This is a genomic window from Mesorhizobium montanum (assembly GCF_033977145.1).
Taxonomy (GTDB): Bacteria; Pseudomonadota; Alphaproteobacteria; order Rhizobiales; family Rhizobiaceae; genus Mesorhizobium; species Mesorhizobium montanum.
In genome coordinates this window covers 161663-209328 of the sequence record NZ_JAVIJF010000012.1, presented here as the reverse complement: position 1 = coordinate 209328, position 47666 = coordinate 161663, and the positions used below count along the sequence as shown (strand labels likewise).

Genomic DNA, 47666 nt, shown 5'->3' with positions numbered 1-47666 from the left:
ACCAGCGAAACGCCAGCGGCGCGCGCATCAATTGGATGTTCTCGACCGAACAGGCGCGCCTCAAATTGGCCAAAGCCTATCCAAAGCCCACCGCCAAAGAGTCATAATCTCTGTGCACAGGTACTAGTGGTGCGCGACATCGAGGCCAGCCGGCGCTTCTACGGCGCCCTGTTCGAAGTGCTGGGCATCCCGATCGGCGGCGGCGCTGAGGACTATTTCTGGGCCGATGAGCTGTTCGTCTCGAGCCCCGACAGCCGTGCCGCCCAAGGCGTGCTCACCGGCCGCCACCATCTCGCCTTCCAGGGAAGGGACCGCGCCATGGTCGACGCCTTCTTCCAGGCCGGGCTCGCCGCCGGCGGCGAGGACAATGGCGCTCCGAGCGAACGCCGCTACCATCCCGGCTACTACGCCTGCTTCCTGCTCGACCCCGACGGCAACAACATCGAGGCGGTGTTCCACGGTGAGGCCAAGCGGAGCGCGGATGCGGTGGAGATCAGCTTTTAGGCCACCCGGTCTAGGCGCTAGTACGGCTCGGTCACCGAGGTGGCAGATTTATCCGTCACATCCACACCATGCGGAAATGGTGCGTAGTCGTAGATCTCTAGGATGACGGGGTAGGGTGGCCGTCGATCATTTTCGGCAAAGTGTCGAACCAGCTTGATCAGCCTGGGGCCGTCCTGGCCTAACCAGATATCGCTCGCCGCTCCGAAGCCATCCTTTTGCCAGATCGCCGCGTAGTGAAGGAGCTTTCCAGACGTGGAAGATTCTTCAGCGACGAACTTGCAGGAGATAAACCTCGGGCCGAGCCCGTCAACGGTCCGAAAAATTATCGGACCGCCTTTCACCCAACCGGCTGACCCGCGAGGCTTGGTGTAGTATTCACCATCATCGATCCGAAGCTCGCCATGGGGCGTCGTCGATCCGTCGTCCTTCAGTTCGTATTCAGCAATTGAATATTGCCGAGGGCGGTTTTCCCCATCATACGCCTTGTTTACATCGGCGCACGATGGATCCGGCACGCGCTCGCTTCCGTCGTCATATTCGTAAAGCTCTACCGCGGTGGCAAAGGGAAACTGCCACAGTCGATCCGGATAGCGACGTATCATCTTGGAAAGCCTGCGGCTGTCTTCGCTGACCCACAGTTCCGCAGCGGCGGCATAGGGAAACTCGTGCCACGTCGCTGAATAGTGCAGGAGGTTGTCCTCTTTGCCCATCAGCTTGCAGGACGTAAAGACCGGTCCCATTCGGCTCATGGACGAAAAATCTGCCAAGCCATGCGCCAGCCATTTTTCCGAGAAAGAGTAGCGCGTATAGTAATGGCCGTTGACGACGCGGAGGTCTTGGAAAAGCTTAAGCGATCCATCATCTTTCAGCTGATATGTCGTGATGGAATAGTACATCGGCCGGTTGAACTGATCATAAATTCTGGCAACGTCGGCGCAGGAGGGGTCTGGCTTCGGCATTTCCTCGGCCCGAACGATTGAAGCGCCAGCGACAACGGCCAACTGCATGCCCAAAAAATAACGCAGAAATCTCAACACTTGCCCCGAACACCCACAGTTGTTGCTGTCGGCAGACTACACTAGCGTTTCAAGTTCAACCAGAAGGCCGGAAAAAAGACCTGGTGTTGCCAATCAACTCCCGCTCTCGCGTTTTCTGAGGCTTAGCTCCTGCTCCTTTGTTGAAATCGCTTATCGGCTCCGCAGCTCTTCCCGGTAGGCGCTAACCCCCAGCCACAAACGCCGCGATCAGCTTCAGCATATTGCCATCCCGCCCGAACTCTATGGTGTCGAAATCGCGGCTGCCCTGGCGCTGCGCCTTGGAGAGCTGGTCGAGATATTGCGTCAGCTCCGCCCTGACCTTCCTGCAGCCGAGATCGTTCTCGGCGGTGAGGCCGGTGCTGAAGGCGACGATCTTGTTCACCATGTCGACGATGCCGGCGCCGTGCACCTTCTCATGCTCGATCAGCCCGGCGGCGAAGGCATCCCAGCGCGCCTGCAAGGCTGGGCCAAGTTTTCCCGTCGGCTTCGGCAGCGTGTAGGTGATGATCAGCTTCGGCCGTGCCGTCTTAAGCACGCAGGCGCCGCCTTGCGGCTGGTAGTCGCGCTGCCAGGTCAGCTTGAAGTTGGTGTGCGCAATGACGCGACGCTCATTACCGGCACTGTCCTTGCCGATCACCGGTCCCTTGTCGCCGATCGAGAGATAGAGCTGCTCCGCCGTCTGGCCCGAGACGGCATAGGGCTCGATCTTCTCGATAGGCTTCCAGTCGGCGCTTGCCGGCGTGGACAGGAGCAGGGCGGCGAGGAGGAGGACGGGCTTCATGGGGCGAGCCATAGCATCGGGCCTCGTTCGGAAGAAGCGGGCCTACGGATTTTCGGAACCCGTCCGACCTGTCAGCCGTTTCCCTGGGCAATCGTCTCGACCCATGGGGGAGGACAAGATGACCCGCAACGACATCATTTCCGTGCTTGGACCGGTCGACGAGGCCGTCATCGCCGACATCGCGCTCACCGGCGCGAGCCTCGAGGAACTGCGCGAGGCCTTCGCATGGATCGGCGCCGATGAGGCGTTGGTCAATGAAGGCCACGCCATGCCCGGCGCTCGCGTGGCAAAACTGATGGAGATCCTCGAACCGCCCGAGGACGAGCCCGAGACGCCGGGCGCGATGGAGTAGGGCGGCGCTCTATCTCCACCTTTGTAGGGGAGATGCGGCGCCGCGCCGCCTCGCAGTAGGTGTTTTCACCCACTTGTCCCTTGCACACCTCTCGTCATAGCTTCTGCCCCTGCGGTTGGGGGAAAAGCGCTTGGATACCAATGTCGTCATTGTCGGCGCGGGCCCTGCCGGGCTTGCCGTCGCCGCCTGCCTGAAAAAGGCGGGACAGGACTTTATCATATTGGAAAAGGCCAATGAGGTTGCGCCGGCCTGGCGGCGGCATTACCGGCGGCTGCATCTGCATACGGTGAAGTCCTTCTCCTCGCTGCCCTTCGTGCCGTTTCCGAAAAGCCATCCGCGCTACGTGCCGCGCGAAAAAGTGGTCGACTATCTCGATGCCTATGCCGAGCGTTTCGGACTGAGGCCGCGCTTTGGCGTCACGGTGAAATCCATCCGCCGCGACGGCGGGGAACTCCTGGTCGAGACCGATGCCGGTCCATTCAATGCCCGCAAAATTGTCATCGCCACCGGCAACAATGCCCAGCCGATCACGCCGGCCTTCCCGGGCATCGAGGCCTTCAAGGGCAAGGTGCTGCACAGCGCCGCCTATATCGAGGCTGCGCCCTATGTCGGCAAGCATGTGCTGGTCATCGGCATGGGCAATACCGGCGCGGAGATCGCGCTCGACCTCGCAGAGTCCGGTGCGCGACCAACGATCTCGGTGCGCAAGGGCGTCCACATCGTGCCGCGCCAGCTTTTCGGCGTGCCGATCCAGATGGTGGGCATCGCCAGCCGGCCGATGCCGCAGGCGCTGAACGACTGGATGTTTCCGAAGATACTGAACCTGGCGCTGGGCCCGCTGGAGAGATACGGCATCGTGCGGCCAAGAGAGGGCATCCTCGCGCAGATCGATGCGGGACGTATTCCGGTGATCGACGTCGGCACGGTGGCGGCGATCAAGGCCGGTCGGATCGGCATCGCGCCGGATATCGCAAGCTTCACCGCGGGCGGCGTGAAATTCACCGACGGGGCGGAGAAGAATTTCGACGCGGTGATCTTCGCCACCGGCTATCGTCCGGGCTATGATGGTTTCCTGCCTGCGGAACTCAGGCCGGACAAGAGCGGCGTGAATTCCCGCGCGCGAGAGCTCGGTGTCTATCTCGTTGGCTTCTACAACCCGGTCACCGGCCTGCTGCGCGAGATCGGCCTCGAGGCGCAGGCGGTGGCGAAGGACATTGCGCGGCGGTGAGGTTCACGGGGCGCAAATGCCGTAGGCCGAGTTCCTTCGCGCCCCCCTCTGGCCTGCCGGCCATCTCCCCCTCAAGTGGGGAGATTGGCAGCTTTGGCGCCGGTCATCTCCTAGAAACGCTGGCGATTGGCGAAAGGCGGCGTGACAGCCAACCTCCCTCCTTGAGGGGGAGATGTCCGGCAGGACAGAGGGGGGTGCCGCGCGCTGACCTCTGGATGTTTTGTGCCGCGAATGCCTGAATCGGGTGGCGCCCCTCCATCACTCATGCGAAGCATTCCATCAATCAGGAACTGCGCCATGCTCACGCTCTACGACTACCTCCCGTCGCAAAATGCCTGGAAGATTCGCGTCCTGCTCGGCCTGCTCGGCATCGCCTACGAAACCCGCATCGTCTCGATCTTCGAGGGCGAGAGCCACACGGAGGCCTTCCTCAAGCTTAACCCGGCGGGCGCCGTTCCGGTGCTTGCAGTGGAGAATGGCCAGGCGATCGCCGAGTCCAACGCGATCCTCGTCTGCGTCGCGGAGGGCACGCCCTATCTACCGGCAGACCGCCTCTTTCGCGCCAAGGTCATGCAGTGGCTGTTCTTCGAGCAGTATTACGTCGAGCCGGTCATCGGCTCGCTGCGCTTCTGGATGCTGACCGGGCGGCTGGAGCGCAACAAGGCACTGGTCGCAGGCAAGCAAGAGGCGGGCGTGCGAGCACTTGGCGCGCTTGAGCGCAGCCTGCAAGACACACCTTTCCTGGCCGGCGGCTCGCTCACCATCGCCGACATCGCCGTCTATGCCTACGGCCACCGCGCCGAGGATTGCGGGTTTTCGCTTGCCGATTATCCGGCAGTAAGCACTTGGATCGACCGTGTGAGCGCAGCGATCGGCCCGGGCTATCCGGTGCATCCCTACAGCATCGATTCGCATTCGGGCGGGTGAGCGAAGCTCGCTTCCACGAATCCCGGAACAGAAGCCGGGGCAGGACGTTTTGAAAAGCAGTGTGCCGCCGCGTTCGAAGCAAAGCGCCGGCAGTCGCGGCTTGCTTTCCGGCAACAAACGCAATGGAGCCCGCAATGGTTCGCACCATCGCTATCGCTATCCTCGCCACCGGCATTGCCAGCCTGCCCGCCATGGCGGCCGAGGAATATTGGGTTGCCAGGGACGCCGTCTCGAAACAGTGCGAGGTGGTGCCGAAGAAGCCCGACGGGACGCTTGTGGTCGATCTCGGCAAGAAGACATACCCCAGCGAGGCCGACGCCAAGAAGGCGATGGCGGCCTTGCCGGACTGTAACAAGAAGTAGGACTGCCCGGCCGCCTACCGATCCACCATCGACATCCCGCGCTCGGTGTATCTCGGCCCCGACACCTTGTCGGGCGTCAGCGCCATGTCGAGCCCGAGCATTTCGGTGGCGTCGAGCGCGATATCGGCCGCCGCGACATTCTCTTCCAGGTAGCTCCGCCGCTTGGTGCCGGGGATCGGCACGATATCGATGCCGAAATCCGGGCCCTTGGCGAGTAGCCAGGCGATCGCGATCTGGCCGGGCTTCGCGCCCTTGGCGTCGGCGATGTCGCGCACTGTGGCCGCCGCCGCGACATTCAGGTCGAAGTTCTCGCCCTGGTAGCGCGGGTCGCCGCGGCGGAAATCGCCCTCGGGATAGTCTTCCGCGCGCTTGACGTCGCCGGCCAGGAAACCGCGGCCGAGCGGCGCGAACGGCACCAGGCCGATACCCAACTCCTTCAGTGCCGGGATGATCTCGGGCTCGAGGTTGCGCTCCCACAGCGAATATTCGCTCTGCAGCGCTGAGACCGGATGCACGGCATGCGCGCGGCGGATGTTGGCAATGCCCGCTTCCGACAGGCCGAAGAAGCGCACCTTGCCCTGCGTCACCAATTCGCCGACCGCGCCCGCGACATCCTCCATCGGCACGGCGGGATCGACGCGGTGCTGGTAGAGAAGATCAATACGGTCGGTGGCGAGCCGCTGCAGTGAGGCGTCGACCACCTCGCGTATATGCTCGGGCCGGCTGTCGAGGCCGGCCTGCTTGCCGTCGGCGATGCGGAAGCCGAACTTCGTCGCGATCGTCACCCGATCGCGCCGGCCCTTCAGCGCGCGTCCAAGCAGTTCCTCATTGATGAACGGACCATAGACCTCGGCCGTGTCGAGAAAGGTGCAGCCAAGCTCGATCGCCCGGTGCAGCGTCGCGATCGACTCCGCCTCGTCGGCCGGACCGTAGGCCTGGCTCATGCCCATGCAGCCGAGGCCGATGGCCGAGACTTCGAGCCCCTGGCTGCCGAGTTTCTGTCTGCCGAGGCTCATGCTTTCTCTCCGGCCGAATTTGCAATCCGGCTAAATTATAGGGCCGGAAGAGAATGCGTCCAGCGTCAGACGGGGCGGCAAGCGGCGTCGTAGTCGGCAAGCACGCGGTCGACGGCAGCGAGCAGGATGGCCTCGGGATTGCCGGCCGCGCCGAGTTCCGCCGGCAGCGCCGGCAGGAACTGCCGCATCAGCGTCTCGGGAATGGCGACGCCACTCAGCGCTTCGCGCAGGCGGGCGACGGCGACGTTTGCCGTGGGGTTGCTCCAGTAATAGCGGATACGGTCGCTGTAGCTGTAATGCCGCTGCAGATAGAGGCTCGTCTCGTCGCCGTGGTAGTGGCTGCGCCAATGGCCGGGGGCGGCGAGCATCACCCGCTCCATCGCCCGGGCGAGCGAGCGCTCGCCGTAACCGGCGATCATCTCGGACGCCACCAGGTCGAGCTCGTAGAGCGCCTCGCGCAGCGCGAATGTCAGACCTGGTCCCACTTTGAGGATGGGAAAGCCGCTGGCGACAAGCGCCGTCAACGCCGCGCGGCTCTGATAATCCGTCGAATGCGCCTCGTAGACGAGAGCGGTTTCCTGGTCGAGCAGCGCGGTCAGCTGCTTCGACGCCCCCGGCTTGTAGGCGACGACATTCTCGCTTCCGAATTCGACGCCGGGCTGCACCACCACGGCGATGACGCGGCCGAATGCATCCTCCAGCCCCTCGCGGGAAAAAATCGCGCGATGGATATCGATGGTGCGGCGAGCGGCGGTCGCCTCCGTGGGCTTTAGGTCGCTGATGGCATGGTCGGCGCCGCCGGGCACCGGCACCTCGGTGCCGATGATGTAGAGCGGCATGGGGCCGCCGCGCGAGCCCGCCGCCTTTTCCGCCGCCTTGGCCAGCCTCGCGGCCCGCGTGGCGATGGTCTCGTCGTCGAGCGTCGCCGGCTCGCCGGCACAGCCCATCGAGGCATCAAGATGGATCTTGCTGAAGCCGGCCCAGACATAGGCCGTGACCATCGCCTCGGCCTTGCCCATCGCCTGCGCGGCCGGCTCGGCCTTCCACGGATTCGGCCCGAGATGGTCGCCGCCGAAGATGATGCGCGAGGCGTCCAGCCCCTCGCGGCTGGCGACCTCCTTGACGAAGGCGACGAACAGGTCCGGCGTCATGCCGGTATAGCCGCCGAACTGGTTGACCTGGTTGCAGGTCGCCTCGATCAGAAGCGCGGCATCCCTATCGGCGAGGGCGCGCCGGATCGCCGCCTGGATCACCAGCGGATGCGCCGAGCATACCGAAGTGATGCCGTAGGGCGTTCCGTTGCGGCGGGCGGCGGCGAGATCTTGAAGCGGATTGGTCGTCATCGTCATTTGGCCCGATCGGTTGCGGCCCGGTCTGTCCCAAAAATGAAGCGGTCGAGCGCGTCGAAGCCGGCAAGCCCCTCCATCGGCCCACGCCGCGTCACGTTGAGCGCGCCGGCGGCATTGGCGTAGAGCAGCGCCTTGCCGGGCTCGATGCCCTTGCGGCGGCAGGTCAGGTAGGTCGCGCCGAAACAGTCGCCGGCGCCGGTCGGGTCGACCTCCTCGACGAGGAAGCCGGGGCAGTCGGTGCGGCTGCCGTCGGCGCCGAAGCGCGTCGAGCCGGCAGCGCCCCGCTTCAGCACGATCTCGCCGACGCCGCGCGCAATCAGCGCCGCCACCGCCTGCCGCTCGTCGTCGACGCCGGCCGCCGCAAGCAGCTCGTCGCCGGAGGGCAACAGCAGGTCGGCATCGTCGACCAGCGCGGCGAAATGCGCGCCGTCGGCGCCGTCGATCAGCTCCTTGCGCACATTCGGATCGAACGAGGTCGAGCCGCCCCGCGCGCGCGCAGCCTTCACTGCATAGGCGACGATCCCCTTCAGTCCGGCAATCGACAGCGCCGAGCCCATCACATGCAAATGACCGGCTGCGTCGGCCAGCCGTCGTGCTTCGGCTGTTAGGCTGATGCGGCCGGCGGCGGATTCGGCGATGTTGTAGACGAAGTCGCGGCCGCCGTCGGGCCTGTAGCGCACGAAGGCGCTGCCCGTCGGATAGCGGTCGCTGACCGATACCGCCGAAACGTCGACGCCGTCGTGGCGCAACCGTTCGAGGTTGATGGTGCCGAAGTCGTCGCGGCCGACGCAGGCGATGATGCCGGCGCCGCCGCCAAGCCTGGCCACCTGGTCGATGAAGATGGCGGGCGCGCCGCTGGGGTAGGGGCCGGTCAGCTCCAGCGGCTCGAGGAAACCGAGGCCGCGCTCGATGGCCATGATCTCGACCAGGATCTCGCCGGCGACGATCGTCGGCCCGGTCGCTTCGACGGCGATCACGCCTCGGTTCATTCCTGCAATCCCTTCTCCCTCGGCCGGACCGTTGCCGGTGCGCGGCAGTCCACGATAGCGTCGGACTTCGATCGAGGTAAATCGCGGCGATGGAGATGTCAACACAAACTATACGTATGTTCACTTTTGGAAACGCGCGCGATGGCTTTCGCTCTGCACAAAGAAGGGATCGCTTCACGGATTGGCGACAAGAGCCCATACAATGGGGCTTGACTGCGCGATCATGTAGCGCAATAGAATATACACGCATGTTCAGTTTTGCATGCGCATTCGTAAAGGAGGAGACGGAATGCCAATGCGTAGGCTTATGGGAATTCTCGCCGCGGCCACTGCCGCCTCGGCGCTTATGGCGGGCGCTGCGCCCGCCGAGGAAATCACTGTCGCCACGGTCAACAATGGCGACATGATCATCATGCAGAAACTGGCGCCGGAATGGGAAAAGGCCACCGGCAACAAGGTCAACTGGGTGGTGCTGGAAGAGAACGTGCTGCGCGAGCGCGTCACCACCGACATCGCCACCAAGGGCGGCCAGTTCGACGTCATGACCATCGGCGGCTACGAGACGCCGATCTGGGGCAAGGCCGGCTGGCTGACGCCGCTCAACGACCTCGGCGCCGACTATGACTATGACGACCTGATCGCGCCGGTGCGCAGCGGCCTCACCGTCGACGGCAATCTCTATGCCGTGCCGTTCTATGCCGAGAGCTCGTTCACGCTCTACCGCAAGGACCTGTTCGACGCCGCCGGGCTCAAGATGCCGGAGCAGCCGACCTACGACCAGATCACGGAATTCGCCGACAAGCTCACCGACAAGTCGAAGGAGCAGTATGGGCTATGCCTGCGCGGCAAGCCGGGCTGGGGCGAGAACATGGCCTTTGTCGGCACGCTGGTGAATACGTTCGGCGGTCGCTGGTTCGACATGGACTGGAAGCCGCAACTCAATTCCGACGCGTGGAAGAAGGCGATCGGCTGGTATGTCGACACGATGAAGAAGGATGGACCTCCGGGTATCAGCTCCAACGGCTTCAACGAGAACCAGACGCTGTTTGCCTCCGGCCATTGCGCCATGTGGATCGACGCTACGTCCGCCGCGGGCCGCGTCTATGATCCGAAGCAGAGCAAGGTCGCGGATAAGGTCGCCTTCGCCAAGGCGCCGGTCGCGGTCACGCCCAACGGTTCGGCCTGGGGCTGGGCCTGGAGCCTCGCCATTCCGACGTCGACCAAGAAGGCGGACACGGCGAAGTCCTTCGTCAAATGGGCGACCTCGAAAGCCTATGTCCAGCGCGTCGGCGAGACCGAAGGCTGGGTCGCGGCACCGCCGGGAACGCGCAAGTCCACCTATGCCAGCGCGGACTACCAGAAGGCAGCACCCTTCGCCGCGACCGTGCTGGCCGCGATCGAATCCGCCGATCCGACCAAGCAGACCAAGGACCCGGTGCCCTATACCGGCATCCAGTTCGTCGCCATCCCCGAGTTCCAGGGCATCGGCACGCAGGTCGGCCAGGCGATCGCCGCGGCGGTCACCGGCGAGCAGTCGGTGGACGACGCGCTGAACGGCGTCCAGGCCTCCGTCGAGAACACGATGAAGGAAGCGGGCTACATCAAATAGGCGAGCCCGGACAAGCCAAGCCGGGGAGCGGAACGTGCGCCGCCTCCCGGCCATCCGGCCCGTCGCAGAACTCCCTTGCGGCCGGCCGGAGGATGCACGGATCCGCCCAAAGCAATGCCAGGAAAAGTGCGTAGCGGTTTTCCGTCCGGGATTGCGCGAGCAGAGGTGGGTCCGTGCGTTCCTCGTGAGGCGGACCGGGTGCGTGCCTGCGTCCGACTACATTTTCGAAACGCGGAAGAATTGGAACCTGTAATGAAGCTGAAGGACAAAACTGCCCTGATCACCGGCGGCGCGCGCGGCATCGGCCTCGGTTTCGCGCAGGCCTTTATACGCGAAGGCGCGCGTGTGGTGATCGCCGACATCGACATCGAGCGCGCGACACGGGCGGCGGCTGAAATCGGTCCGGCCGCCAGCGCCAAAAAGCTGGATGTCACCGATCTCGCCGCCATCGAGAGTGTCGCGACCGAGGTCGACCGCGAGTTCGGTGGCATCGATATCCTCGTCAACAACGCCGCCATCTTCGACATGGCGCCGATCACCGACATCACCGAACAAAGCTATGAGCGCGTCTTCGACATCAATCTCAAGGGGCCGCTGTTCACGATGAAGGCAGTGGCCAATCTGATGATCAAGCGCGGCCGCGGCGGCAAGATCATCAACATGGCGAGCCAGGCCGGCCGTCGCGGCGAGGCGCTGGTGACACTCTACTGCGCCTCCAAGGCGGCGATCATTTCGGCGACGCAGTCGGCGGCGCTTGCGCTGGTCAAGCACGGCATCAACGTCAACGCCATTGCGCCGGGCGTCGTCGACGGCGAGCATTGGGAGGTGGTCGACGCCCATTTCGCCCGCTGGGAAGGCCTGAAGCCCGGCGAGAAGAAGGCGGCGGTGGCAAAGTCGGTACCGATCGGCCGCTTCGCGCAGCCCGAGGATATTGCCGGGCTGGCCGTGTTCCTCGCCTCGTCCGACAGCGACTACATCCTTGCCCAGACCTACAATGTCGACGGCGGCAACTGGATGAGCTGAGACGTCCGAGCAATTCCAGGAAAAGTGTGAAGCGGTTTTCCGTCCGGAATTGCATCGAAACAAAGACGCAATTCCAGGAAAAGTGTGAAGCGGTTTTCCGTCCGGAATTGCGTCGAAACAAAAACAGTGCGGCTCGCCGTGTCCGAGAAACGGCGAGCCGCACCGAGGAGACGATAATGAAGGCCATTCGATTTGCCGCCGCGGGCGTTGCCGGCATGGCGGATCTCGACATGCCCGGGATCAGGCCAGGCCACGCCTTGCTGCGGGTGGGCGCGGCGGGGCTCTGCCACACCGACATCGATGTGCTGCACGGCCGCTATGGCGCGGGCGCATTCCCGCTGGTGCCCGGTCATGAATATGCCGGCACGATCGAGGCGGTCGCCGAGGATGTGACCTCGGTCAAGCCGGGCGACCGCGTCGCCGTCGATCCCAACATCCCGTGCTGGCACTGCCCGGCTTGCGCAAAAGGTCTCACCAACCTTTGCGCCACGCTGAAAGCTTACGGCGTGACCGAAAATGGCGGCTTTGCGGAATACAGCCTCGTTGCCGTCGATCATCTGCACGGCATCGGCGATCTCGCTTTCGAGACGGCGGCGCTCGCCGAGCCGCTCGCCTGTGTGTTGAACGGCCTTGGGGCGGCCGGTGTCGGGGCGAATGGACAGGTGCCCGGCAATGCCCTTGTCTTCGGCGCTGGGCCGATCGGGCTGCTGATGGCCTTGTCGCTCAAAGCCAGCGGCGTCGCGAAAGTGGCGGTGACCGACATCGGCGAACCGCGTCTTACCTTCGCGGCGTCGCTCGGGCTGGAGCCGCTGGTTTCCGGATCGCATGACCTTGCTGCGGGTGCCCGCGGCTTCGATTTCGTCGCCGACGCCACCGGCGTTGCAAAAGTGGTCGAAGGCATGATCGGGCTCACCGCCGATGGCGGCACGGCACTGGTCTTCGGCGTCTGCGCGCCCGACGCCAGGATCGCGGTCGCTCCGTTCGAGATTTTTCGCCGCCAGATCAGGCTGGCCGGGTCGCATTCGCTCAACCGCAACATCCCGCAGGCGCTGGAGATATTGAGCCGCGACGACGGCACCATGGCGAAGCTGGTCAGCCACCGGCTGCCGCTTGGCGAGGTGCTGCCGTTCTTCGCCAAGGGCGGCGGCAGTCCCGCGACGATGAAGGTCCAGTTCTCGGCCGATGGTTGAACGGGAGAGCACGATTGCCCGCCTTTGCGCCAAGAGGTGACTCAAGTAGACAGTCGTGACGGCGGTACCGACAGGGGCAGACGGATGGCAAAGACGATCAGGACGATGGAGGATTTTTCCGCCTTTGTCGGCCTGTCCCGCACGACGGTCTCGAAATACTTCAACGATCCCGGCTCGGTGCGGCAGAACACGCGCAGCGTCATCGAGGCGGCGCTGAAGAAATCCGACTTCCGTCCCAGCATGTTCGCCGTCAATCTGAACCGCCGCCGCTCAAACATCCTCGGCGTCATCATCCCGAATTCGACCGACCCGTTCTACATGGCGCTGACGCGCCGCATCGAGCTGATCGCCAACGAGGCCGGCTTCCTCGCCTTCGTGCTGTCCTCCGACGGCCGCGCCGAAATGGAGGACCAGGCGATCCAGACCTTCCGCTCGATGAACATCGCCGGCGCCATCATCGCGCCGCTCGGCGTGCGCTCGCATCACCGCATCCTGGCCGAGCTCGGCTCGTCGATTCCGCTGATCTATGTCGACTCGCCGCTCGACGAGACCTCGTCCTTCGTCGGCACCGACAACCGGCAGAGTTTCAGGCTGATCGTCGACTATCTCTGCCGCTCCGGCGAGCCGCCCTGCTACTTCGCCATGCCGCTGGTCAACAACAACGCTTCGGCCAGGCAGGAGGCCTATGTCGAGGCCATGCTCGAGTTCAAGATGACGCCGTCGATCGTGGCGATCGAGGATGCCGGCTCCTGGGATTTCGAGAAGTTCGGCCATGACGAGGCGCTGCGCATCCTGAAGGGGCAGGGGTTCCCGACCGGCACCGTGCTGTGCGCCAACGACCGCATCGCCTTCGGCGTGATCAGCGCCGCCTATGCGCTCGGACTGAAGGTCGGCCATGGCGCCGACTGCGACCTGCGCGTCGCCGGCCATGACGACCATCCCCTGTCGCGCTACGCTTGCCCGCCGATCACCACGGTGGCGCAGAACTACAACGAGATCGGCCGCCTGGCGATCGAGCTGCTGCTGCAGCGCCTGGATGAAAAAGCCCCGGCGGCCAAACGCGACAACGCGCGCGTCCTGCTCAACGCCGAATTGATGCTGCGCCGCTCGGCTTGATCGGTGGCGGCCTCACGGTTGCGCTTGCTTTCCATCAATCGGCCCTATTGGCGGCACAATACTGGCCTTGCTTGGCGGGCGAGGAACGGTTCCGGCGCCGGCCATCTCCTAAAAACGACGGCGATTGGCGAAGGCGAATGCGACATCAAGCCATCGGCAGCATCCGGCGCATAATCAGCGAGGCATGCCCGCCGACACCATGCGCGGCCTCCCGGTGCTCGACCACCTCGAAGCCGTGCTTGCGGTAGAAGGCGATGGCGCGGTCGTTGCCCTCGATCACCTCCAGGGCGATGCTGGGGATGCCGGCATGCGCCGCAAGCACTGCGTGCAGCAGGTCGACCGCCAGACCGCTGCCGAACGCCTGCGACTCGATGTGAAGCCGGTCCAGCATGACGTCGCCCTTTGTGTCCATCGCCGCCATGGCGTAGCCGGCGATCGAACCGTCGTCGCGTTCGGCGACGAAGGACATCTTGTCCTCGTCGTCGAGCTCGGCCGCGAGCTTGTCCGGCGCGTGTCTTTCGTCGGAAAGCCGGGCCGCGGTTTCGTCTCCCATGATTGGCGCATAGGTCCGCCGCCAGGATTGGCCGAGCAGCCGCGACACATCGGCCAGATCGTTCCGCGTCATCGCCCGGATGCGGGTCATGGTCGTCATCCTCGTTGCAATCCGAAGATAGGGCGAAGTGCCGGTCGCGGCCAACCCCGAGCGGGCGGAGAGGGGCGCCGGGCGGAGCGAGGCGGAGGCGGCTGTCTTTACGCCACGCTCGGCGTCGGCAACGCGTCGCGATGGCGTATCTTGCGGCCGAGGATCATCAACTTGCGCGCGGTGTTGTTGCGCAGGCGGCGCAGCCGCCATTCGAGCCCCGTCTCGATGGTGATCCGTTTGGCGTAGATGCTGGAACGCATACCGGCTTTGTCGGTCGCGACCTTCACCGGATCGTCGTAGAAACCGCAGATCTTGTCGGCATCCATGCCGGGTGTCTTCAGCCAGGCGGGAATATAGCTCGAAGCCAGCCGCTCGACGTCGGTCACCACCCGGTTGATGCCGATGCCGGGCGTCGGGCATGTCGTCCAGAACGCGTCGCCGATGGTGACGACGCCGGCGCGGCGATGCTCCCTGGTTGTCGTCAGGCTGACCTGCCGCACCTCGACGGGGCCGGCGACGGCGAAGTTGCCGCATTGCCTGGCGATCTCCGGCATCAGCTCACAAAGCATAGCCTGCGGATTTTCGCGGAACGCCCGCGTCCATTCCTCGGCCACGGTGCGGTAGACGAACATGTTGCCCCGCAAGCGGTTGCCGATCGGGAAAACGCTGAGATAGGCGATACGATCCGCCGGGTTCCTGGCGTAGCAGGTGACGGCCGGATAGGCGCATTCCTGCGGCGTGATCGCGAGGTCGAACCCGATCGACAGCGAATGCGCCTTCGATTCCTCGACGCGCTCGATGCCGACGGCGCGCCGCAGAGCCTCGCTATAGCCGGTGGCCACCACCAGCAGGCGAGCTTCGATGACGGCGCCATTGGTCAGCACCAGGCGCTGCCGGTCCGGCCCGGTCGAAACTTCGACGACCTTACCCACCGTCAGCGGCACTTGCGGAGGCAGGGCTTGCCGCATGCCATTGACCAGCGCGCCATAGGAGAAGGCGAATTCCCATTTCCGTTGGCGCTGGAAAAGCTGGCCGAGGCGGAAGACATGGATGTCGGTCATCGGCGTGACCAGAGGCCTGATGGCGGGACCCAGGCCGAGCTTCTCGAACACCCGCATCTGCTTCATGCCGATCTTCTCGGCCCGGAACTCGTCGTGATGGACCAGATGCGGGTCGATCAGCGCCACCTTGTGGCCGGACTTGCCGAGCACCGCGGCCAGGCTTGTGCCCGCCAGCCCGGCGCCGACGATCGCCACTTCGACTTCGGCCGGACGCGCCAGGGCGGCAGGCGTTTCGCGGCCTTGCGCGGTGCTCATTCTTCTGCTCCAAAATCCACGCGGGCGAATATCAAGAGCAGCGGAAACAATCTCAAGCAACCCAGGCGCGAGCCTGGTAGCAATGAAAAGTTAGGTTAATTCGCGGCCTTTACGTTCTACCGCCCGATAGCCCGCCGCCGAACCGATGGAGGCGGCAGCGGGCCATTGGTGCGACGGGAGTGCTGTCCCGCCGAGCAGGAGACACTGCTCGCCGCGATCTAAATCAGCTTCGCCAAGGATCGCGACTTACGGATTCGTAAGCTCACTCACTCTTATGTTCCCAGGCGCCGCCGGCGTGCAATTCCTGACCTGTGTTATCGTGGTCGAACGCAACTCCTCTCATGCCAGGCGGCGTGACCGGTTTCCCGGCCTCGCGGAACCGCCGGCAGAAGATTATCAATCGCCGCGCGGTGTTGTTGCGCAGGCGGCGCAGGCGCCATTCCAGCCCGGTCTCGGTGGTGATCCGCCTGGCATAGATGCTGGCGCGCATGGCTCTGGCGTCGGCCGCGATCTTGACCGGATCGTCGTAGAAGGCGCGGATCTTGTCGGCCGCCATGCCGGGCGTTTCGAGCCAGGCGGGGATATGCGTCGAGCTGAGGCAATCGACATCGGTGAGCACCCGGTGGATGCCGTCGCCTTGCGCCGGGCACGTCGTGGCGAACGCATCGCCGATGAACACGACGCCGTCGCGGCGATGGCCCTGCGTCGTCGTCAGGCTGACCTGCCTCACTTCGACCTCGCTGGCGACGGCGAAGTTGCCGCATCGCCGGGCGATCTCCGGCATCAGCTCCAGGAGCATCTCTTGCGGGTTCTCGCGGAACGCCCGCACCCACGGATCGGCGACGGTCCGATAGACGAACATGTTCGCCCGCATCCGCTCGCCAATCCGGAAGATGGTAAGAAAGGCAATGCGGTCGGCGACCCGCCTTCCGTAGAAGGTGAGGGACTGGAGGCCGAATTCCCGCGGCGAGATCGCCAGGTCGAAGCCCATCGTCAGCGAATGTGCCTTCGATTCCTCGACGCGCTCGACGCCGATGGCGCGCCGCACCGCCTCGCTGTAGCCGGTGGCCACCACCAGCAGGCGGGCATCGATTACGGAGCCGTCGGTGAGCACCAAGTGCTGCCGGTCCGGTCCGGTCGACACCTCCGCGACCTTGCCGATCGTCAGTGGCACTTCGGCCGGCAGCGCCGCGCGCAGGCCGTTGACCAGCGGCGTATAGGAAAAGGCAAACTCCGAGCCTTGCTTGCGCTCGAACAGCTGGCCGAAGCGGAAGACATGGACGTCGGCCATGGGCGTGACGAGAGACCTGAAGACGGGCCCAAGGCCGAGCTTCTCGAACAGCCCCATTTGCTCCGCGCGGGTTTTTTCGGCCCGGAATTCGTCATGGTGGATACGACGCGGATCGACCAGCGCGATCCTGCGGCCAGCCTTGGCAAGCGACAGCGCCAGCACGGTTCCGGCGAGCCCGGCGCCGACGATGGCCACGTCGACCTCGGTCGGGGCAGGCCGCACGGCGGGCGTTTCGCGGTCCTCTGCGATGCTCATTTTTTGTCTCCGCGGCCCGCAGTCATGGGATCCCGCCGCCGGATCTGTTTCCAGCGTGGCGCCATTGCCGAACCATCTATGAATTCCAGTCCGCCCGCTTCGTTGAGCGTATGCAGCTTGCGGCCGGTCCAGCCGGCACCGGGGTTGAGGATCGTCTCGACGACCTGTTCCATGCCGGTCTCGTCGAGCCGGGTGACGCGTGCGATGCCGAGCGCGGCGCCATAGCTGCGGCGGCAATCCTGCACGGGGCGCAGAAGCTGGCCGTTGCGGCTCACCATGCGGCCCGCCGGCCGCGCCGAGGCGATGTCGATCAGCAACGGGTTCTTCGGATGCGGCGTCCATGGCCCGCGGAAATCCGGAGCCGACCACAGGTGGAGCTGGTCCGAGAAGGCGCCGCCGCCGTCGCGTACCGTGGCGAACATCCACCAGCGTCCGCCATGCTCGACAAGCGTGGCGTCGCTGGCGACGATGTCCGATAGAAGCGTCGCCTCCTTCACCCAGCCGCCGGGGAAAGCGGTGGCGCGGTAGAGGTCGACGCTGCGGTTGGCCGAGCTTTCCGGCACCATCCACATCTCACCGTCGCGCTCGAACACGAAGGGGTAGGAGAGGTGATAGGGCAGTTCCAGCACCGGCTTCGGCTGGCCGGCCGGTCCGTTCGGTCCGAAAGCCACCGCCGAAAGGATCGCCTTGCCGGTGCGGTGGATATAATCCTCGACGAACAGCGTCACCTGGCCGCGATAAAGCACCGGGAACGGGTCGGCGTAGAATCGGCTGCCGTCGTCGGGCAAGTCGCGCCAGCCCGATTGCGGATGGGCGCGCAGCTCGTAGAGATCCTTGCCCCCGGTCTCGCGCCAGCCAACTCGCCAGTGCGGGGCGTTGTAGCAAAGACGGTAGATCTGCTGCACGATGCGCCGCGCCGTCGCCTTGGCCGCCCGCACGCCGAGTTTTGTCGCCGATGGCACGGCAACCGGCGCCGCCTCGGATGACGGTTCGGGCAGCACCGGAAGCGTCGAGCGCGCGGCGCCGTTTGCCGCCGCGGCGATCAGGCTGGCGCTGCGCGCCAGCATGTCCTGGAAGGAAGCCAGCGCAATGCCGTGATATTCGGTGCCGAGCCGCCCCTCGGCGACGGTTGCGCCGTTCTGTTCGAGGCGGGCAAGCGGCGTGCGGCCGTCAAGGATCAGCGCCAGCAGGGCTTCCTCGCCGCAGACGCCGTCATAGGCGAGGCGCCAGACCCGTCTGCCGTGCGGCTCGACATCGCCGATGAGATCGATGGTGAGATCGGCCGGCGCGGACGGCTTCGCATAGCTGGCCAGCGTCGAAAGTGGCACACGCCTGGCCGTCCCATTGGCGGGCAGGCGATGGATCAGCGTCTCAAGCTGGAACAGCGCCTCGGCGCCGCGCGGCACGCCGCCCGCCGCCGGAAGGGCGTCGACCGAAAGCTCCACGCCGGGCAGCAGCGACAGCCGCTCGGCGAGCGCCACATGGAAAGTGCGCACGCAATCGCCGTTCAGACGCAGAGTCAGGCGCATGGCCAATCCCTGGGCGACTCATATCCGTTGCCGGCGGCCCGGCTGGCCAGGTCAAATTCCCGCCGCATGCGCACGATGTCTCCTAACTTTCTGGCTGCACTTAAATTGTACTGCGTCGGTGCAAACTTCGTGCCAGTACGGCATCAATTTAGGAACATAATTAACAGTGTTTTAATCGTTGCCGGGAATAGCTAGGCCAACGCCGCATTTCTCGTCTTTGCCGGCCGATGGAGCGTTGTCGGAGCGACCTTTGCAAACACCCCTGCTCATGGTGCCTCAGCAGAACGCTCCGGAGGCGGTCGCGCCGCCACCGGCCTATTACGCGCCCGCGCCGGCGTCCGCCACGGTCGAGCTTGGCGATCTGGGCCGCATCCTGTTGCGGCGCCGATTCCTGATCCTTGCCACCGTCGCGCTGCTCACCGCCGTGACGCTTGTCTATGCCATGCTGACGCCGGCGCTCTACTCCTCGACGGCGCAGATCATCATCGATCCGCAGGACCTCCAGGTCGTCACCAACGACGTCAATCCGAGCCGAATTTCGCCGGATGGCGGCATCACCCAGGTCGAAAGCCAGGTGAGCGTCGCGCAATCGAACGGCGTCCTTTTGCGCGCCATCGCCGCGACCAACCTGACCAGGAACCAGGAGTTCAACGGTGAGGGCGTGCTCGACCGCTGGCTGGGCATGTTCTTCGGCTCCGACGACGGTGACAGGACGGCGCAGACGCTCGATGCGCTGCGTCGCCGCCTTGCGGTAAAGCGCGACGACAAGGTGCTGGTCCTCAACATCATCGTCACCGCCAGGGATGCCAACACCGCATCGGACCTCGCCAACGCCATCGCGAAAGCCTATCTGGCCGACCAGGCGGATGCGCGCTCCCAGGCTGCTGCCGCCGCTTCCGACGCGATCAGCGCGCGCCTCGAGGATCAGCGCAAGCGCGTCGAGCAGGCGGCCAACGCCGTCGAAACCTACAAGGCCGAGCACAATATGGTGATGGCGGCCGGCAACCTGGTCAGTGATCAGGAACTGACCGACCTCAACACCCAACTGACCGCCGCCCAGACCCGCACGGCGCAGCTCAGGGCGCAGGTCGACCAGCTGCGCCGGCAGGGCGGCGCGCCGGACGCGACCTCCGAGGCGATGCGCTCGCCGGTGATCGCCAGCCTCAGGGCGCAGGAGGCGACGCTGGTCGATCAGATCTCGCAGTTCGGCACGGAGCTCGGGCCGCGCCATCCCTCGATGATCTCCGCTCAGCAGCAGCTGAGCGACCTGCGCAAGCTGATTTCGCGTGAGCTCGGCCGCCTCGTCACCGCCGCCGAGACGGATTACGAGCGCGCTTTGGCCAACCAGAAGGAACTGGAGGCCAAGATGGCGTCGCTGAAGGGCAAGTCGCTCGACACCGACCAGGCATCGGTCAGGCTGCGTGAACTGCAGCGCGATCTCGATGCCGTGCGCACCGTCTATGCCAATTACCTGCAGCGCGCCCAGGAAACGCGCGAGCAGACCAACGTCAACAGCACCAATGCCCGCATCATCTCCTACGCCATGCCGGCGCTGAAGAAGAGCTGGCCGCCGAAGGGGCTGCTTGTGTTCGGCGCCATCTTCGGCGGGCTGGCGCTGGGCGTCGGCATGGCGCTGATTGCGGAATATCTTTCGCCGACCGTGCTTTCCGCCAACCAGATGCAGTCGGCCATCGAGGCGCCGGTGCTGGGCGTGCTGCCGGGCAGGGGGCGGCGCCGCTCCGGCCGCTCCGGCACCGCGGCCCAGAAGACCGACGCCGTGGCCGGACTCGCGCTGCAGCGCATCGCCGCCGCCACCAGGCGTCCTCCGGATTGGCCGCTTGTGCCCTCGATCCTGGTGGCGTCGCCGCTCGAGGACAAGGCGCAGCGGTCAAGGGTGGCATGGCAACTCGCCAATGCGGCGGCGGCCAGGGGCCGTCGCGTGCTGTTCATCGACATCAATGCCGGCAAGGGTCAGAAGGACCCGCAGCCAGGCGTGCTCGACGTGCTGCGCGGCGAATATTCGCTCGACGCGGTCAGCCGCTATGCGCCGGGCAGCTCCGTCGCGCTGCTCGGCCGCGGCCGGCCGGCGGCGGTGTTCCAGGAGGCACAGGCGCTCTATTTCGCCCATCGCATGCTGGCCGAGGCCAATCACAGCTTCGATCTCGTCGTCGTCGACGGCGGCGCGCTGGCGGACGACCTCAACGTATTGCCGCTGGTCGCCATGGCCGACGAGATCCTGCTCGTCGCCAGGTTGAACGCAACGCCGATGCGCGACGTCGCCGCGACCTCGGAAGCGGTCTCCATCATGGGGCGGTTGCCGACCGGCGCCATGCTGGTCGACGAGCCGGCCTGATATGGCCTCGATCGTGGCTGGTCCCGCCCGTCCTGTCCCGGCGCCCGGATATGGCATGGCCGGCCGGCGTGTTGTGCCCGTCGACACGCTGACCCGTCTCGGCCTGACCGTCGCGGTGCTTCTTCTGTTTTCCCTCTCCGGCGGCATGCTGTGGCTGGCCGGCTATAATTACGACGGCCTGCGGGGCAGCGCGCTGAGCAAGATCCACCCATCCACCTATCTCTTCGTACTCGTCTTCATCTGGCGCTCCTGCACCTTCGGCAATCCGGTCGGCTATGCAATCCATGTCGCCAACAAGCGGCCGGCTACGACGCTGATGGCGGTGATCTCGACGGTGCTTCTCTTCGTCGTCATCCTCAGGCAACGCCCCGGCATGGCCGGCATGATCGACACTTTCGTGGCGCCGGCGCTGCTCGTGCTTCTGCTGAGCGAGGATGACGAGAAGACCTTTGCCCGGCTGCAGCTCGTCATCCATGTCGTCATGACGGTGAACGCATTGCTGGCGCTTTTCGAGTTCGGCACCAAGCATCTGGTTTTCCCCTACCGGTTCGACGGCGCTGTGTTCGTCAACGATCTGCGCTCGACGGCGTTGCAGGGGCACCCGCTCTCCAATGCCACGGTCACCTCGATCTATGTGCTGTCGCTGCTGTCCGGCGCGCGCGCCTTGTCGACACCCGTCAGGCTGGCGCTTGTCGGCCTGCAATTCTGCGCGCTGGTTGCCTTCGGCGGCCGCTCGGGGATGGTGCTTACGATCGTGCTCGGCGGTGCCTATATGATCATCCGCGGCCTGGCGCAGCTCGGGACCGGGCGCGTCAACCTTCTGGGCGCCGCGCTGGTGATTATGCTCGCCGCGCTGCTGCCGCTGGCGATCGCGCTCGCCGGCTATTACGGCTTCTTCGACGCGCTGCTCGAACGTTTCGTCTCCGACAGCGGCAGCGCCAATGCCCGCGTCGAGATGTTCGATCTCTTCAGGCATCTGGAATTACGCGACCTGATCGTCGGGCCCGATATCGACCTGCTCGACAGCATGCGCCGCATCACCGGGCTGGAGCAGGGCATCGAGAACCCGATCCTGCGCCTGACGCTCTACCAGGGCGCCTTCTTCACGCTTTTGATCTTCTTTGGCTTCGCGCTGTTCATGCACGAGGTTGCGCGCCGCTGCCACACCGGCATCTGGCTGCCGATGCTGGGCTGGCTCATCCTGCTCAACACCTCCGAAAGCATCGCCTCCAAGACAACGCTGATGACCAAATTCGTGGTGATCGCGCTGGCGCTTTATCGGCCGGCGAAGGTGGTCCGTCAAAGGACGCGGGCGTAGCGCTCTACGGCGCCCCCTTCTGTCCGGCAGGACAGAGGGGGGCGCGACGGAACGCGGCGTGGCGCATTAACCCCCCGGCATCCTCAGCCCAAGCGCCTCGACCATTGCCGGGTCGAACGCTCGGGTGGTGTCGTCCATCATGCCCATGCCGTCGAACAGGTCCCAGAACGCCCAGGGAAAGCCGGCCGCTTCGGCGCTCTGCCGCACATCGGCGACGTAGCGGGCGCGGTCGGGATTGGGTGCGGCGGTGTAGCGGGCATCGGTGCGCAATGCGCCGAACTCGCCCATGATGATGCGCTCGGGCGCGATGCCGTGGCTGTCCGCCCAATCGGCGACCTGCTTGAGGTAGCCGTCGATGAAGCGGCGGTCGGGCTGGGCGTTGAAATAGACTTTCAGTACCCGCTCGGTCTCGGCATAGGCGGCGCGCTTGGCCTCGTCGGACCTCTCGGTGTCCTCAGCCATCCTTGCCCTGACCGAGGCCAGCGTCCGCTCCAGCGAGCCGGCCGAGGCTGGCCACGGCACATTGTTCAGCGCGCGGTAGACCGGCTCGCGCATCCACGGCGCGCCTTGATGGCTGAACAGATAGGGCTCGTAGAAGTGGAAGGTGAACAGGATCGGCTCGAACGCCGCCAGCGGCGCCGGATCGAGCGCGGTCAGTCCACGCACCATCGAGCCGCAGCCGCCGGTGGTAAGCAGCGGCAGCGTTCGCGCCGAGCCCCGCGCGGCGGTCAGCAATGCTGCCTGCACTTTTGGCCAGACCTCGGAGGAACAATCCTGCGGCGGCTCGTTGACCGGCTCCAGCGCGATCCTGCCGGGCGCCATGTCCGCCAACATGCCGGCCACTTCGCCGACGAAGACCTGGTAGCGCGCGAATTCCGGCGCGCTGGTGCTGGAAACCATGCGGTCGGGATTCCAGTAATGCGTGGCGCCGTTGGCCTGTATATTCACGATGACGCCGAGATTAGCGGCTTGAGCGGCCTCGACCGCCGCGCTCAGCATCGCCATGAGGTCGGCGCGCTGGCCCGCATCGGCGGCGAGGAACGGGCCTGGATCGACCGGCAGGCGGATGAAATCGAGCCCGCTGGCGCTCAGCCGGGCAAGGTCCGCCGGCGTTGGCACCGGCCGCTGCGATTGGAAAGGCGGCCAGTCATAATCCGTGCGAGGTGCGGGAAATTCACGTGTCAGCGCAAACCACGGCCAGGTGTTGACGCCGCGCCGGAATGGCCACGCGCCGGTGGCCGCGCGGGCCTTGCCCGGAAGCGCTCCAAGCAGCGGCGCCGTCGCCGCGACCACCGCCGCGCCGAGGATGCGGCGGCGCGACCAGCCGGTCATGTGTGACGGGCGCGGTCGGCTTTCGCTGGCGCGGCAGTGATGACGCCGAGCTGCCGCAGCGCTTCCTTCTCATAGGCGGTGAGCACGTCTTCCCAACGAAAGGCCTCTCTCGCCCGCGCCCGCGCCGCCTTGCTGCAGCGCGCCACCAGCGCGTCGTCGGCAAGCGCCTGGTCGATCCGCTCGCTCAGGCTGTCGGTGTCGCTGAAGTAAAGCGCGGCCTCGCCGGCGACCCAGCGGTTGTAGCGGTTGTCATGCGCGATCACCATGTTGCCAGCGGCCAGTGCCTCGACCAGCGAGGGGTTGGTGCCGCCGACCGTGTGGCCATGCATATAGGCGCGCGCGTGGTAGCGCAGCGCCTTCACCGTCGCCTGGTCGTAGATCGCGCCCGGTAGCATCACCACGGAACCCGCCGCCTCGCGAACCGCGCGGTGGTACGGGATGTCGTCGTTGAGCGTGCCCAGCACCACCAGCTTCGCGTCGCCGCGATCCCGGCGGCGGAAGGCTTCGATGATCGGCAGGATGTTGTTGTCGGGTTCGATCCGCGCGATCGAGACCAGATATTTGCCGGGTTCGAGCCCAAGCGCGCGGACAGGTTCTTCCGGCGCCGACGTCACCGGGTCAGCGCCGTAGGCTATCGTGGCAATCGCACTGCGCGGCCGTCTTGTCGCCAGGTGGTCGGCGATCGCCGGGTGATCGGCGACGAGGCGGTGCGAGAGCCAGGCGCCGATCCATTCGTTGAGCCAGAACCAGCTGCGTGCCGCGGGTCCCCATTTCGGCCGCCGCCACTCGATGCCGTCCATGTTGGTGATGACCTTGCGCCGCATCAGCCTGAGCCAGGTCAGGAAAACCGCGCCATTGTAGCCGAGCACCAGGCACACGCCCGGCCGCCGGGCGGCGTCGAGCACGCATTGCCAGTCGAATTCCAGCGTCCCGCGCGGCCCCTTGGAGGCGACCTCGATGGTGATGAGCTCGATGCCACGCCAGGTCTCGGTCGTCGCTCTTTGGCCGACGCGCTCGACCTCCTTCTGGCAGTAGACGCCGACCTTCCAGCCACGTCCAGCGAGGAAAAGCGCCAGGCGCTCGGCGAAAGTCTCGAAGCCGCCATGGGAAGCCGGAATGCCGCGCGTTCCCAGGATCAGGATCGAAGGCTTTTCGATCAGGACGGAAGGTCGTTCCAGTTTCAAGATAAAGGATTCCCCCGGGGCTCGGTCATGGTTGTTGTTATGTCAATGACACACCCAGCAACTTCCGTGCCAGGGCACCCCACGACGAACACTCGCATCAAGTTGTAAAATTTCTCTTCAGAACGCACGGCTCGCTTCATTATCGGTCAACTTTCGCAAAGTATCTGTATCGATACGGGGCATGGATGGGGTTCCTGGGCCGCAGCCGGGCATTCAAGACCCGGCATGATCCTTGCTCCCGGGCTTGCAGTGGCCACCGCTGGGTAGAGCGGCGTGCGGATTTGGCATGAAGTTCCTTCCGCGCTTGAAGGGTCCGGTGCTGAGCGGACTCGGGGGTGCAAGGTGGAAAGATAGCAATGCGCATAGCCTGCGTTCATCAGGGCTACGAGCTCTATGGTTCGGACCGCAGCTTCGCGGAGAGCGTGGCTGCGTTGCGCGCTGCGTTTCCGGCCGCCGAGATCGAAGTCGTGCTGCCGCGCGAGGGGCCGATCGTCGATATCCTCAAGCCGCATGCCAGCCGCATCGTGTTCGAACCGCTCTGGGTGCTCCGGCGCCAGGCGATGCTCAAGCTTGCCACCGTCGAGATGGCGCGGTTGCCGGCGGCGCTCTGGCGGGCCTGGCGGCGCATGCGCGACAATGACTTGACCTATATCAACACCTCGATCATCGCCGACTATGCGCTGGCCGCGCGACTGCTGCCGCGCAAGGCGCTCCTGCACATCCACGAAATCCCCGAGGGCATATTGCGCAAGGTGCTGGTTGCCCTGATGCGCTGGAGCCGCGCCGACCTTATCTTCAACTCGCGCGCCACGCGCGCCACCTTCGGCGATCCGCCCGTCCTCGATGCCAAGGGGCGGCGCACGCATGTCGTCTACAATGGCGTTGCCGGTCCCGCCGCGACCCTGCCGACGACCTATGACGGCAGCCGGCCGCTGAGAGTGCTTTTGCTTGGCCGTGTCAACCGCATCAAGGGGCAGGAGGTGCTGCTCGAGGCGGTCGCCTCGCTGGAACCCGCTTTGCGCGATCGCATCGAGGTCCGCCTCGTCGGCGGCGCCTTCGAAAGCGTCGAGCGCGAGGAGGCATTGGCCGAGCTGGTCGGGCGCATGGGGCTGACCGGTCATGTCGAGGTGCTGCCTTTCGTCACCGACCCTGCCGACCACTACCGCTGGGCCGACATCGTGGCGGTGCCGTCGCGCCGCCCGGAGTCGCTCGGCCGCGTCGCCATCGAGGCGATGGGCTGGGGTCGGCCGCCGCTGGTGTCGGCGATCGGCGGGCTGGTGGAAGTGGTGGCCGACGGCGAGACCGGCTGGCATGTGCCGCCGGGCAACGCCGAGGCCCTTGCCGGCAAGCTCGGCGAGATCATCCTGCGGCCGGATCTGTGGCGCGGCTTCGCTGCCACCGGCCGCACGCGCTACGAGGCGGTCTTCAGCGAACCGATCGCTGCCGCCGCGATCGTGACAATCGTGGCCGACAAGCTGAAGGCGGCGATGGCGCGGCCGGGGCGGGCGCGTGTCGCCCGCGAGGCGGAGACGAGCCCGTGAACTTCGCGTTCCCAGGCCATCTGGTGCGGCGCCTCATGCTGATGGTCGGCGGCGAGGCGATGCAGAGCGGCTTCCATTTCGCCCTCAACATCGCGCTGCTGCATCTTCTGTCTGCGGAAGGCTACGGCCTCTTCGCGCTGGCCATGGTGATGGGCGGCGTCGGGCTGTCCTATATCCGTTCGCTTACCGCCGTCCCCGCCACGGTATGGATGAACAAGAGCACCAACAGCGCCGGCGTCGACGCCTATGACGTCACCTTCGGATCGGCGGCGCTGGTGGTCGCGCTGCTGATGGGGTTGGGCACCGGGCTATTGATGCGCCTGCTGGGCGACCCGAGCGGCATCGGCGCCGCCTGCTTCGTCGGCGCCTGGTCGCTGCGCAGCCATATGCGCACGGCGTTCTTCGCGCGACGCATGCAGCTCGTCGTCTCCATCAGCGACGCCGTGTTCACCATCGCGGGGACGGTGCTCGCGGGGCTGGCGATCTGGTACTTCGCGGACGCCCTTCAGGCCACCTTCTATGCGCTTGCCGCGGCCAATGTGGTCGGCATCGCCGTGCTGGTGAGGCTGGCGCGCCGCAGGCTGCGTATCTCCTTCCGCGCGACGACTTGGCGGCGTTATGCAAAACTCTGGCCGCAGCTCTGCTGGTCGGGGTTCAGCGCCACCACCACCAACATCCAGGGGCAATGCCTGGCGCTGCTGGTAGCGGGCATCGCCGGACCTGCGGCTTACGCGCCGCTGGCGGCTGTGCTGGTGCTGTTTGCGCCGCTGCGCATCTCCAGCCTTGCCTTCTCGAACATGACCCAGCCGGAACTGGCAAAGCTGGTGCGCAACAAAGAGTTCGACCGCGTATGGACGCAGGCCAAGATCTGGGCGCTCGTCATGGGGCTTGGCAGCCTGGCCTATGGTTGCGGCATCCTGTTCATCCTGCCGATGATCAAATCCCAGGCCTTGCAGCATGCTTCGGTCGGCCTGATCGGGCTTTTCGCCATCGCCAACTTCGTGCCGATCATGGCCTATGTCATGCCGCGCGTGGTTCTCGAGATCCTCGGCGATTTCCGCATCGTCGCCTTCATCACCATGGCCGGCGCGATTGTCGGGCTGACGACGATCGGCATCCTGCTGGCCACCGCGCCGCCGACATGGTCGCTGGCGGGCGCCGCGGTCTCCGAGACCTTCGTGCTGGTGGCCTCATGGTATTTCGCGGCCCACCGCATGTGGAATTCCAAACATCCGAACGAGCAGCGTCCAAGCGTGTTCGGCGCATGGCGCCGCGCGGCCACGTTGGCCGTGCAGAGACGATAGGAGAACGATGTGGCAAGCCAGGCAATGCCGATGGCCGCAATGACGACCGGCTTGGCCGATGATGAGGCACCGGCGCCAGCCGCCGGCGCCGCCAGCGGCGCTTACGTGGCGCGGCTGCACACGAGCCTCGAAGCCGTCAAACCGCTCTGGCTGCGTCTTGAGACGAAGGGCGTGTGCACCGGCCATCAGCATATCGCCTGGGCCGAGGAGATCGTCGAACGGCTGGTGCCGAAGAATGCCGACCTCGCCATCGTCGAGGTGAGAGACGCTGCGACGGGTGAGCCGAAGATGCTGGTGCCGCTGATGCGGCGACGGGCTTTTGCGCATTGGGTGATCGAGTGGCTGAGCTGCGGGGTGTGCGACTATTCCGCGCCGTTGCTCGCCGACGCGACCCCCTGGACCAGCCAATCCGCCGAGGCCGCCTGGGCCTCGGTGCTTTCCGTGCTGCCGCCGGCGGACCGCATCCACATCGTCGGTATCCCGAAAGAGGTCGGCGGCGTCGCCAATCCCCTGGCGCTGTTGCCGCCGGCACGCGATTCCATCCACTCCCACTATGGCATCGCCATGGACGGCGACGCCGAGAGCGTCGTCAAGCGCATCTGCCGCCCGTCCTTCGTCAAGGCGCTCAACAAGGACCTGCGCCGGCTCGAGCGCAACGGCGGCCTGGCCCTGGTGGAGGCCGACACCCCGGCCCTTGTGGATTCCATCTTCGGCAAGCTGGTCGAGATGCGGCTCAGCCGTTTTCGCGAGCTCGGCCGGTTCGATCTCCTCGCGCGGCCGCCGGTCGTCGATTTCTACCGCAGCGCCGCGCATCGCGGCCTGACGGACGGTTCGGTGCGGATCTTCGGCCTGCGCGCCGGCGGCACCATGGTCGCGGTCCAGTACCTGGCGGTCCATCTGGGCACCCTGCATGCGCTTCTGGTCTCGATCGACCAGGATGCGGTGCCCAACGTTTCGCCGGGACTTTGCATCATGGGTGAGCTCATCAGATGGGGTCGCGGGCAGGGGTTCGATTATTTCGACCTGTCGGTCGGCAGCCAGAGCTACAAGGAACATATGGGCGCGGTGAAGTCGGTTCTGTCCGAACTTTGCTACGGCATCACGCTGAAGGGGGTGGCTGCGAGCGAGGCCATCAAATACCGCGGCCAGGGCGTGGCTTTCGTGCGCGCCAACCCGCGTCTGTTCAAGGCCGCGCAGGAGGCGATGCAGCGCTGGCGGCGGTTGCGGGCGGGGCGGTGAGCGGGCGGCCTATGGAGGATTGGGGACGTTGAAATATGAATGGGCGAACAATCCGCACTTGTTTGTTCCGTTAGGTGCCTGTTGCGTTGTGGCGCTCTTGAGTTTCGCGGCGATGTTCGTCGCAGGCCTAAGCATAATTCTGCGTACCGATTTCTACGGGTCGATTGATGAACAGAACCTTCCTTGGAGCGAGCGACTGGGAACCGGGACACAAGGCTTCATACTCAATTTTGGTCACCCCGTTTTCAGATAGCGCGCCGGGTAATTGCGTGTGGCACCATCGTCTTGTTTTGCGATTTAGGCGCCTTGGCCCTTATGGTGACCGTCTTCGGCCATCCATCTTGATCGAAATTTTACACTGACGCATTGCCGGCAAGTCGCGAAAATTGACTCACATCCCACTCTCCGCCATCCTTGAGGGCAGCCGCACCTTCAGCGGCAGCGTGTTCGAGTGACGCCATGGCCAGTCCCGTCGCCAGAGAAAATTCCCGCCGCGCCGCGGTGAAGACCGCGCTCGACCGCCACAAGGTCTATGTCACTGCGCAGCGTTTCTCCGGCGGCTCCTACAGTGCCCGTGTGCTGGTCGACGGAGAGGCCTACTGGGTCGACGAGTTCCGGCTGAGCCAGCTCCGGCAGGGGCTGACGCCCGCCGAACTGGAACTGACGCCGGCTGCCGACGATTGAGCACTCGAGGATGACAATGGCAAGGCTTGCGGGACAGCACCCCCCTCTGTCCTGCCGGACATCTCCCCCGCAAGGGGGGAGATCGGCGGTTCCGCCGCCGGCGCCTCTCCTGCAACGTTTGCGATTGGCGAAATCGGCGGCGACATCTAATCTCCCCCCTTGCGGGGGAGATGTCCGGCAGGACAGAGGGGGGTGTGACGGAACGCGACGCCGGCAAGGCGCTCCCACCACGCCCGCCTAACCCATGCCACCGCCCGCCAAACTCAAAACCTACCACGCCAAGCGCGAATTTTCCCGCACACCCGAGCCAACCGGCGGCACGGCTGGCGATGCTGGCAACCGCTTCGTCGTCCACAAGCACCACGCCACCGCCGACCACTATGATCTACGCCTCGAAGTCGGCGGCGTGCTGAAGAGCTGGGCGGTGCCGCGCGGACCTTCGCTCAATCCGGCCGACAAGCGCCTCGCCGTCGAGACCGAGGATCATCCGATCGAATATATCGACTTCGAGGGCGTCATTCCCGAAGGCGAATATGGCGGCGGCCCGATGATTGTCTGGGACACCGGCACCTGGGCGCCGATGGAGGATATCGAAAAGAGCCTCAGGACCGGCGCCTTCAAGTTCCGGCTGGCCGGTGAGAAGCTGAACGGCGGCTGGATGCTGACGCGCCTGAAGCCCAAGCCGGGCGAGGACGAGAACAAGAAGAACTGGCTGCTCTTTAAGGAGCGCGACCTCGCTTCCGACACCGAGCTGGACATCCTGGAGGCCCGGCCCGAAAGCGTGAAGTCCGGCCGCCGCATCGAGGAACTGGTGGCGCCGCCGAAGAAGCGCGAGCGCCTGCCGCCGAAAGCCGGTTCGCTGAAACCGGGCGCGTTGCCCGGCGCCGTCAAGGGCGAACCTCCGACCCGCATCGAGCCGCAGCTCGCCACGCAGGTGCCGAAGCCGCCAGGCGGCGATGATCCCGCGGAGCGCACGGGCGAGCTCTGGCTGCACGAGATCAAATTCGACGGCTACCGCACCATGGCGCATGTCGTGGACGGCGAAGTGCGGCTGATCACCCGCGGCGGCATCGACTGGACCAAGCGTTATGGCGATCTCCCGCAGGCCTTTTCGCGGCTGCCGGTCAGCCGGGCGATCATCGACGGCGAGATCATGGTGCTCGACGACAAGGGCATTTCGCGCTTCGCTCTGCTGCAGGATGCGCTGGCGGAAGGCGCCGGCTCGAAGCTGCATTTCTACGCCTTCGACCTTCTCCATCTCGACGGGTGGGACCTGCGCAAGGCGCCGCTCAAGGAGCGCAAGGCGCTGCTTGCCGAGCTGCTCGCCGGCCAGGCTGCCAACGCCGCCATCCAGTACAGCGACCATGTCGAGGGCGATGGGCGCGGGCTCTACGACCAGGCGACGGAGCTCGGGCTGGAAGGCGTCGTTTCCAAGCGCGCCGACGCAATCTACCAGAGCGGCCGCACCAAGAGCTGGACCAAGGTCAAGGCACTTGAGAAGGATGACTTCGTCATCGCCGGCTACACCATCTCCGACCGGGCGGAGGGGTTGGCGGCGCTCGGCATGGCCGAGTTCGAGAATGGCGAACTGCACTATCGCGGCAAGGTCGGCACCGGTTTCGACCGCGACATGGCGAGCGACCTGCTCGCCCGGCTGGAGCGCCTGACCGCCGGCGCCACGCCGCCCGAAGGCGTGCCGCGCGAGATCATGCGCGAGATGCATTGGGTGAAGCCGCTGCTGTCGGCCCGCATCCATTATTCGAACCGCACCGGCGACAATGCGATCCGCCACGGCGTCTTTCGCGGTCTGCGCGATGTCGGTGGGCTCACCACGCCGGTGTCGGTCAAGCGCAAGCGGCTGATCGCCGAATCCGACCTCGCCACCATCTGGGTCACCAATCCGGAGCGGCGCCTGTTCGGCAGGACCGGGCCGACCAAACTCGACATCGCCGTCTATTACGCGCTGGTCGGCGATTTCATGCTGCCGCACATCATCGGCCGCCCGGTGTCGCTGGTGCGCTGTCCGACCGGCAAGCCGCAGGACTGTTTCTTCCAGCGCCACGCCTTCACCGGCATGCCGCCTTCGGTGGCGGTGTTCGAGTCCACCAATTCGGAAGGCGAGACCAAGACCTATCTCTCGGTCGAGGACGCCAAGGGCTATCTGGCGCTGGCGCAATTCGGCGTGGTGGAATTTCACACCTGGGGCACGCACCGGTCTAAACTCGACAAGCCCGACCAGATCGTCTTCGACCTCGATCCAGGCGAGGGGATTTCGTGGCGCGAGGTGGTGGAGGCGGCCGTCCATATCAAGGCCGGGCTGGAGAGCCTCGGGCTGGTGCCTTTCGCAAAGACCTCCGGCGGCAAGGGCATCCACATCACCGTGCCGGTGACGCTCAAGCAGAACTGGAAGAAGCTGCACCAGGCCTCGAGCGCCATTTCGACTTTGCTCGCCGCGAGCGCCCCCGACACCTTCACCACCATCATGGGCAAGGAGAACCGCAAGAAGCGCATCTTCATCGACTTCCACCGCAACGCCCGCGGCCACACCTCCGCCGCGCCCTATTCGCTGCGCGCCCGCACCAATCTGCCGGCCTCGACGCCGGTAAGCTGGACCGACCTGGAGACGATCGATGCGCCCGAAGACCTGAACTATGCCTCGCTGCCGGGGCTGCTGGAGACGTCGGGCGATCCGTGGGCGGAGATCGATGAGGCTGCCAGGGATCTGCCGGTGATGGAGAAGGGGCGGTAGCCCGTCGGCGTCGTCATGTATGGACGAAATGTCTTGGCCTTCAGCCTATCGCCAGCATCTCAGCGCCATCTCCATCGACGCTTGCTACAATTTGAACTATCCTTCCGCCCAATCGCCCGAAAACACTTCGCTAGGGTTTTACCGCTACGATCAAAGGTCGGTGTAGGATTTCCGCAGCCTCAATCGTCCTTAGGACGAAGCGCTGCGAAGAGCATGATCCCGAAAAGTGGGAACCGGTTTTCGGACAAGGTCATGCTCAAACTAAAATGTCAGTGCATTGCCGCGTAGGAGTTCGTCATGGCGCCCAGGGCAAGTTGGAAAGGTTACCTCAAGCTCAGCCTCGTCAGCTGTCCGGTCCGGCTCTATCCGGCCACCAGCGCGAGCGAGCGCATCTCGTTCAATCAATTGCACAAGAAGACCCACAACCGCATCAACATGAAGCCGGTCGACCCCGAGCTCGGCCTGGTCGAGCGCTCGGACCTGGTGCGCGGCTACGAATATGAGGACAAGCAGTACATCATCATCGATGACGCCGACCTCGATGCGGTGAGGATCGAATCCAACCACACGATGAACATCGAGGCCTTCGTCGACGAGGGCGAGGTCGACGTCATCTACCAGGACGCGCCCTATTACCTGGCGCCCGACGGCGCGATGGCGGAGGAAACTTTCGCGGTGCTGCGGGAAGCCATGCGCGAGTCCGGCAAGCTCGCTATCGCGCGGCTGGTGCTTTCCAGTCGCGAGCGCGTGGTGACGATCGGCGCACGCGAGAACGGCATGTTCGTCTGCACCTTGAGGAACCCCAACGAAGTGCGCGGCACCAATGAATATTTCGGCAACGTCCCGGATGCCAAGCCGGATCCCGAAATGCTGCAGCTGGCCGAAGCGCTGATCAAGCAGAAAGAAACCCACTTCGATCCGAAGAATTACGAGGATCGCTACGAGGTGGCGCTGATGGCGATGATCCGCGAGAAACTCAAGGGCCACAAGCCGATCATCGCGGCGGCACCCGAGCGCGGCAACGTCATCAACCTGATGGATGCACTGAAGGCGAGCCTCACGCAGCAGGCGAAACCTCCGGCGAAGTCGAAGAGCAAGGCCGAGGAGGCGCCGGCCAAGCCCGCCAGGAAGGCGGCCGCCGGCGGCGCGGCCGAGAACCCGCTGAAGGCGAACCTGTTGAAGGCTGTCGGCAAGAGCAAGAAGTGACGGGAAGCAAGTGACGGTAAGTACGGGGCCAGTGATCGTTCCCGGCGCCGTCTTCGGCGTCGTCGGCGCGCTGGCCGCCTTTCCGCTGCGGCTCGCCGCGCGCGAGGTCGAGCGCCGCCATGCGGAACTGAGGCGCGGCGTCACCCGCCGCACGACCCATGTCGTGTTCGGTCGCGCGCTTCTCGCCAAGGCGGCGAAATCCGGCGATGCCGAGATCGAGCGCCGCGCGAAGGCCGAGCGCGAAGCCGGCCGCGCGCTGGTCAGCGAAAACGGCTTCCTGCGCCTGCTCGGCCTGATGAAGGCGCCGGACGCATCGTCGCTGTCGAGGCAATCGCTCATCGATCAATCGCGGCTTGCTGGTGCCGATCTCGAAATGCTGTCGCTGTTCGACGCCTTCGAGCATGACGGCGAACCTTATTCCTTCCGCGACCTGATCCTGGCGCGCAAATATGCCGGGCTGATCGCCAGCGGCGCCACCTGGGGCGCCATCGCACGCTCCGTACACCGTTCCGGGCCGGTCGCCTCGCTCACCGCCAAGTCGCTCAATCTCGGCTCCCAGCACGGCCGCCCCGACGCGATCTATCTCGACGAAGGCAGAAGCGAGCTCGACGGCCAGCTGTTGTTCGACCTCGGCTCCCCCGAAGACGACACGCTGGAGGAACTGTTCGCCGAGGCGGAAGCCGCGGAAGAGGAGGGGCGACACGACGATGCGGCGGCGCTCTACGAGCGCTGCCTGGCGATCGACCCGAAGGATGCCATCGCCGCCTTCAACCGCGCCAATTGCCTGCGCGGCGCCGGCCGCGTGGCGGAGGCAGCGCATGACTACGCGCGTGCGATAAAACTCGATCCGGGCTTCGTCGAGGCCTGGTTCAACCTCGCCGGGTTGATGAACCACGAGGGCAAGGTTGCTTCGGCAAGGCGGCATCTGCAAAAGGCGGTCGCGCTCGACAAGACCTATGCCGACCCGGTGTTCAACCTCGCGCGGCTGGAGTTCGATGCGGGCAATCTCATGGAGGCGCGCCGGCTATGGGTACGGTATCTGGAACTGGACGCCGAGTCCGAATGGGCGCGGACTGCGGCGCGGGGGATACAGTTCGTGGATTTGCACATGGCTGGTGAGCGAGATGTTCGCGCTTGAACACCCCCCTCTGGCCGGTCAACCCTCCGTAGCTGCAGCGCAGCTGCTGCGGAGGACGGGCAGGCCAGAGAGGGGCGCGAAGAAACTCGGCCTTCCCAGAAAGTCCGCCCCGTGACCTATTTCCTCTTCGACGGCCCCGACACCGCCCCCGTCACCATCCTTCTCGCCCATGGCGCCGGCGCGCCGATGGATTCCGCCTCGATGGCTGCCACCGCGAAGGCTCTCAGCACGGCCGGCTTTCGCGTCGCGCGCTTCGAGTTCTACTACATGGCCGCCCGCCGCTACGGCCACCGCAAGCCGCCGCCGCGCGCCGAGACGGTGAACCCGGAATATGTGAAGGCGATCGCCGATCTGCGCGCCAAGGGCGTGACCGGCAAACTGATTATCGGCGGCAAGTCGATGGGCGGCCGCGTTGCCTCCATGGTCGCCGACGAAATGTTCGCCAAGGGCGAGATCGTAGGGCTGGTTTGCCTGGGCTATCCGTTCCACCCGCCGGGCAAGCCCGAGCAATTGCGGACGAAGCATCTCATCGACCTGACGACGCCGACGCTGATTTTCCAGGGCACCCGAGACGAGTTCGGCGCGAAGGAAGAAGTCGCGACCTACGGCCTGTCCGACGCCATCGAGGTGGTCTGGCTGGAGGACGGCGACCACGATTTGAAGCCGCGCAAGGCGATCTCCGGTTTTTCGGCGGCGGACCATTTGAAGACGATTGTCGAGACGATAAAGGCTAAGCTGGCGCAACCCCACGTGTCGTCATCCTAGGGCGAAGCAAGGAGCGAAGCGACGCGCGCAGACCCTAGGATCCATGCCGGGACTTTCGAGAGCCGCTGCCGAGCAGAATTCCACACCGCCGCGTTCCACGCGAGCGTCACACACAGGATCCTCGGGTCAAGCCCGAGGATGACGAAGCGAGGGGGGCATTCGGTATCCGAGAATGAAACTCGCCACCTTCAACATCAACAACATCAACAGCCGGCTGGAAAACCTGCTCGCCTGGCTGGCCAAGGCAAAGCCCGATGTCGTCTGCCTGCAGGAACTCAAGACCCGCGACACTCAATTCCCGCTGACCCGCCTCGCGAATGCCGGCTATGGCGCAGCGTGGAAGGGCGAGCCGACCTGGAACGGCGTGGCGATACTCGCTCGGGGGTCCGAACCCGTCCTGACAAGGGATGCGCTGCCCGGCGACGATGCCGACCGCCAGGCGCGCTACATCGAGGCAGCGGTCGACGGCGTCGTCGTCGCCTGCCTCTACGCGCCGAACGGCAATCCGCGGCCGGGGCCGAAATTCGACTACAAGCTCGCCTGGCACGAGCGCTTCGCCGCGCATGCCGGCGAACTCCTCGACACCGGCCTGCCTGTCGTGCTGGCCGGCGACTTCAACATCGTGCCCGAGCCGCGCGACATCTATGCCACCCGCTCCTATGACGACAACGCGCTGGTGCAACCCGAGAGCCGCGCCGCCTTTGCCGCGCTGATCGAGCAGGGCTGGACCGACGCGCTGCGAAAAGTCCTCCCGAAGCAGGAGAAGCTCTACACCTTCTGGGATTACCGCCGGAACCGCTGGCCGCGCGACGCGGGATTGCGGCTCGACCACATATTGCTGTCGAAGAAACTGGCGCGAAAACTGAAAGCGGCGGGCATCGACCGCGAGATGCGGGGAGGGGAAAATCCCAGCGACCATGCGCCGGTCTGGGTGGAATTGGGGTGAGGTCTTTCGAAGAGCGGCGAAGCTGGCGCTGTCCCGCCAGCATCTCAATCCGGGGGCTTCGATCGCAATGACTTGCGGCATCGATGTCCAACGCTAATCTGCTGAAAACTTGGAGGGGATTACAATTTCATGCTCGTGGTCTTGAACACGTGCTTTCAGCCATCGCCTTCTTGCCATGGCTGATACCGCACTCGTCGTCCTCGTCTCAGCCATCGTCCTTGCCGGCGCCGGCGCCCTCGCCCTCATCGCGATCGCCTTGCGTCGGCGCCGGAAGCGCCGCCAGGCGCGTGGCAACCCCGATCCGGCCGGCGACTATGCGCAGCGCGTCAATTGGGCGCCGACATCCGGCAAGCTCAACTTCTCGTCCTTCGTCTACATGGATGTCGACGGCGACGGCACCTACGGCGAGGCCGACCGGCCGATGGCGGGCGTTATGGTGCGGCTCTATGACGAGCGCGGCACTTTTCTCGCCGCCGTGCGCAGCAACGCCGCCGGCTTCGCCAATTTCCCGATGTCGTCGAGGCGGCGCAGCGCGGCGATCCAGCGGCCAGGGGTCTATCGTTTCTCGGTCTCGGTGCCGCCCGGCTGGCGTGCCAGCAGCGCCAACGCGGACCAGTCGGTGCGCCTGCTGGAAGCGCCGGGTTCGATGGTTGGCCTCGCAGGCGAGCGCCTGCCGAAACCGGTCGGCCTCGCGCCGGTGCGGACGGTAAGTGGCGGCACACCGGCCGGGACGGGGGCCACGCTGTCGGTCATGGGCAAGGGCCGGTTGCTCGAAAGCCGCGCGCTGCCTGCGGACGCGGCCTTCCGCTTGCCGCTGGGCGTCGATGCCGATGAAATCGCCATCGCCGGCTCCGGGCTCGACCGAAGGCTTAGCCTTTCGGCCTATCCGGTCGATCTCGGCCTGTTGGCGCCCGGCGCGCTCGCACCCGACGCGGCGCTCAAGGCCATCGGCTTCGACGACGTAACACCGCGCGGCCTGTGCAAGGTGCCGTCGGGCTATGCGGGGCTCGACTGGCGCAATCTCAACGCCATGTCGCGCGACCACACCGCAAACAGCGAGGGCTATGTCAACGGCAATGTGTCGGGCACCTACATCGCCTATACCAGCAGCGGTCATCCGGCCGAGTTCGGCCGGGCCGCGCCGTTCGGCTTCCATTCGGTGATGCTGACAGCAGCCTGGCTCAATTCGGAAGGGGAGGTGGCGCTGGTCGAAAGCTGGCTGGGTGACGACCTGATCGCCAGCGACGAGATCGCGCTGTCGGCGCTGGCGCCGGTCCACTATGCGCCGATGCTGAAAGCGGTGACGCGCGTGCGCATCTCCACCAGGCACCACTGGCAAGCCGTGCTGGATGATCTGGTGGTGGCGCTTTGAAAGCTACCTGGGCGACCCGCCTGTACGGCAATTCCACGAAATGCGATTGCCGCTCGCGATTGCTGCAGAAACGAAGGCCGAGGCGGTTCAGCGATCCTATGAAAGACCCGCTCCAGCAACTGCTGCGCGCTATGGCCGCCGAGCGGATTTAGCGCTCAGGTAGCACCGTTGCCGTTGACGATCGAAGGACCCGCCACAACCGCCGAAAGCTTGCCCTTGCGGACGAAAACCGGCTTCTCGTAAGTTTTCTTCATGCGATTACCCTCCTAAACCCTTGGCGCATAATCTCATATGAGTGGTTTCTGTCAATAACCGGCCGGACCGGGCCTGTTCTGTTCCTGGGGATAGAGTTCTACTGATACAACCACCCCCGATAGTGGGCACCGCCGGCTGAAGCTGGATGCCGAAGACATCGCCGGGCGAAGCTGTGTGACGTCTTGCACTTAGCCTTGGCCGCGAGCTCGGCTAAGATGTCGGGGCCTGCCTGCTGCCGCCATGTTGCAACGGAGCGGGGCAGCGAGGGGCGTGCGGTCTTCGTCACCGATGGCCATACGCGGTGACCGGTAGCGGCGACTGCACGATCAAGCTCTGGGACCTCGACAGCTTCAAGGAAGTGCGCCGCTTCGACGGCCATTCCGGCTCGGTCTATGCGCTGGCCTTGTCGGCCGATGGCAAGCGTCTGGGCTTCGTCTCGCTCGATGGCACGGCGCGGATCTGGAACATGGACACGGGCGCCGAGATCGCCGAGTTCGACCCCGGGCACAGGGCCGATATACTCGGTCGCCTTCGCCGCCGACGGCGCGCTTTTGACCGGCGGCATCGACCGCACCATCCGCGACTGGCCGGCGGCGGCAGGGGATGGCACGGTGTTGTTCGCCGGCGCGTCGGAATAGGACGACATTGGAGGTTGGCGAAAGCCTGCGCGACAACCAATCTCCCCACAGGGGTCCCACAACGGGAGATTGGCAGTTTCCGCGCCTCGCCAATTGACGGCGCGGAGCTCCTACCTAGTTCATCCTCGATGACGGCATTGACGGCCGGATAACCCGGACGGGGCGACACGCCTTACGCAAAGGAGTCCCTCTTTGAAACGCTTCTGGATCGGCGTTCTCATCCTGATTGTCCTCTGCGCGGTTGGTTTCGGGGCCTATGCGTGGAAGCCGGCGATCGATCCGATCGAACCGCCGCAACGCGCGTCCTTCGACCAGGCGCTGATCGAGAAGGGAGCGATCCTCGCCTCGGTCGGCAATTGCACGGCCTGTCATACCAAGCCCGGCGAAAAGTCCTTCGCTGGCGGGCTGGCGGTGCCGACACCTTTCGGCACCATCTATTCCACCAACATCACGCCGGATCCCAAGACCGGCATCGGCCGGTGGTCCGAGGCTGCCTTCGGCCGGGCCATGCGCGAGGGCGTCGAGCGCGATGGCGATCACCTTTATCCCGCATTCCCGTTCGACCACTTCACGCTGGTTTCCGACGAGGACAACAAGGCGCTCTACGCCTATCTGATGACGCGGCATCCTGTGGAGAACCGGCGCCCCGCCAACGAGCTGCCGTTCCCGCTCAATGTCCGGTTCGTCCTGGCAGGCTGGAAGCTGCTCTTCTTCCACAAGGGCGCCTACCGCGAGGATGCCTCGCAGAGCGCCGAGTGGAACCGCGGCGCCTACCTGGTCGAGGGCCTCGGCCATTGCGGCGCCTGCCACACACCGCGCAACGCGCTTGGCGCCGAACTGAAGCGGGCGCATCTCGCCGGCGGCGAAGCCGAAGGCTGGAGCGCCTTCGCGCTCAACGGCCTGTCCTCCGCGCCGATCCCGTTGACGCATGACAGCCTCTTTGCCTATCTGCGCCAGGGCTGGCAGGCCGAGCACGGCGTTGCCAACGGTCCGATGGCCGAGGTCACCGGCAATCTCGGCCGTCTGCCCGATGCCGACATCAGCGCCATCGCCACCTATCTGGTCTCGCAAATGGGCGCGCCGGCGCCCGAGCGCGTCGCGAGGAGCGAAGAGATCCGCAAGAACCTCGCGATCGATCAGGGCGGCACGCCGATACCGGCCAGCGCCGCCACCGGCAGCCCGACCAGCCGCGGCGTCGTGATATACCAGGCGGCTTGCGCCACCTGCCACGACGGCAGCCGGCCGCAGCCTTTCGGCGGCATCGATTTCCACCTCTCCGCCACGATCGCCGCGCCCGGCCCGCAGAATGCGATCAACGTGGTGCTGTTCGGCCTGCCGGCGGCCAGCGGCCGCCAGAGTCCGATCATGCCGGGCTTCGCCGAAACGCTGACCGAAAATCAGGTGGTCGACCTGCTCGCCTATCTGCGCGAGGCATACGCCGGCAAGCCGGCATGGGCGGACGCGAAGGCCAAGCTCGCCGACACGAGAAGCGGCAAATACCAGGTCAGCGTCCGGCCTTCCGACGGCATCGAGCGCGGCCCCGACAATGTAGGAGCGAAGGACTGATGGTTAAGCTCAACGTCAACGGCGCCTCGCACGACGTCGACATCGATCCCGCGACCCCGCTGCTCTATGTGCTGCGCAACGATTTGAAGCTCAACGGCGCCAAGTTCGGCTGCGGCCTTGGCCAGTGCGGTGCCTGCACGGTGATGGTCGACGGCAAGGCCGTCTTCTCCTGCCTGACGCCGGTCATGCTGGTCGAGGGACGCCAGGTCAAGACCGTGGAGGGCTTGGGCACCATCGACGAACCCGGCCCGATGCAGCAGGCCTTCATCGAGCAGCAGGCGGCGCAATGCGGCTATTGCATCGGCGGCATGATGATGCGGGCGCAGGCGCTGCTGGAGGCAAAGCCCGAGGCGGGCGACGCCGATATCAGGCAGGCGCTGGAGCCGAACCTCTGCCGCTGCGGCACGCATATGCGCATCTTGCGCGCCGTGGCCCGGGCGCGCGACCTGATGAAGTCGAAGTCCGCCGGCATGGCGCCGGCCGCGGCCACGCGGAGGGCATCATGAACGCGCCGAACCTCCATCTTCCGGACGTCACGCGGCGCGGCTTCCTGGCAGGCGCCGGCGCGCTGGTCGTGTCCTTCACCATTCCAGCCGAAGCGCAGGAGGGCGAGGTGCCGGCTGCACCCCGCGCGCAAGCCGCCAAGCCCAAGCTGCCCGGCAGCCTGGCCGACACGCCGTCGCTCGATGCCTGGATCAGGATCGACGCCAACGGTTCGATCACCGTCTTCACCGGCAAGGCCGAGCTTGGCCAGGGCACCAAGACATCTCTGCGCCAGATCGCGGCCGAGGAACTGGAAGTCGAGCCGGCCGCGATCAACCTGATCACCGCCGACACCGCGCTGACGCCGAACGAAGGCTACACGGCCGGCAGTCAGACGATCCAGAACTCAGGCACGGCGATCCGCTTCGCCTCGGCGCAGGTGCGCCAGATCCTCATCGCCAAGGCCAGCGAAAAGCTCGGCGCGCCGGTCGAGGCGCTCAAGGCCGAGGCCGGCAGCATCGCCGGCCCGAACGGCGCCAGGGCCGGCTATGGCGAGCTGGTCTCGGCCGATTTCCTGCATGTCGACGCGGCCGCCGACACCAAGCTCAAGGCGCCGGGGACCTATCATGCGATCGGCAAGCCCTTCGCTCGGGTCGACATCCCGGCCAAGGTCACCGGCGGCGACGCTTATGTGCAGGACATGCGTCCGCCGGGCATGGTGCATGCACGCGTGGTGCGACCGCCGACCTATGGCGCCAAGCTCGTCGACTTCGCCGACGTCGCGGTCAAGGCGATGCCGGGCGTGATCGCGGTGGTGCGCGACGGCGATTTCCTCGCGGTGGTCGCCGAGCACGAGTTCCAGGCCGTGAAGGCCATGCGTGCCATGGCCGCCGCCGCCAAGTGGCAGGAGCAGCCTGCGCTTCCCGACCAGAGCAACATCCCAGCTTTCCTCGAAAAATCCGTATCGGAGGTCGGTACGGTGACTTCGGTTGGCGCCGAAAGCGCGCCGGGCGCAAAGACCCTGCAGGCGCAGTTCACGCGCGCCTACCAGATGCATGGCTCGATCGGCCCGTCGAGCGCGGTGGCCATGCTCGACAACGGCCTGACGACGGTGTGGACGCACACGCAAGGCGTCTATCCCGACCGCAAGGCGATCGCTCAGATGCTCGGCGTGCCGGAGGAAAAGGTGCGCTGCATCCATACCGAAGGCTCGGGCTGCTATGGCCATAACGGCGCCGACGACGCCGCGGCCGACGCCGCGCTGATCGCGCAGAAACTGCCGGGCAAGCCAGTGCGCGTGCAATGGATGCGCGACCAGGAGCATCTGTGGGAGCCATACGGGCCGGCGATGCTCACCAGGGCCAGCGCCACGCTCGACCAGAACGGCAAGATCGTGAACTGGCACTATGACCTGTGGAGCAACAGCCATGGCACGCGGCCGGGCTCCGCCGGGTCGCTGATCGCGGGCCGGCTGATGGCAAGGCATTTCCCGCCCGATCCAGCCAGGATGGAGATCACTCCCCTGGGCAATGGCGACCGCAACGCCATCCCATTCTATGACGTGCCCAACCAGCGCGTGAACTGGCATTTCGTCGCCGACATGCCAGTGCGCGTTTCCTCGCTGCGCGGCCTCGGCGCTTATTGCAACGTCTTTTCCATCGAAAGCTTCATGGACGAACTGGCGCTGGCCGCGAACGCCGATCCGGTGGAATTCAGGCTGCGCCACCTGAAGGACCCGCGCGCCAGGAAGGTGATCGAGGTCGCGGCGGAAAAATTCGGCTGGTCGAAGGATCCGTTGCCGGAAGGCCGCGGCAGGGGTTTTGCCTTCGCCAAATACAAGAACCACGCCGCCTGGCTCGCTATCGCGCTGGAAGCGGAGGTCGACCGCGACAACGGCACGATCCGAATCTCGCATGTGGTCTGCGCCGTCGATTGCGGCGAGGCGGTGGCGCTGGATTCGATCGTCAACCAGACCGAGGGCGGCATCCTCCAGTCGATGAGCTGGACGCTCTACGAGGCCGTTCATTTCGACAGGACGCGCATCTTGAGCCCCGACTGGTCCACCTATCCGATCCTGCGCTTCAGCGCCGTGCCTGACAGCATCGAGGTGCATGTCGTCGACAACCCCGGCGCGCCCTATCTCGGCGTCGCCGAAGCCGCCCAGGGCCCGACCGCCGGCGCCATAGCCAACGCGTTTCGAAATGCGACCGGCAAGCGCATCCACGATCTCCCTTACACGCGGGACAGGGTGAAGGCTGTGCTGGGGGTTTAGGGGCGCGCTCGATGAGTTGAAGCGCCCCAAGCGTGCGATGGCCGGCGGGACAGCGCCCCCCTCTGGCCTGCCGGCCATTTCCCCCTCAAGGGGGGGAGATCAATCGCTTCGTCGCTTTCGCCAATCTCTTAGGTCGCAGGATTAACACCGGCGCTGAAGCTGCCAATCTCCCCCATGGGGGAGATGCCCGGCAAGGGCAGAGGGAGGTGCTGTCCCGCCAACGCTCGCCAGCTCGAGAAAGTGAACTCACCTATACAAGAAGCACGCGTGCGGTCATCGTAGGCCGACAGATCAAAAAGACCAATCAGGTGCCAGCCCGCCATCATGCCCACCCTCCACCTCGTCGAAGCCTCCATCGCCCACCTGCGCCGCGCGCTTGAAGACGGCACCGTCACCAGCGTCGAACTGGTTGCGGCGTATCTGCGGCGCATCGCGCGTTACGATCGCCATGGCATAACCCTCAACGCCGTGCCGATCCTCAATCCGAACATGTTCGAGGAGGCCGTAGCCTCCGACCGCCGCCGCCGTGAAGGCAGGCCGCTCGGGCCGCTCGACGGCATCCCCTACACCGCCAAGGACAGCTACAAGGCCAAAGGCCTGACGGTCGCCGCCGGCTCGCCGGCCTTCGAGCATCTTATCGCCAGCGACGACGCTTTCACCATCGCCCGGCTGCGCGCCGCGGGCGCGGTGCTGATCGGCCTCACCAACATGCCGCCGATGGCCAATGGCGGCATGCAGCGCGGTGTCTATGGCCGCGCCGAGAGTCCTTACAACGCCGACTACCTCACCGCCGCCTTCGGTTCCGGCTCGTCGAACGGCTCGGGCACCGCGACCGCCGCTTCTTTCGCCGCCTTCGGGCTCGGCGAGGAAACCTGGTCGTCCGGCCGCGCTCCGGCCTCCAACAATGCTTTGGTCGCCTACACGCCCTCGCGCGGCTTGATCTCGGCGCGCGGCAACTGGCCATTGGTGCCGACCATGGATGTGGTCGTGCCGCATACGCGGACCGTGCCCGATATGCTGGAACTGCTCGACGTGATCGTCGCCGACGATGACGAGACGCGCGGCGATTTCTGGCGCGTGCAGCCCTGGGTGGATATCCCGAAGGCCTCGGCGCTGCGGCCGGCGAGCTATACCGCGCTTACGCTGCAAGGCGCGCTGAGGGGCACACGGCTTGGCGTGCCGAAAATGTATATCGGCAAGGATGAAGTCCGCCCGATCGAGACGCGCGCTTCGGTGCTGGAGCTCTGGCGGCAGGCGGCGCGCGACCTGGAAGCGCTGGGCGCCGAGGTGGTCGAGGTCGATTTCCCTGTCGTCTCCAATTACGAGCGCGACCGTCCGGGCGCGTGCTCGATGGTCGATCGTGGCCTGGTGCCGCCGGAATTCGCCGAGCGCGAAATCTGGGATCTTTCCATATGGTCGTGGGACGATTTCCTGCGCGCCAATGCCGACCCTGCCATCCCCGATCTCGCTTCGGTCGACGGCAAAAAGATTTTCCCGCAGCCGCCCGGCGCGCTGCCCGACCGTTATAGCGATGCCGATTTCGATCTGGGGCAATATGTGGAGCGGGCAAAGAAGGGCGTGACGCCGCTTGCGGACATTCCGACCATGGAGCGCGGATTGAAGGGCCTCGAGGCAACGCGTCGCGTCGATTTCGAGGACTGGCTCGATGCCAACCGCCTCGATGCCGTGGTGCTGCCGGCGGTCGCTGATGTCGGCCCGGCCGATGCCGACGTCAACGAGGCCTCCGCCGTGCTTGCCTGGCGCAACGGCACCTGGGTCGCCAACGGCAATCTCGTCTGGCGCCATCTCGGCATCCCGACGGTGACGGTGCCGATGGGGACCATGGCCGATATCGGCATGCCGGTTGGGCTGACCTTCGCCGGCAAGGCTTATGACGACGCGGCGCTGCTGACGATTGCCGGCGACTATGAGCGCGCCACGCAACGCCGCACCCTCCCGCCGCGCACGCCTGCGCTGGCCGATGATGTGTTCGAGGGCAGGGGCGTCGCGGCCGGCGATGCGCCGCTTACGCTGGCGCTCACCGCACGGACGACGCACATCGGCGACACCGACGAGATCGCGATCGCGCTGGACGTTGACGCGAAGGAACCGGCTGTCGTCAAAGTCCATGTCAACGGCGAGCCCGTCCTCATGCAAGCAAAGGGCAATCGCTACGCCGGCCGAGTGGTTGTGCCTGCCTCGACGCATCAAGGCTTCCACAGTGTCTGGCGCGGCGCTTATGGCTCGATCGTCACCGCGATCGTGAAGTTGCCGGATGGGCGGAATGCCGGCGCGTATGTTGTGACGGGTGGGATTGGGTAACGCGGCGTCTATCTCCGGCAGAACGCCGCTGCTACCCCATTAAATCCGCCACCAGCGCCACCACTCCGAACACCATGCCTGCAACGCACACTGCGTTCCAGCCGCCCCAGGCCCAGGCAACCCCCGCCAGCAGCGAGCCGATCGCGCCGCCGATGAAGAAGATGCCGACGAACAGTCCGTTGATCCGCCCGCGCGCCTTCGGCTGCAACAGGTTGACGGCGCGGCGGCCGAGCGTCTGGTCGCCGACGACGCCGATGTCGAGCAGCACCGCGCTTGCGCCCAACAGCACCAGCGGCAGCCATGTGCCGCCGGCCTCGGCGGCCCCCGCAAAGGCGGCGAGCCCGAGCGCGGCGACGAGCACGAGATGGCAGGCAATCGTCGCCGGCCGCGTCCAGCCGCGGTCGCCGGCGCGGCCGAACAGCGGCGTCACCGCGGCACCCCCGGCGCCGACCAGCGCGAACAGCGCGATGCCTTTCTGGCTTAAGTTGAAAGGCGGCGCGGCAAGCCTGAGCGCCACCGCCGTCCAGAACACACTGAAGCCGGCCATTGCCAGGCTGGCCGTGAAGGCGCGCCGCCGCAGCACCGGCTCCCGGCGCAGAAGCTCCAGCAGCGAGGCGATAAGCTCCGTATAGCTCGCATGCGCCGGCGGCCGGCGCCTGGGCAGCGTGAAGCCGAGCAGGACGGCGAGCAGCGCCAGCGTCGCGGCGACGATGCCGTAAAAGGCGCGCCAGCCGAAGGCGTCAGCGACGAGACTGGCCAGCGGACGTGACAACAGGATGCCGATCATCAGCCCGCTCATGACGTCGCCGATGACACGCCCGTCCTGTCCGGGCGGCGCCATCGAGGCGGCGACCGGCACCAGCACCTGGATGCAGGAGGACGCCGCGCCCAGCACGAACAGCACCAGGAGCAGCGAAGCGGCGGACGGCGCGACGGAAGCGATCGCCGCGGCCAGCACCGCCGCGGCGAGCATGCGCAGCACCAGCACGCGGTTCTCGACGAGGTCGGCGAGCGGCACCAGGAAGAACAGCCCCGCAGCATAGCCAAGCAGGGTGGCCATCGAGACGAGGCCGCTTTCGGATGCCGCCGCGCCCAGCGACGGGCCGATCAGCCCGACCAGTGTCTGCGGCGCGAACAGGTCGGTGACGATGATGCCGACCGAGGCGGCGAACAACAGGGTCTGCGCCCGGGTGATGGTTTGAGCGCCGGCTCTCGCAGGTGGCGCGGCAAGCGCCGTCGTCGCGGCTTGACTGTGGTCTGATCCGTCCATGGTGAGTCCCTATGATCCGCATGTCTCATGGAGACTTTATTCCAGATCAGCATAATGCTACAATTCAAATGACCTGATAATGATTATGCGAGATGCGCATGAATATTCACGATCTCGAAGCCTTCGTCGCCGTTGTCGAAACCGGCTCGATCGTCGGCGCTTCGGCGAAGCTCAACCTCACTCAGCCCGGCGTGACGCGCCGCATCCAGAACCTCGAGGAGCGGCTGGCGACACCGTTGCTCGACCGCCAGTCGAAGCCGCTCAAACCGACCGCATCGGGCCGCGAGGCCTATGAGCATGGCCGTCGCGTGCTGCGCTCGCTGGAGGATCTGAAGGCGGGCGTCTCTCCGGCCGGCGAGGTGAGGGGCGAGTTCCGCCTCGGCATCATGCCCTATCTCTCGACCAGCGCGCTGTCCGAGCCGCTCGACAGCCTGCGCGCGGCCTTCCCGCAACTGACGCTGAAGATCACCTCCAGCCTCTCGCCGCGCCTGGTGGAACAGGTGCTGCGCAGTGAGATCGATGCGGTCGCCGTCTGCCTCGCCGAGGGTGTCGCGCCGCCGCCGGAGCTCGCCGGCGACGATCTCGGCGTGCAAGCGGTGCTCCTGGTGGCCGCGCCGGGCCTCGGCGTGCCGAAGCCGGCCAAGCTCAACGATCTTGCGCGCTACCCGTGGGTGCTCAACGAAACCGGCTGCGGCTTCCGCGCCTTCATCCGCCATCGTTTCGAGGTGGCGCGGCTGCCCTTCCATGTCGGCGTCGAGGCGCAGGGCGCCGATCTCAGGATGTCGCTGGTGGCGCGCGGCCACGGCATCGGCGTCGTCACGCCCGGCGCGCTGTCGGGCAGCCAATGGCGCGACGCGGTCGAGGTGGTCGACTGCCCCGGCTTCAAGCCGCAGGTGCGCTGCTGGCTGCTTCACCGTCCGCCGGCCGGCAGGCTGGCGCGCCCGATCGCGGTCTTCCGCGATGCGCTGGCCGAAGCGCTGAAGGGGCCGATGCCGCTGATGTCGTGAGGGCGGTGGCGCTATCTCCCCCTTGGTGGGGAAGAAAGCGATTTCAACACCTTAGCGGAAGGCTAAGTGTTAGAAATCGCAAGAGAGCGGGCGCAGCGCCGACCTTGCGTTCATCACCCTCGGCTGGACACGAGGGTAAGCCATCATTCCGCCTCTGGCTCTTTCCTCGCGCGTTGCCAAGGCTGGCCCTTGGCCTCGCGCCAGG

The 47666-nt window shown here is 65.7% G+C and carries 42 protein-coding genes (1 of these 42 cut by a window edge); 27 read left to right on the top strand and 15 right to left on the bottom strand.

Features of this window, described 5'->3' with window-relative positions; translation table 11 throughout:
• Positions 1–78: 78 nt before the first annotated feature.
• Complete coding sequence (locus RFM68_RS18215) at positions 79–504, top strand: VOC family protein (protein ID WP_430694882.1); 426 nt, start codon at positions 79–81, stop codon at positions 502–504.
• Between the two features lie 17 nt (positions 505–521).
• Here the strand turns inward: RFM68_RS18215 and RFM68_RS18210 are convergent, their stop codons facing one another.
• Positions 522–1538 carry a hypothetical protein gene (locus RFM68_RS18210; RefSeq protein ID WP_320234372.1) on the bottom strand — a complete coding sequence of 339 codons (1017 nt, stop codon included), beginning with the start codon at positions 1536–1538 and terminating at the stop codon, positions 522–524.
• Positions 1539–1722: 184 nt separating this feature from the next.
• The gene (locus RFM68_RS18205; RefSeq protein WP_320234371.1) at positions 1723–2322 is read right to left on the bottom strand and encodes a DUF922 domain-containing Zn-dependent protease; all 600 of its coding nucleotides are present in this window, start codon (positions 2320–2322) and stop codon (positions 1723–1725) included.
• Between the two features lie 118 nt (positions 2323–2440).
• On the opposite strand from RFM68_RS18205, the gene RFM68_RS18200 reads away from it, so the two are divergent.
• The 4 genes from RFM68_RS18200 (at position 2441) to RFM68_RS18185 (ending at position 5191) form a co-directional block, all read left to right on the top strand.
• The gene (locus RFM68_RS18200; protein ID WP_320234370.1) at positions 2441–2674 is read left to right on the top strand and encodes a hypothetical protein; all 234 of its coding nucleotides are present in this window, start codon (positions 2441–2443) and stop codon (positions 2672–2674) included.
• A gap of 130 nt (positions 2675–2804) precedes the next feature.
• The gene (locus RFM68_RS18195; protein ID WP_320234369.1) at positions 2805–3902 is read left to right on the top strand and encodes a flavin-containing monooxygenase; all 1098 of its coding nucleotides are present in this window, start codon (positions 2805–2807) and stop codon (positions 3900–3902) included.
• Positions 3903–4199: 297 nt separating this feature from the next.
• Positions 4200–4829 carry a glutathione S-transferase family protein gene (locus tag RFM68_RS18190; protein ID WP_320234368.1) on the top strand — a complete coding sequence of 210 codons (630 nt, stop codon included), beginning with the start codon at positions 4200–4202 and terminating at the stop codon, positions 4827–4829.
• A 134-nt stretch (positions 4830–4963) separates the two neighbouring features.
• The gene (locus tag RFM68_RS18185; RefSeq protein ID WP_320234367.1) at positions 4964–5191 is read left to right on the top strand and encodes a hypothetical protein; all 228 of its coding nucleotides are present in this window, start codon (positions 4964–4966) and stop codon (positions 5189–5191) included.
• A gap of 14 nt (positions 5192–5205) precedes the next feature.
• Here the strand turns inward: RFM68_RS18185 and RFM68_RS18180 are convergent, their stop codons facing one another.
• The 3 genes from RFM68_RS18180 to RFM68_RS18170 form a co-directional block, all read right to left on the bottom strand.
• The gene (locus tag RFM68_RS18180; RefSeq protein ID WP_320234366.1) at positions 5206–6207 is read right to left on the bottom strand and encodes an aldo/keto reductase; all 1002 of its coding nucleotides are present in this window, start codon (positions 6205–6207) and stop codon (positions 5206–5208) included.
• Between the two features lie 65 nt (positions 6208–6272).
• Complete coding sequence (locus tag RFM68_RS18175) at positions 6273–7556, bottom strand: D-tagatose-bisphosphate aldolase, class II, non-catalytic subunit (protein ID WP_320234365.1); 1284 nt, start codon at positions 7554–7556, stop codon at positions 6273–6275.
• The gene (locus tag RFM68_RS18170) at positions 7553–8545 is read right to left on the bottom strand and encodes a tagatose kinase (RefSeq protein WP_320234364.1); all 993 of its coding nucleotides are present in this window, start codon (positions 8543–8545) and stop codon (positions 7553–7555) included. Before RFM68_RS18170 ends, RFM68_RS18175 begins: the two co-directional genes overlap by 4 nt.
• A 295-nt stretch (positions 8546–8840) precedes the next feature.
• Here RFM68_RS18170 and RFM68_RS18165 point away from each other — a divergent pair, with 295 nt between their 5' ends.
• From RFM68_RS18165 to RFM68_RS18150, 4 genes are all read left to right on the top strand, one after another.
• Positions 8841–10154 carry an ABC transporter substrate-binding protein gene (locus RFM68_RS18165; protein WP_320234363.1) on the top strand — a complete coding sequence of 438 codons (1314 nt, stop codon included), beginning with the start codon at positions 8841–8843 and terminating at the stop codon, positions 10152–10154.
• Positions 10155–10406: 252 nt separating this feature from the next.
• Positions 10407–11177 (top strand): L-iditol 2-dehydrogenase, encoded by a 771-nt coding sequence (locus RFM68_RS18160; protein ID WP_320234362.1) that lies wholly within the window; start codon positions 10407–10409, stop codon positions 11175–11177.
• A 176-nt stretch (positions 11178–11353) separates the two neighbouring features.
• Positions 11354–12367, top strand: coding sequence for a zinc-dependent alcohol dehydrogenase family protein (locus RFM68_RS18155; protein WP_320234361.1), 1014 nt, complete (start codon positions 11354–11356; stop codon positions 12365–12367).
• 105 nt (positions 12368–12472) lie between these two features.
• Entirely contained in the window at positions 12473–13483 is a 1011-nt protein-coding gene (locus RFM68_RS18150) for a LacI family DNA-binding transcriptional regulator (protein ID WP_320234389.1), read from the top strand.
• 145 nt (positions 13484–13628) lie between these two features.
• Here the strand turns inward: RFM68_RS18150 and RFM68_RS18145 are convergent, their stop codons facing one another.
• From RFM68_RS18145 to RFM68_RS18130, 4 genes are all read right to left on the bottom strand, one after another.
• Positions 13629–14126: a GNAT family N-acetyltransferase gene (locus tag RFM68_RS18145; RefSeq protein WP_320234360.1), complete on the bottom strand. Its 498-nt coding sequence runs from the start codon at positions 14124–14126 to the stop codon at positions 13629–13631.
• A 107-nt stretch (positions 14127–14233) separates the two neighbouring features.
• Complete coding sequence (locus RFM68_RS18140; RefSeq protein ID WP_320234359.1) at positions 14234–15442, bottom strand: FAD-dependent monooxygenase; 1209 nt, start codon at positions 15440–15442, stop codon at positions 14234–14236.
• A 262-nt stretch (positions 15443–15704) separates the two neighbouring features.
• On the bottom strand, positions 15705–16988 hold the full coding sequence (locus tag RFM68_RS18135) for an FAD-dependent oxidoreductase (protein WP_320234358.1): 1284 nt from the start codon (positions 16986–16988) through the stop codon (positions 15705–15707).
• The gene (locus tag RFM68_RS18130) at positions 16985–18517 is read right to left on the bottom strand and encodes a glucosamine inositolphosphorylceramide transferase family protein (RefSeq protein ID WP_320234357.1); all 1533 of its coding nucleotides are present in this window, start codon (positions 18515–18517) and stop codon (positions 16985–16987) included. The genes RFM68_RS18135 and RFM68_RS18130 overlap by 4 nt, the downstream gene beginning before the upstream one ends.
• A 250-nt stretch (positions 18518–18767) precedes the next feature.
• On the opposite strand from RFM68_RS18130, the gene RFM68_RS18125 reads away from it, so the two are divergent.
• Together RFM68_RS18125 and RFM68_RS18120 are read left to right on the top strand one after the other, a co-directional pair.
• On the top strand, positions 18768–20870 hold the full coding sequence (locus RFM68_RS18125; protein ID WP_320234356.1) for a GumC family protein: 2103 nt from the start codon (positions 18768–18770) through the stop codon (positions 20868–20870).
• A gap of 55 nt (positions 20871–20925) precedes the next feature.
• Positions 20926–22188 carry a VpsF family polysaccharide biosynthesis protein gene (locus RFM68_RS18120; protein ID WP_320234355.1) on the top strand — a complete coding sequence of 421 codons (1263 nt, stop codon included), beginning with the start codon at positions 20926–20928 and terminating at the stop codon, positions 22186–22188.
• 66 nt (positions 22189–22254) lie between these two features.
• Here the strand turns inward: RFM68_RS18120 and RFM68_RS18115 are convergent, their stop codons facing one another.
• On the bottom strand, positions 22255–23520 hold the full coding sequence (locus tag RFM68_RS18115) for a glycoside hydrolase family 5 protein (RefSeq protein WP_320234354.1): 1266 nt from the start codon (positions 23518–23520) through the stop codon (positions 22255–22257).
• Positions 23517–24704 (bottom strand): DUF1972 domain-containing protein, encoded by a 1188-nt coding sequence (locus RFM68_RS18110; RefSeq protein WP_320234353.1) that lies wholly within the window; start codon positions 24702–24704, stop codon positions 23517–23519. The genes RFM68_RS18115 and RFM68_RS18110 overlap by 4 nt, the downstream gene beginning before the upstream one ends.
• A gap of 356 nt (positions 24705–25060) precedes the next feature.
• On the opposite strand from RFM68_RS18110, the gene RFM68_RS18105 reads away from it, so the two are divergent.
• The 10 genes from RFM68_RS18105 to RFM68_RS18060 all read left to right on the top strand — a co-directional run bounded on the left by RFM68_RS18105 (position 25061) and on the right by RFM68_RS18060 (position 37648).
• Positions 25061–26245 carry a glycosyltransferase family 4 protein gene (locus tag RFM68_RS18105; RefSeq protein ID WP_320234352.1) on the top strand — a complete coding sequence of 395 codons (1185 nt, stop codon included), beginning with the start codon at positions 25061–25063 and terminating at the stop codon, positions 26243–26245.
• A complete protein-coding gene (locus RFM68_RS18100) occupies positions 26242–27549 on the top strand; it encodes a polysaccharide biosynthesis protein (protein WP_320234351.1) in 1308 nt (435 codons plus the stop codon). The genes RFM68_RS18105 and RFM68_RS18100 overlap by 4 nt, the downstream gene beginning before the upstream one ends.
• A gap of 9 nt (positions 27550–27558) precedes the next feature.
• On the top strand, positions 27559–28788 hold the full coding sequence (locus RFM68_RS18095) for a GNAT family N-acetyltransferase (RefSeq protein WP_320234350.1): 1230 nt from the start codon (positions 27559–27561) through the stop codon (positions 28786–28788).
• Positions 28789–29247: 459 nt separating this feature from the next.
• A complete protein-coding gene (locus RFM68_RS18090) occupies positions 29248–29472 on the top strand; it encodes a hypothetical protein (RefSeq protein WP_320234349.1) in 225 nt (74 codons plus the stop codon).
• Between the two features lie 244 nt (positions 29473–29716).
• Complete coding sequence (ligD, locus tag RFM68_RS18085) at positions 29717–32221, top strand: DNA ligase D (protein WP_320234348.1); 2505 nt, start codon at positions 29717–29719, stop codon at positions 32219–32221.
• A gap of 297 nt (positions 32222–32518) precedes the next feature.
• A complete protein-coding gene (ku, locus tag RFM68_RS18080; RefSeq protein ID WP_320234347.1) occupies positions 32519–33427 on the top strand; it encodes a non-homologous end joining protein Ku in 909 nt (302 codons plus the stop codon).
• Positions 33428–33458: 31 nt separating this feature from the next.
• Complete coding sequence (locus RFM68_RS18075; protein WP_430694881.1) at positions 33459–34565, top strand: tetratricopeptide repeat protein; 1107 nt, start codon at positions 33459–33461, stop codon at positions 34563–34565.
• 111 nt (positions 34566–34676) lie between these two features.
• The gene (locus RFM68_RS18070) at positions 34677–35330 is read left to right on the top strand and encodes an alpha/beta hydrolase family protein (protein WP_320234345.1); all 654 of its coding nucleotides are present in this window, start codon (positions 34677–34679) and stop codon (positions 35328–35330) included.
• Between the two features lie 172 nt (positions 35331–35502).
• On the top strand, positions 35503–36276 hold the full coding sequence (locus RFM68_RS18065) for an exodeoxyribonuclease III (protein ID WP_320234344.1): 774 nt from the start codon (positions 35503–35505) through the stop codon (positions 36274–36276).
• A gap of 175 nt (positions 36277–36451) precedes the next feature.
• A complete protein-coding gene (locus tag RFM68_RS18060; protein ID WP_320234343.1) occupies positions 36452–37648 on the top strand; it encodes a hypothetical protein in 1197 nt (398 codons plus the stop codon).
• Positions 37649–37803: 155 nt separating this feature from the next.
• On the opposite strand, the gene RFM68_RS18055 is transcribed toward RFM68_RS18060, so the two are convergent.
• The gene (locus tag RFM68_RS18055; RefSeq protein WP_320234342.1) at positions 37804–37902 is read right to left on the bottom strand and encodes a putative RiPP precursor; all 99 of its coding nucleotides are present in this window, start codon (positions 37900–37902) and stop codon (positions 37804–37806) included.
• A gap of 302 nt (positions 37903–38204) precedes the next feature.
• On the opposite strand from RFM68_RS18055, the gene RFM68_RS18050 reads away from it, so the two are divergent.
• From RFM68_RS18050 to RFM68_RS18035, 4 genes are read left to right on the top strand one after another with little or no spacing between them, the layout of a single operon-like run.
• On the top strand, positions 38205–38693 hold the full coding sequence (locus RFM68_RS18050; RefSeq protein WP_320234341.1) for a WD40 repeat domain-containing protein: 489 nt from the start codon (positions 38205–38207) through the stop codon (positions 38691–38693).
• Positions 38694–38733: 40 nt separating this feature from the next.
• Positions 38734–40107 carry a c-type cytochrome gene (locus RFM68_RS18045; protein ID WP_320234340.1) on the top strand — a complete coding sequence of 458 codons (1374 nt, stop codon included), beginning with the start codon at positions 38734–38736 and terminating at the stop codon, positions 40105–40107.
• The gene (locus RFM68_RS18040) at positions 40107–40613 is read left to right on the top strand and encodes a (2Fe-2S)-binding protein (RefSeq protein WP_320234339.1); all 507 of its coding nucleotides are present in this window, start codon (positions 40107–40109) and stop codon (positions 40611–40613) included. The genes RFM68_RS18045 and RFM68_RS18040 overlap by 1 nt, the downstream gene beginning before the upstream one ends.
• Complete coding sequence (locus RFM68_RS18035) at positions 40610–42862, top strand: xanthine dehydrogenase family protein molybdopterin-binding subunit (protein ID WP_320234338.1); 2253 nt, start codon at positions 40610–40612, stop codon at positions 42860–42862. Before RFM68_RS18040 ends, RFM68_RS18035 begins: the two co-directional genes overlap by 4 nt.
• A gap of 128 nt (positions 42863–42990) precedes the next feature.
• Here the strand turns inward: RFM68_RS18035 and RFM68_RS18030 are convergent, their stop codons facing one another.
• Positions 42991–43188, bottom strand: a complete 198-nt coding sequence (locus tag RFM68_RS18030; protein ID WP_320234337.1) for a hypothetical protein — start codon at positions 43186–43188, stop codon at positions 42991–42993.
• Between RFM68_RS18030 and RFM68_RS18025 the strand changes: the two genes are divergently transcribed.
• A complete protein-coding gene (locus RFM68_RS18025) occupies positions 43187–45184 on the top strand; it encodes an amidase (protein WP_320234336.1) in 1998 nt (665 codons plus the stop codon). The two genes, RFM68_RS18030 and RFM68_RS18025, sit on opposite strands and share 2 nt — an antisense overlap.
• Before the next feature lie 31 nt (positions 45185–45215).
• Here the strand turns inward: RFM68_RS18025 and RFM68_RS18020 are convergent, their stop codons facing one another.
• Complete coding sequence (locus RFM68_RS18020) at positions 45216–46454, bottom strand: MFS transporter (RefSeq protein ID WP_320234335.1); 1239 nt, start codon at positions 46452–46454, stop codon at positions 45216–45218.
• A 98-nt stretch (positions 46455–46552) separates the two neighbouring features.
• Here RFM68_RS18020 and RFM68_RS18015 point away from each other — a divergent pair, with 98 nt between their 5' ends.
• Positions 46553–47461, top strand: a complete 909-nt coding sequence (locus RFM68_RS18015) for a LysR family transcriptional regulator (RefSeq protein WP_320234334.1) — start codon at positions 46553–46555, stop codon at positions 47459–47461.
• Positions 47462–47604: 143 nt separating this feature from the next.
• On the opposite strand, the gene RFM68_RS18010 is transcribed toward RFM68_RS18015, so the two are convergent.
• Positions 47605–47666 carry the 3' end of a hypothetical protein gene (locus RFM68_RS18010; RefSeq protein WP_320234333.1) on the bottom strand. The gene runs 250 nt beyond the window's last position, so 62 of the gene's 312 nt are visible here — the last part of the coding sequence; the start codon falls outside the window, past its right edge — the gene reads right to left on this strand; it ends in the stop codon at positions 47605–47607.

Bases quoted from the DNA above. Each gene is read 5' to 3' on its own strand.
- ligD (WP_320234348.1), top strand. From the start codon at position 29,717: ATGCCACCGCCCGCCAAACTCAAAACCTACCACGCCAAGCGCGAATTT.
- RFM68_RS18065 (WP_320234344.1), top strand. From the start codon at position 35,503: ATGAAACTCGCCACCTTCAACATCAACAACATCAACAGCCGGCTGGAA.
- ku (WP_320234347.1), top strand. From the start codon at position 32,519: ATGGCGCCCAGGGCAAGTTGGAAAGGTTACCTCAAGCTCAGCCTCGTC.
- RFM68_RS18055 (WP_320234342.1), bottom strand. From the start codon at position 37,902: ATGAAGAAAACTTACGAGAAGCCGGTTTTCGTCCGCAAGGGCAAGCTT.
- RFM68_RS18025 (WP_320234336.1), top strand. From the start codon at position 43,187: ATGCCCACCCTCCACCTCGTCGAAGCCTCCATCGCCCACCTGCGCCGC.
- RFM68_RS18035 (WP_320234338.1), top strand. From the start codon at position 40,610: ATGAACGCGCCGAACCTCCATCTTCCGGACGTCACGCGGCGCGGCTTC.
- RFM68_RS18120 (WP_320234355.1), top strand. From the start codon at position 20,926: ATGGCCGGCCGGCGTGTTGTGCCCGTCGACACGCTGACCCGTCTCGGC.
- RFM68_RS18160 (WP_320234362.1), top strand. From the start codon at position 10,407: ATGAAGCTGAAGGACAAAACTGCCCTGATCACCGGCGGCGCGCGCGGC.
- RFM68_RS18175 (WP_320234365.1), bottom strand. From the start codon at position 7,556: ATGACGATGACGACCAATCCGCTTCAAGATCTCGCCGCCGCCCGCCGC.
- RFM68_RS18015 (WP_320234334.1), top strand. From the start codon at position 46,553: ATGAATATTCACGATCTCGAAGCCTTCGTCGCCGTTGTCGAAACCGGC.
- RFM68_RS18145 (WP_320234360.1), bottom strand. From the start codon at position 14,126: ATGACCCGCATCCGGGCGATGACGCGGAACGATCTGGCCGATGTGTCG.
- RFM68_RS18030 (WP_320234337.1), bottom strand. From the start codon at position 43,188: ATGATGGCGGGCTGGCACCTGATTGGTCTTTTTGATCTGTCGGCCTAC.
- RFM68_RS18090 (WP_320234349.1), top strand. From the start codon at position 29,248: ATGGCCAGTCCCGTCGCCAGAGAAAATTCCCGCCGCGCCGCGGTGAAG.
- RFM68_RS18150 (WP_320234389.1), top strand. From the start codon at position 12,473: ATGGAGGATTTTTCCGCCTTTGTCGGCCTGTCCCGCACGACGGTCTCG.
- RFM68_RS18190 (WP_320234368.1), top strand. From the start codon at position 4,200: ATGCTCACGCTCTACGACTACCTCCCGTCGCAAAATGCCTGGAAGATT.
- RFM68_RS18170 (WP_320234364.1), bottom strand. From the start codon at position 8,545: ATGAACCGAGGCGTGATCGCCGTCGAAGCGACCGGGCCGACGATCGTC.
- RFM68_RS18020 (WP_320234335.1), bottom strand. From the start codon at position 46,454: ATGGACGGATCAGACCACAGTCAAGCCGCGACGACGGCGCTTGCCGCG.
- RFM68_RS18205 (WP_320234371.1), bottom strand. From the start codon at position 2,322: ATGAAGCCCGTCCTCCTCCTCGCCGCCCTGCTCCTGTCCACGCCGGCA.
- RFM68_RS18105 (WP_320234352.1), top strand. From the start codon at position 25,061: ATGCGCATAGCCTGCGTTCATCAGGGCTACGAGCTCTATGGTTCGGAC.
- RFM68_RS18155 (WP_320234361.1), top strand. From the start codon at position 11,354: ATGAAGGCCATTCGATTTGCCGCCGCGGGCGTTGCCGGCATGGCGGAT.
- RFM68_RS18135 (WP_320234358.1), bottom strand. From the start codon at position 16,988: ATGAGCATCGCAGAGGACCGCGAAACGCCCGCCGTGCGGCCTGCCCCG.
- RFM68_RS18115 (WP_320234354.1), bottom strand. From the start codon at position 23,520: ATGACCGGCTGGTCGCGCCGCCGCATCCTCGGCGCGGCGGTGGTCGCG.
- RFM68_RS18180 (WP_320234366.1), bottom strand. From the start codon at position 6,207: ATGAGCCTCGGCAGACAGAAACTCGGCAGCCAGGGGCTCGAAGTCTCG.
- RFM68_RS18165 (WP_320234363.1), top strand. From the start codon at position 8,841: ATGCGTAGGCTTATGGGAATTCTCGCCGCGGCCACTGCCGCCTCGGCG.
- RFM68_RS18200 (WP_320234370.1), top strand. From the start codon at position 2,441: ATGACCCGCAACGACATCATTTCCGTGCTTGGACCGGTCGACGAGGCC.
- RFM68_RS18040 (WP_320234339.1), top strand. From the start codon at position 40,107: ATGGTTAAGCTCAACGTCAACGGCGCCTCGCACGACGTCGACATCGAT.
- RFM68_RS18185 (WP_320234367.1), top strand. From the start codon at position 4,964: ATGGTTCGCACCATCGCTATCGCTATCCTCGCCACCGGCATTGCCAGC.
- RFM68_RS18130 (WP_320234357.1), bottom strand. From the start codon at position 18,517: ATGCGCCTGACTCTGCGTCTGAACGGCGATTGCGTGCGCACTTTCCAT.
- RFM68_RS18060 (WP_320234343.1), top strand. From the start codon at position 36,452: ATGGCTGATACCGCACTCGTCGTCCTCGTCTCAGCCATCGTCCTTGCC.
- RFM68_RS18140 (WP_320234359.1), bottom strand. From the start codon at position 15,442: ATGAGCACCGCGCAAGGCCGCGAAACGCCTGCCGCCCTGGCGCGTCCG.